This window comes from Paenibacillus sp. yr247 (assembly GCF_900103825.1).
In the GTDB taxonomy this organism is placed as follows: Bacteria; Bacillota; Bacilli; order Paenibacillales; family NBRC-103111; genus Paenibacillus_E.
This window is the reverse complement of sequence record NZ_FNIF01000001.1, coordinates 1-57204: the sequence shown is the minus strand read 5'-3', so window position 1 is coordinate 57204 and position 57204 is coordinate 1. Positions and strand designations below refer to the sequence as shown.

Sequence of the window (57204 nt, the reverse complement as noted above, 5' to 3'; positions counted from 1 at the left end):
AACTTCTTCGACGGCGGAGGTGATCAATTCTGGGCATTCAATCAGTCGGGCAAGCTGTTCCGGATGGTTTAGCAGCACGAAAACGCTATTACCGATCAGGTTCACGGTCGTTTCATGGCCGGCGACGAGCATCAGCACACAGGTTGCTATAAGTTCCTGCTCAGTCAACGCGTCCGCTTGCACTTGAGCAGTTACCAGTTCACTGATCAAGTCTTCGCGTGGAGTGGACTTTCTTTCCGCAATCAAGCAACGGAAATAATCGGAAATGTCTTCTGCGGCTCTTTTGGCTTGTTGTGCAAATTCCGCTGGTTGGTCACCGCCTTCAAGCACCCTCGCGAAAGTATGCGACCAATTTTTGAATAGCTCACGGTCTTCTGGCGGCACACCAAGCAGCTCCGCAATGACGATTACAGGCAACGGAAAAGCGAACGACGCGATCAAATCGTGCTGACGGTCTTCGACCATCCGATCGGCTAGATACCCCGCGATAGTGCGGATTTTCGGCTTTAGCCGTTCCATCGTTTGAGGCATAAAGGCATGGCTGACTATCCTTCTCAGTCTAGTATGAGTCGGCGCGTCGCGAAACAGCATCCAGTTGTCCAGCAGATCATTGACCGGTTTCCATTCTTTAGATGGAGGTGGCAATTCCTGCTGTTGGTGCTTCGGCACGGCATTCTTATACTCGCGGACGAACAATGGATCCTTCAAGATCCGGTTGACATCTTCGTATCGGGACGCCACCCAAACCCTGGGTTCTTCTAAATAACATAGTGGCTCATGTTCGAGTAAATAAGCATAAAACGGAATCGGATCACTGTGCAAACGATTGGAATAAGTCCTGAACCATGCTTCAATATCAGATTTTTCAAAGCTTGGCGGTAACTTTTGCAAAACTATCACACTCCTTTGTATAGAACTTTATTGTTTTGTTAAACCTTCATTCAATTTTAAGGCATCATACATTTCTTCAATCATCTCTGTAGCCTCATTGATGTCCAATTCTAAATAATTGGTGTTAATCATCGTGCCAATACCAATCCAATAAATGGTAAGTTTCAAGAACATTTTCTGGAGTTTGCTCTCTGTAATCAGGTTAAACCGATCATCAAGCCGCAAGAAGGCCGCATACATTTCTTCTTTAAGTTTATCATTTTCATACTTTCTAAGATCAGAAAGATATACCGTTCTGAATAGCTGCTTTTCGTCTTTTGCGAAAAGAAGGCAACCGATCGCCAGGTTCATTACAGGCTCATTTTTCTCATTCTCATACTTTTTGATGTTGGTAAGAGCAAAATTAACTGCCAAATTATACACATCTTCTTTTACTGCTTCCATATTTCCATATACGCTATAAATGGGTTGAGTTGAGCATTTAAGTCTTTGCGCTATACTCCTGGTTGTTAGACCTTCAAGTCCTTCTTCTCGTACAATTTCAAACGCTGCATCTAAAACCTTTTCCTTAGTAATCTCTGCTCTTGGGGGCATATTTACATCTCCAAATTAAAAATACACTTGTTATATAACGTATGTTATATGTATTTTTTTGGAATGTCAACACAATGTTTAAAATAGGGCTTTTCTTTTCTTTTTTTTGCTCTAATCTGCTCGTTACTTCAATGAGAACAAAAAGAAGCCGCCTCGACGCAGCTCCTGCACAAATTTATTCGTACTGCTTAAACGAAAGAAACTTTCCTCGACTCAACGAATTGATAAACCAAAGAAATTCATGAAAAACCTTCCATTTAGCTGAGAAAAGGCCACCGATCTAACGGTAGCCTTGTTTGGGTCGTTTATTGAGCTATAGTTACTCTTTCGTTGAGCTTTAGCGCTTTTTACTCAAGCTCAATAAATAGGGACTTATAAGGGTGACCATTTACTGTAATCGTATGCTTCAAAATTCTTATTATCGATATTAAATCTCAGATCAATAATTAATCCGTTTTTTAAGCCTTTAAAGAAAACGTAATACTTGTTGTTTCTCTCAAAGACAACTTGGTCAAACTTATAGGTGGTTTTTAGTTCCGAGAGGTAACCATCGAACATATTGCTAACGTTATAGGTTGTCATATCTTAGCCTCATTTCTCACTAGACGCTTTCAAATGTCTCCATGTAACAAACCGTCTGCTTATAATCATACCATATTATGGAGTCAACACGTTGACGTTGCCCATAACAATGCAAATTAAAAGATCACAAAAAAAGCCGACCAACAAACGTTAGTCGACCCAATGACTATTGCGGCAGCGCAATCCGAATATGATGCAAACCTTCTACTTCGTGCGGCTTCACTTCGGTTAACGTCCAGAACTTCGAGAGTACTGCCCGCAGCTCCTCCAATTCCTTTGTGCTTAGCTCAACATCGTCGAGATAATCGCCTTCCGGGCGAGACTTACGCTCAATTTCTTTGCCGTATTTCACGCGTACTAAATATCGAATGCCGTTCAGCGTATTGAACTTGATCTCATACCCATTCAGCACGGCCTGCTCAAAGAGCTCCCAGCCATTTTCTCGGAACGCTAACAATTCCTTAAAATCAAAATCATCCGTCCCGGCAGCGGCCTGCAACTCATCGCCTTTGCCGTCCTTCAACAAATCTAGCAGCGCTTGACTTGAAATCCCCCGCGCCCTCAGGCATTCGACCATTAGCGCATCATGCTGCGAAAGCTTAACAGCTGACATAGTTATACCCTCCTATTTAATCATATAGATGACAAGCGACTTGATGTCCCGACGCAATCTCTTTCAAGCGAGGTGACTCCAAGGCGCAGCGTTCTGTCGCATGTGAGCACCGTGTGCGGAATTTACAGCCGCCAACATCAGACAGCGGACTCGGCGGATCGCCTTGCAGCACAATCCGTTCCGTCGCAGAGCGAGGATCCGCTACAAGAATCGAAGACAGCAGCGCCTGCGTGTACGGATGGCTTGGATGCTCATACAATTCATCGCTTGCCGCCATTTCCACAATTTGACCAAGATACATCACACCAATCCGGTTCGAAATGTAGCGAACCATAGAAAGATCATGCGCGATAAATAAATACGTCAGACCGAATTCGGCTTGCAAATCCTGCAGCATATTGACCACCTGCGCCTGAACGGACACATCTAAAGCCGAGATCGGTTCATCGCAAACGACGAACTCCGGTTGAACCGATAGTGCCCGCGCAATGCTAATCCTTTGCCTTTGACCGCCGCTGAACTCGTGCGGGTACCTGCTCATATGCTCTTTTTTCAAGCCTACCTTATCCAGCAATCCCGCAATAAACTCTCTTCTTTGCTTCTCTGTGTAAGTGCCGTGAATGTTCATCGGCTCACTGATCAGCTCAAAAACCGTCATACCCGGATTAAGTGAGGAATAAGGATCCTGAAAAATCGTTTGCATTCTTTTACGAAAAGGCTTCAGCTGCTTTTCCTTCATGTCGGCCAAATCATGACCATCAAAATAAACATGGCCGGATGAATAGTCATACAATCTAACGATGCTTCGCCCCGTGGTCGATTTGCCGCAGCCGGACTCGCCGACCAATCCCAAGGTTTCCCCCTTGCGGATTTGGAAGCTGACATCATCGACCGCTTTCAATACTTGCGTGCTGCGCCCGAATAGACTCTTCTTGACCGGAAAATATTTTTTCAAATTCTGTACATCGACAAGTACTTGATCTTGTGCCAACGACTTCTCCTCCTTTACGCCTTTTATGCCTGTTCACCGCGGTTTGGATCGGCCAGCCAGCAGCTCGTGTGATGATGTTCATTGAGTGAAAAAACAGGAGGCATCTGCTGACAAATATCCATCGCATGCGGACAACGCTCGGCAAACGGGCAGCCAGTCGGTGGGTTAAGTAAATTAGGCGTTGTTCCCTCAATCGGCGTAAGTCTTTCCTTCTGTCCGCTTTTCGGAATCGAACGGAGCAGGCCATTCGTATAGGGATGCTGCGGGCTGTAGAAAATATCTTCCACTGTCCCCTCCTCCATAATCAATCCGCCGTACATGACAATGACGCGGCTGCACACCTGGGCCACAACACCCAGATCGTGCGTAATCAGCATAATCGCCGTCTCAGTCGACTGTTTAAGCTCCTTCATCAAGTCCAAGATTTGGGCCTGAATCGTCACATCCAGCGCAGTTGTCGGTTCATCGGCGATGAGCAGCTCAGGCTCACAAGATAAGGCCATCGCGATCATGACGCGCTGTCTCATACCGCCGCTGAACTCGTGCGGATATTGATCGATCCGTCTTTCCGGTGAAGGAATACCGACGCGTTCCAACATTTCGATGGCTTGCGCCCTTGCGACCGAAAAGGAAACACGCTTATGGCGCACAATAACCTCAGTCATTTGCTTGCCGATGGTCAACACCGGATTCAGCGAGGTCATCGGATCCTGAAAAATCATCGCAATGCGGTTGCCGCGAATGGCTCTCCACTCTTTTTCCTTTTTATCCAGCAGTTGCTCACCCTGAAACCAGATTTCACCGTCTACAATTTTACCGGGCCGCCCAATCAAGGACATAATCGATTTCGCTGTCACGCTTTTCCCGCTCCCCGATTCTCCGACAATCCCGACAACTTCACCTTTTTCTACGGCAAAAGATACCCCTCTAACGGATTGGACTTCGCCATCCCGGGTAAAAAATGACGTCCTCAACTGACTCACTTTCAGCAATTCTTTGCTCATCTTCATTACACTCCCCCGCTACCTCTGATTCAGCTTCGGCTCAAAGGCTACACGAAAAATATCTCCGAGCACATTGAAACTAAGCACCGTCAGCAAAATAAACAATCCCGGGAAAATCGCCAAATGAGGAGCATCGCTCAAGTAACCCTGCGCATTGTTCAGCATGCTGCCCCAAGTCGAGTTCGGCTGCTGTATGCCCAAGCCAAGGAAGCTGAGCGAAGACTCCATCAAAATCGCCGATGCGATATTAATCGTTGCCGAAACAATGACGGTAGGCAAGATGCTAGGGATGATATGTTTGCTGATAATCTTAAAAGAGCTTTGGCCGGACACCTTGGCATATAGGACAAATTCGCGCTCCTTAGCCGAAAGCGTCTCTGCTCTCACCAATCGGGATGTGTTCATCCAGGTCAATAGCCCGATGATCAGAATGACAGTGCCTACCCCAGGCTTTAAATATACGCTTAAAATTAGCATGATTAGGAACGTCGGAATTGACATTAAAATATCCACAGCCCGCATCAGCAAATTGTCGAGCAATCCGCCAAAATAACCGCTGATCGTCCCTAGTGCAGTCCCGAAGCCTGTTGCGATAACCATCGCCAGAAAACCGACCATGAGGGAGATTCGACCGCCATAGAGTGCTCTGGAAAAATAATCCCTTCCGTAATCATCCGTACCGAAGAAATGAATGCTGCTCGGAGCCTGCATTCGATCCTGCACAACGATCTGATTAGGATCATAAGGCGCTAAGAAGGCAAAGATGGCAGCAAAAATAAAAATGACAAGAAAGGCAATCGACACATAGCCAAGCTTGTTGCTTTTCAGTTCAGAGAAGATGTTTTTCCATCTCGTCTTGTTCATCTGTTCACCTCTAAACCTTAATTCGGGGATCAACTACGCTGTACAAAATGTCCGCCAGCAAATTGCCCACAATTAGCATTAATGAAGAAAACATCGTGATACCCATAATAATCGGATAATCAAATCCGAACGCTGCGGTTACACCTAAGGAACCTAGACCCGGCCAAGAGAATACCGTTTCCGTAATAATTGCTCCCGTAATCAGATCGCCGAAGGAAAGCCCCAGCAGCGTAATAATAGGCAACAACACGTTTTTCATCACATGTCGAAACAAGATCTGCAACTTGCTTGAACCAAACGCATACTGAGTTTGGACATAATCCTCTTTCAGCTGACCAATCGTATTCGATCGCACATAACGGATATATACCGATAAAAAGCTAAAACTGAGAACGATGCAAGGAAGCACCCCATGCTTGATAATGTCAAAGACAGTGTCTTGCCCAATTGTCCTCATGCCCATACTAGGCAGCAGATGGAATTGAAGCGCAAAGATATAGATTAGCAATATCGACAACCAAAAGGTTGGTATCGATATCCCAATATACGAAATTATATTTAGCAGCTTGTCTACGAAGCGATTCCTATTGACCGCAGCCAGCATGCCCAGCGGTACAGCCAAAATCACCGCGATTGCGAGCGACGCCCCCATCAGGCCCACCGTAGCCGGAAGTCTCGATATAATTTGATCTAAAACGGGCCTGTTATTGATCAACGAATAGCCCAAATCGCCCGTTAATAAGTGCTTTAACCATAAGAAATATTGTACATAGTTCGACTGATCAAGCCCGAGACTATGGCGCATCCGCTCCACGTCTTCCGGCTTCATGTTCGGCGTGACAAAGGACTGTACAGGATCGCCCGGAGCAAATTTGATCAATGCAAAGCACACAATTGAAATAAAAAACAGCATCGGTATGGATTGAAGAAGTCTTCGCCCAATAACTTGATACATCCCTTTCCTTCCTCCATCGCATCCTGAATGAAAATAAGCTGATAGAATATCAGCTTATTTATCAGGGTTTCAGTTGTTATTTCTCAACCTTATTTAACGTAAATCTTGGACAAGTCCTCGAACATAACTACAGGCTTCGTCACGGCTTCTTTCAAACCATCATATTTCTTATCAATAGCGATAATGGATTTGGTATAAGCTATTGGGTAAACCGTCATTTCATCCGCTACGACTTGCTGGATTTTCTTGTAGAGTTCAGCTCTTTTTGATTTATCGGTTTCAATCGCTGCTTGATTCCATAGCAAATCGAAATCTTTGTTGCTGTAGTGAGAGTAGTTATATTGCTCTGTGCTCATGTAAAGCGATTTATAAGCATCCGGCTCAAAGCCCATGATATATCCGCCGAACGAAATATCAAAATCTTTGTTATCCTTATTCAACGCTTTTTTGGAGAAGGCCGCTGAATCTAACGGTTGAAGCTCAACTTCTACGCCAACTTCCTTCAATTTTTGTTGAACATACAGCGCTTGACTCGTTTGCGCTTTGTTGGAGTTCACATAAGCCAGACGAAGTTTCAACTTGTCTGCGCCCGCTGCTTTCAACAGTTCTTTTGCTTTGTTAACATCTGTGTTGTACGGGTTAATATCCTTAGCTTGAAACAGCGTATCTGGCGTCAAAATGGAAGCAGCAGGGTCTGCGAAATCCAAAGACGTATAGGAAGCTTCAATAATTTGTTTTTTATCCAGCGCGTAAGCAATCGCTTGACGAACTTCTTTCTTTTTCAACGCATCGACATTCAAGTTGAAGACCATGTACGCCAAACGTCCCTCGAAATAAGGAATTGTTGTGAATTTGCCTGTATCATTGATTTTCTTAAAATCTTGAGGGTCAATCAACTTCAGGTTGATTTCACCATTTTGCAACGCTAGGTTCGATGCATTCGGATCTTTCGCTACACGGTAGATGACAGAATCTAGGTGAGGTTTTCCGCCAAAGTAACCGTCAAAGCGCTCCAGTGTTACATATTCACCCTGCTTGTATTCTTTGAATTTGAATGGGCCGGAACCAACGGGTTTATTGTTTTTGTCACTTTTCTGGATATCCATTTCATTCTCAAAAATGTGTTTCGGAATCGGGAACACTTGTACCAATGCGCCTTCGAAAGCAGCCGTTACTTGAGGAAGCTTGAATTCAACTGTCGTATCGTCCACTTTTTTCACTTGTACAGGCTTATCGCCGATAACAAAAGAGCTTCTCAAAAAGCTGTGCTGCTTCTCTTCTAGAATTTTATCAATCGTAAACACAACATCGTCAGCAGTCAGCTTTTGTCCATCATGCCAAGTCAAATTGTTTTTAAGCTTGAGTGTATAGGTTAGAAAATCCGGAGATGCCGTTAAGCTATCTGCCAAGTAGAATGTTTTTTTACCGTCATTGATTTGGAACAGCGGAGCATATAACGCTTGATCTATAGTAAGCGTGACCCGGTCTCCAGCATAGATGGGGTTCATTGCTTCTGGATCGGCTGTTACGGCAATAACCAGATTGCCCCCGTCTTTTGGCTTTCCGCTTTGAGCAGTTGCGCTCGCGCCAGGCGAGCCAGCCGGAGATGTTTGAGGCGTTGCATCTTGCTTACCGCAGGCGCTAGTAATAAGTGCCAAAGCGATAAGCGTCGATGTAAATAGTGTACTTTTGCGCATGATTTAAACCCTCCTATTTTTTGGTAGTCTATCTCTATTAACCAGTGTTAAATAACAGTATAAATACGGTCGTAGAAAATAGCAATACTTAATTCCGTGTTTTTTCATCGGAATTAGATATCCTTACCATTTTCCGGAAATAATCAAGCACATAAAATCAATAATCCACATAAAAATAGGTGAATCACTCTTTCTGATCTTTCAAAATGAGGAGAAGTCCATGATCGTAATCGAAGGTACCAGCAAAGTAGCCTTTGGAGAAGGTACACTGTCTGAGTTAGAACTAACCATTTATCAAAAGAAGCAGAACAGCCCTCTTGAGTATCGGTATGATTCGGTTTATACCCTGTTATTTGAACTGTACATGCGAACCCAAATCGTGGAGTCGTCAAGAGCGCTGAGTAAAAGCGGTGTCTATTTTGCTGAATTCAAAAACTCTATGTGCAACCCCGCGTATTGGCACCTTACAGATCAGGGCAGGTTTCAGTTGAAAAGTGGCGTTACTCCACAAGATGCGATAAGGGATATATTCACGAATGGAACCTTATACGCTTTCGAATGTTCAATGGCTGTCGTCGTTGTTTTATACAAAGCCATATTAGAGTCCATAGATCCTATGCAATTCGATTTTCTGATTTCGGATCTTTTATTATTTGATTATCATTCTAACAGCAATTTGCATCTCATCGACCGGACAGTTAATGAGGAAGCCGTGACTGGTGATGTGCTCTATTTTGAGAACCCCGAGTTTGAACCTAAGATTCCTTGGGGAAAAGGAGAAAACGTCGTCATGTTGGGGGAGAACGGTTTCTTTTATGGGCATGGTTATGGCCTCGGAATCGCATCGAAGGAAGAAGTTATTACCGTCCTGAATAATCACAGAATACCAGGCAGCACAAAATCTGCATTTCTGACGGATCGTTATGTTCATCCGGACTTTTCCTACTTTGCGCTCTTTCAAAGTAGGAGACAGAACAAACTCATTATTGCGAAAGTAGGGGAATGGATATATGTTCGTGAGCGCTGAGCCCAATTTTCGTAGACATGTGCCCTACTTTCTAATCCTTGCATAGGATGACGTAAGCCTACACCGAAAGGGGAAAAAACATGACATTACGTAATTCATCAACGGAGGTTAACCTCCCTAATTATCAATCTGCAACAAGAACGGAGACTCTCCATCCAGTTCCACAAACTCCGACATGGACGGGGGATAATCTCCCTATTCATCAACAGCCTTCCGTAACACCTGGAGCGCATAATCCTATGCACCATCAGCATCATGCTTATCATCCTATGCATCACCATGCTCACCATCCTATGCATCACCATGCCTACCATCCTATGCATCACCATGCCTACCATCCTATGCATCACCATGCCTATCATCCTATGCATCACCATGCCTACCATCCTATGCATCACCATGCCTATTATCCTATGCATCACCATGCCTACCATCCTATGCATCACCATGCTTACCATCCTATGCATCACCATCAAGCTCATCATACTCAGCATCCACAACAGTATCAAGCTGCTCCAACATCTACGCACTGATACGGTTACCGATCTCAAAAAAGACTGCAATCACTATTTCCTGGTGAATGCAGTCTTTTTTATCTTTCTTTATAAAACAAAAATGACACTCTAATTGTTTAGAAGTGTCATTTTCGATGCAATTCATATTATTATTGAGCTTTTACGATCTCTCTACCTTTATATGAACCGCAGTTTTTGCAAACATGATGTGCCATTTTTAGTTCTGCACATTGTTCACACTTCACCATTCCTGGGACAACCAGTTTAAAGTGAGTACGGCGCTTATCGCGACGTGTTTTGGACGTTCTTCTTTGAGGAACAGCCATTTTCAAAACACCTCCTGTTAATTTCCTAAATCAACAAGAGATATCATAGCTTTCTCGATATACTTTGTCAATGTTAAGTTGAATTCTTTATTGCATTGTTATTGTTCCAATTCTATTGTTGTGCATCAAGCTTATGGACCGAGTCAGCGATGATGCGGTCTGATTGAGTTATTCTTAGCTACCCTTCCAGCAAATCCGCCCCCAATTCGCTCGCAACCTCAATCATCTTGGGTATCACTGCTTCATTGGTGCCGGATACATATATATCTCCCTGATAATGCCGGAACGGGATCTTTGTATCGCCGTAGCTCCACATGAAAAAATCTCCCTCAATGGACATGCTGGTAGATCCGGTCACCGTAAACACTGAAGTATAGGAAAAATCAGGTTTGGACGTAAAGTACCGTTTGCACTCTTCCAAAGATATTGTTTGCGGCGAATTGTTATTTTCCTGAAATGCTCTTGTAATTCGATAGCGTTGACTCAATGAGATGCCTCCATTATCGTTCAATTTTTCTTTAGTTCAACAAAAGCAGCAGGCTTCAAATAATTGCAGATATCACTATTTAAAAGTAACCCACAAGATTCCAATGACATTTTAGCTTTTTAGCTTATATACTTATTATGTCGAGCAGTTATCATTTCATCAGACATCGAAACTTCATGGAAATACTCGAAGGGATGATATGATGAAAACCAAAAAACTTTTAATATATTTCATTATCACCATGATGTTATTGGTTTCCAATTTTAATATAGTTCATGCACAAGTAGATTCCAACCTGATGGTCAAAGAGTTAATAGAAAAATATAATAATCGGCTACAAGTCATCCAACAACTTAATGGTCAAGAAGAAAAGATCCAAGGTCAGCTTTCTACGATTAACCGACAAATTTTTGAATATGATAAATTGGTTAATGACCTGCAAACCGATATCAATAAAATTACAATTAAAATGGAATCCGTACAAGTAGATATTGCAACAAACCAGCACAGCATTGATTTTCGCAATAATTTATTAAAGAATCGCCTGAGTAATATGTATACAAGCGGAAATATATCTGTTTCATTTATGGATGTTCTTTTAGGATCTACTGATTTTAGTGATTTTATTAATCGGGCTAGTATGTTGACATTGGTTATTAAACAGGATAAGCAAATCATTGAATCCATGGGGCAAGACAAAGCAAATTTAACAAACTTGAATGAAGAACTTAACCAAGAACAAAATCTGCTCTTTGCACAGCGGAATACACTAAATTCTGCAAGGGCTGCACAAGAAGAAAAGATAAATGAACGACTAATTTTATTAGATCAGTTACAGAAGAAAAGTCTGAATGAAGTTGATACTGCTCAGAAAGAAGAAGAAGATTTGACGAGTATTGATGCTAAGCTTACCCCTGATGTTGAGGTACAACTTAAGGCTGCATTACAAAAAATGTTATTCAGTGACGGTATCTGGGATTGGCCTGTTCCTTCTTCCCACCTAATTACATCGGATTTTGGCCCACGTGGACAGGAATTTCACGCAGGAATCGATATCGGAGCACCTATTGGAACTTCAATTGTTGCGGTTGATAATGGGATTGTTCTTTATTCTGGGAAAGCAACTGGATTTGGCAACTGGATTGTTATTAAACATTCAAATGGTTTAATGAGCATATATGGTCATATGTATGGAGATGGAATACATGTATCTGTAGGCCAGGAAGTAAAGCGTGGTCAAGAAATAGCTGTAGTTGGTAATGATGGTCAGTCGACAGGTCCTCATCTGCATTTTGCTGTTGCAACTGGAATTACTGGAAATAAAATGAACTATATTGATCCTCGCCCTTATCTAAATAATAAGTAATTATGAATTAATGTGCATATAACTCCCTTGGTGGTCTAGGCCTCAAAGGGAGTTTTTCTATCGGTATATCCTCTATTGATAAAATGGGCTGAATTTTTTTTGCCAATTATAATGAATAAATTGAAGTAAGGGATTGCCATACTAAAAGACATGCGATGACTTAATAGATGGAAAAACGTTTGGCATGCGCATCATTGCAACCATCATCACGGAAGTGGTTTCTGCGACTTGGATTGCTTCGTATTTTGAAGGGACACCTGGTGTGTTTGTACCAAGATCATAAATAGAAAGGGATTGGTTTTGTATGTCCGATGTAACGATTAAAGTAAATGATAACGGTCCATTACGTATTATGGGTAAAGTAGAAATGGTGGATGCAGTAGGGAATCACTTTGAGACCACAGAATCTTTTATTCTCTGTCGCTGTGGACTATCAGATAAAAAGCCTTTCTGTGATTTGACACACAAAGGTAAGTTTGATAGTGCTCCTCGTGCTTAATACGATCGCTCTATTTACTTTCCTACCCTTTCGGCAGTAAGGGCTTTTACTTGTTGCGTTGTCACTCCCAACGTACGCTAACCTATGTAGCATCCATGCTGGCACACACAAAAAACAGCAGTCCGTAAGCCTATGAACTGCTGTTTTTATTTTACTCTGTTTAATTATTTCAGCACCTTCAGCATAGCGGAGATGGTACCGGCATGATTGACTTCATGCAGCACACTTGAGACGATCAACTCTCCTACAGACTCAGCTTTCAGAAAGTTCTCCTTCACTGACACTTCCAGCTTGTCCTTCAACGACTCGCAAATCCGGTTAGATTGTTCTTTCAGCTGAGCCATTAATAAATCCCATCCAGGCGGTTCTTCTTGCCAATCTGCTGGTTTCGTACCGTTCCCGAAAAAGGTTTGGTAGTCCGCTGAAAGGACCGGAGCTTGTTCTGCAAGACCGAACACCAAGCGCTCAGTAACCGTAAGAACATGTCCGATCTGCCAATGAACACTGTTGTTAAAGCCTTCAGGCACAACATTGCGTTTGTCCTCTGGACATCCCTCAACCAACTGAAGCAACCGACCACGGTTTTTGGCCAACATTCCGAATACAAAAGAATCTCTCATTCTTCTCAAGCCTCCTAAATTTTAGATTATTCTCTATGCCTATTCATTGTAACCTATCATTTATTCTTCTGCTGTTATTTTAATAAACAAAAAACTTACTTGAGATTATAGAAAATCTCCGTTTTTGAAAAGTAACATCCATAAGAATAAAAAAATGCTACTAAGTTATTCTGCCAGTTAGAACTTTAAGCATAACAAGGGATGTCGAAGATCACCTTCATAGACTCGTCGTCGAACGGAATGCATTGGACAAAAGTCCCAATTCATATACTCTAAAAACGGAAAACGGAGTGAACAAACATGAACAATGGACGAATGGCCATAATGCTAAAACAGTATGTTTACAACTTATCATGAAGCACAATCAAAGTCTTCAGAAGCCTAACTTTCTTGTCATTCTCGTCGATGAGGAACGATATCCTCCTGTATATGAGAATCATGAAATTCAAGAATGGCGCAAAAACAATCTCGTTGCACACGAGCGCTTAAGAGCAAATGGTCTTGAATTTCATCGACATTACATCGGCAGTGCGGCTTGCTGTCCCAGTCGGGCCACACTATTTACCGGACAGTATCCATCTCTCCATGGTGTCAGTCAGACGGACGGGATCGCCAAGGAAGCCTTCGACTCCGATATGTTTTGGTTAAACAAAAACACCGTGCCAACCATGGGCGATTATTTCCGGGAAGCAGGCTATCGTACCTTTTACAAAGGAAAATGGCATATTTCCCATGAAGACATCGTCACGCCAGGCACGCACAAAAGCTTAACGAGTTATGAGTCAATAACCGGTATCCCTGATAAAAAGAAAGAAGAATTGTATATTCAGGCTGATCCACTAGATGATTACGGATTCTCAGGTTGGGTCGGACCGGAGCCACACGGGAAAAATCCCAGGAACTCCGCTTCATCCGCTTCCATCGGTGTAAGCGGCCGCGACGTGTGTTATGCGGAGGAAGTGGTTGAACTTATCGAGTCCCTTGATCGCAAGAAACGGGCCGATGGTGATATACAACCATGGCTCATTGTTGCGTCTTTCGTGAACCCTCACGATATCGTGCTATACGGAGCATTGACAGCACATCATCCAATGTTCAATTTTGCAGTAGAACCTATGCCACAGCCGAGCCCCCCGCCAACCCTATTCGAATCTCTGAGCACAAAACCACGATGCCAGGCAAGCTACCGGGCAACCTATCCGCAAGCGCTGCAGCCGATTTGGAACCAACCTCATTACAGCAAGTTATATTACCAGCTGCAAAAAAAAGCCGATCAGCAAGTAAATAAGGTTTTCGATAGCCTTACAAAGTCTTCGTTCTATGAGCAAACGATTGTCATTTTCACATCGGATCATGGAGATTTACTTGGCGCTCATGGGTATCTGCATCAAAAATGGTATTGCGCTTACGAAGAGATGATCCATGTGCCTCTTATTATTCATAACACGCATTTATTTGCGCAACATGAAAATTTCGATAACCTTACAAGCCACGTTGATCTCCTGCCGACACTTCTAGGATTGGCAAATGCAGACGTGGAGGAACTCCACAATCGTTTGCGGAAAAGGTTCAGCGAAGTGCATCCTTTAGTCGGACGTGATCTCTCTCCTTCTATACTCGACCTCAGTCGTGACAATAACAATCCTGACGAACCCGTTTACTTTATGAGCGATGACGACGTGACGCGCGGTCAACATCAGGTTAATCCGCTTGGAATTCCTTATTATGCTGTCATCCAACCGAATCACATCGAAACCATACTCGTATCTTTAACTAGGCATCAGAAGAAAGAACTATGGAAATACTCCCGATACTATGACAACGATCAATTTTGGAGCCAGCCGGGAACTAGCGATGTGACGCTTGAAACCTTCGAAGGAAACGGTTCAAACCGCTGCAGCATTACAATTAAGACCGAACCAGTGCCAGATGAATACGAGCTATATAATCTGACAGAAGACCCACTCGAGACCCGAAATCTTGCCTTCACAGACTTTTCAACGGAAGAAACGCAAGCAATTCATTCCTTCATGTCTTTGCTTCTGAACGAGCAGCGGAATCGAAAGCGATTAGTGCCTACACAGACTATGCGGTAACCCTCCCTTTTCGGAACATGAACGGCTGCTTCTTAGATTAGTCTCCAGCTCGCTCGGGCCCGATATGTCCCCCCTATCACACCGTTACTGTAGGTTTTCGATTCCACGAATTGGTGATGGACGGAGTGTTCCGGCTCCTCAAGGCACTCCGAACAAAGCTTCTTTCCACAAAAAACACCGTCATCCTCTTGGGTTCATTGAACCTAGAAAATGACGGTGATTTAATTTATCTGCTTAATATGATCTAATGCTTCAATATCAGGTACCGCAAAAGGTTCGATAAGGATGGGTTGATTGCGCAGGCAGAGTAAAGTAATCAGCCTGTTCGGGGGAGTGCGCGTAAGGGCTCGAAAGAACATCAAGAAGCCTCTCCATCACGCTATAGTCTCCTTGTTTGACTGCGGCTTCTAGTGCGTCTTCTACTCGGTGGTTGCGCGGAATTATCGCAGGATTGCTGCTGCGCATCGACTGATGTGAGGAGGCTTTTGGTTCCTGCTGCCTGCCTAGTCTCTCCTTCCACAACTCATGCCACTGAGCAAATTCCGTGGTGCCAAACAGGGCCGTATCTTCCGGTTTATCAAAAGTTAATGCACGGAAGGTATTGGTATAGTCCGCACGATACTTCTGCATCATATTGAGCAGGTCTTTAATAAGAGATTCATCCTGTTGTTCTTCGTAAAAGATTCCTAGTTTTGCCCTCATTCCCCCGAACCAATTACGGTGATACAACTCGGAAAAACTTGCAATCGCATCCTCGGCTAGCTTGATAGCCTGCGCCTCGTTGTCATGCAGCAAAGGCAATAGGGTTTCAGCAAATCTGGCTAGATTCCACGCGGCAATATATGGCTGATTGCCATAGGCATAGCGCCCCTGCATGTCAATGGAACTGAATACCGTTGCCGGATCATAGGCATCCATGAAGGCGCAAGGACCATAATCAATGGTTTCTCCACTAATAGCCATGTTGTCGGTGTTCATCACCCCATGAATAAAGCCAACGAGCTGCCATTTGGCAATGAGCAAGGCCTGACGCTTAATCACTTCCTGAAGCAGGATAAGATAGCGGTTCTCATCAGTGTCAACTTCCGGAAAATGTCTTTGTAATGTGTAGTCAGCCAGGGCTCGGAGTTCCTGGGCAGTGCCATATTTTGAAACATATTGAAAGGTGCCTACGCGCAGATGACTGGCAGCCACGCGGGTAAGAATTGCACCGGGCTGCTCGGTTTCACGGATTATGGATTCACCTGTTGTTACCACCGCTAGGCTGCGTGTTGTTGGAATACCAAGCGCATGCATGGCTTCACTGATGATGTATTCACGCAGCATCGGTCCAAGTGCCGCTCGACCATCGCCCCCGCGGGAGTATGGCGTCCTACCTGAACCCTTAAGCTGAATATCAACCCTCACACCGTGGGGAGTGATCTGTTCGCCAAGCAGCAGCGCCCGGCCGTCCCCTAACCGGTTAAAATGCCCGAATTGATGCCCTGCATATGCTTGAGCAAGAGGCAAAGCGCCTTCGGGAATCTGGTTGCCGGCAAGCGCCGCTGCGCCATCATTGCTTTGCAGCGATTGGACGTTTAACCCCAGGGTTGTTGCCAGCTGATCATTAAGAATAACTACCTTCGGTGAGCGTACAGGAGCTGGATTAAGCCTCGTAAAAAGTGATTCCGGCAGACGAGCATAACTGTTGTCGAAGTTCCATCCTGTTTTTATGATTGCTTTTTTCTCTGTCATCATATCTCCTGTTTCATTTGTCATTTTGTTTCTTCGTCTTTTCTTTTACCTAAAACCAATTTATTATACCCTTTTCACATGCAAATTCTATTTCAACTTTTCGACCAAATAGAACTTTCTGTACCCACGGATTTTTTTCAAATGTTCACCCCAAAGTTGCAAGGTGAGATTACGTGTTGATTTGAACAGCTCGAACTTGCTGAAGTAGTTCAGCATAATCAAAACTGTGAGGAGTAGTGGTGTCGATTTCAACGACCGTACCACCGAGCGCAAGAGGCATAAGATGTCCCTGTAAGAGCCGCTCTTTGTTTTGTTCTTGTTCAATCCATTCCAGATCTTGATGACCGATATGTCGTTCTACGGAATTCATACGCATAAGGAAACGCTCCAAGAGGACTTCCCCATCTGTCTTACACACTATTTGAAATGGCTGAAAATCGCAAGCAAGTTTCAGTTGGAGAAACTCAGCACTTCTTAGTTCCGGTCGACCAAAAAATCCCTCAATCACCAACGATTGTCCAACTGTTAACAATGAACTTGCGTAGGAATAGAGGAGGGTAAACGTTGAAGATCCGATCAAAGGGGGACATCCATTGCTTTGACATTCCAGGGCATCATAGAGGGTCTCATATATACCGTCTCTAGAAAACAATGGAAAACGCACATCTGCTGCAAGCCGTCTTGCTAAGGTTGTCTTTCCAGTACCAGGAAGACCGTTCACAATAATCAACAATGGTTTTACCATAATGATTCTCTCACTTTCCTCTTGAAAAAAGTGCTGTCTTAAACCAAGATCACATCGTTTGATATCGTTTGATTACATCGTTAAAGGTCAATTTACTATCCATATTATAACATTTTTTGCTAATTGGCGTGGAGGTTTGTTAAACCATGCTGCCCGTTAGCTGACGCGGCAAACTGATCCCTTTAAATATGACCATCCAGTCAGGCATTGTCACCGACGCGTCTGCGTATTAGTGAATAACGTTAAAAAATTCTCGCAGAAAACGATCAAGTTAGGAAGGGTGGTTTTGATGAAATTAATTTTGGGCAAATCGAATGGGTTGCTCGCCTTAAATTACTTGTTGTCTAAACTCGCAGGGGCCGGATTTGCCTACACAATCATGGCGCTGCTTGTTTTGCTAAGCCGCCATTTTGACGGGGTTGCATTCTCGGAAAGCGTCTTTTCAAAACCGTTGGTTTTATTTTTTTGGGTATTTGGGGTTGCATCCTCGATATTGATCGATGGCCTGACGCGGTGGATCCAGCAAAACATCATTCTCGTAAAAGCCGCCTTATTTGGAGCCTCTGCATTCATCTATTTTATGGTGCTGCCTGGGGATGATGAGTTCAGATACATTGCCTGCGTGTTTGCAACGATCATGGCGTTTATTTTTTTTGGCGGCACCTTGATCGCCGAACGAATCGTTTGGTTTCGAATCGTTTTGTCCATTCTTATTCCGCTAGCGTTTTTTTTCATTTCCAAACAAGATTTTACGATAAAAAAGCAGTGGGTAGAGTCGGCTACCGCGACTTCTTATGACGTTCAATTCGAAATGTTTAACGGAAAGCATGAGATTCCGATTCTCGTAATGAAAGGACAGACGATCAACCTGACCATCCAAGCCACACATGGGAATAACCAAAGCTACAGCATGAGAACGTTTGACGAGGACGGCCACGAGGTCAGCATGTCCAATAATCTTGCAGAATCCAAATACACAAGCATGTATTGGTCAAAAATTCCAATACGTAAAGACGGGGTTATCCGGCTCGTCATGAATGGATTTGATTTCAAAGGGAGCTTTCATGTTGAGTGGAACGTTGAATAACGCAGGAATAGGTGCCATTCTTATGCCTGGATTTCAATATCCTGTTCCTTACACCATTCAATTACTAGTTCCTTTATCTTAATTTCTTTGTACTTGTACCATTGTTTATCGACACCATGTTCTATAATCCCATCCTTAAATCTCCGAAATGCTCCTCTTCCTTGAATAGCTTCATATAGTTCTTCTCGAATATCTTCATCCACTAGAGTCCCAATAAAATCCTCTATCATTTCATATTCGTTGATGTCGTTTCTCAATGTGAAGTCAACGTAGATCCCGTCTTCATCCTCAACAATGCTAATTGCTTTTTCAATGTTCTCCCTTTGCCATTCAGGAAATTTCCCGATTGGCTTTTCATCTTCAGCAGCCCCGATTTCTTCTCTCATTAATGTAATAACTTCTCCTGTTTTAGTGTTTATAAAAGTAAACGTATCATCAATATTAAGTTCAATTTCACTGACTAGATCATCCAATTTTACTGGTTTGTTATTCTTCATTTGTCTTTTGCTCCTTTCGATTCATACAAACATCTTACCCAAAAAAACAAAAAAAGCTACCTAATATAAGAGAAGAGGAATCGGTCTCGGGACGGAGGGATCTTTCGTACTGGCGAACCTTTTTGGTAAATAGACTGTCTTGTAAAATTTACTTATAGGGAACTACTGTATTTCAAAGAAAAAACGATAAATGAAAGGAAGAGATTCATGATTGTCAATCAATCTGCTTCGGCATCCTCGTTGCTTAGCAACCGGTTCGTGCAAGCGATTTTTATGTCCACGTTATTTCTGCAAATCGGTATTTGGGTGCGAAATATCGCCATCCTGCTTTTCGTCAAAAAAATGACTAATAACGACGCGTTCGCCGTATCGCTTATCTCCGTCGCGGAGTTCGCACCGATATTCGTATTTTCGTTTATTGGAGGGACGTTCGCAGACCGGTGGAGGCCGAAAAGGACAATGGTGTGGTGCGACCTGTTAAGTGCGATTTCCATTCTCGCGGTGCTTTTTGCAATGGCGAACGGTTCGTGGAAAGCTGTATTTTTCGCGACGTTAGTGTCTACAACATTATCTCAATTTTCGCAACCCGCCGGCATGAAGCTATTCAGGGTGCATGTGCCTGAACATTTAGTACAAATGGGCATGTCGGTATATCAAACGTTGTTCGCGGTATTTATGATTTTCGGACCGGTAGTCGGCACCTACGTTTACCAGAGCTATGGCATCGAGACGGCAATTGGCATAATGGGCGTTGCCTTTCTGTTGTCGGCTGCTTCGCTATCCTTCCTGCGACGCGATCGTCAAGACGAAGGTGAGGAACAAAAGTCACACTTGTTGGAAGACATTAAGGCGGGGTTCCACTATGTATGGTCCAGCACTATACTCCGTACACTAGGCGGCGGGTATATTGCCGCGGGGCTCGCTTTCGGCCTTATTCAGCCGATGGGCATCTTCCTCATTACAGAGCGGATTGGAAAGCCGGAGAATTATTTGCAGTGGTTCCTATTGGTCAACGGCGTGGCGATGATTATTGGCGGCATGCTGGTTATGAGCTTCTCCAGCAAAGTTTCGCCGCAGAAACTTCTAGCGTTCGGCTTGGCGGTCAACAGCTTGGTGATGATCGCCATGGGGCTCTCGACGGATTATTGGTTCACGCTGGGTCTCCAGTTCATATGCGGGGGCGCAATGCCGTGCATTCAGATCGGGATCAATACGTTGATTTTGAAAAATACGGAGGAATCGTTCATCGGCCGGGTAAACGGCATTCTGACTCCGCTGTTTATGGGTTCGATGGTTTTTACGATGATGCTGTCCGGGGCGATCAAAAACGCGATTTCACTCGTTCCGCTGTTCTTGATCGCAGGTTTATTCTTCCTAGTGGGCGTGGCCATTCTCGTACCACTGTTTAAGTTGAAGGGCAGCATTCAACCTGAACCAGTGAAAGCCGCGGGCAACTAGCTGTCAGACAACAATAACCTGCATATTCTGTCCGTTAACGTAACGAAGGCTGCCGACTTTTCCGGCAGCCTTTTTATTGAGCTATCATTTCCCGTTAGCGGAATGGACTATTATTCCTAAACCCGAATAACAGTTAAAAACACTGCCAATCCAAATAATTTATTGATAAGTTTAACCGTAGAAAGGACAGACGAATGAGTATACTTAGTCTGTCCTTTAACGTCTTATATACAGTCAGAGTACAATTATTTCAAAAAATACCAATGTCATTAAAAATACGGAGTGTTACAATGTAATTTGGTTTGCTAAAGTTAACATTTAATTAGTGAGATTTTTTTAGAGAGAGCATAAATCAATAAAATAGGAGGAGTTACCATGAATATTGCAACATCTACGTACAAACAAATACAGGGCTGGAGTTGGCTGAAGCGAATTTTGGGCGCAGCTGCGCTGTTTGGATTCCTTAGCACTACCTTCTTATATATGACTCCACTAGGGACGAATATCCGCATGTTTTTGGCTAATACTGTCATCGAAACGCAACACCGCGACTGGGCTTGGATCTTCGTCGGTACCAAGAAACGCGATGAAATGATCAACGCGATCGGCTTAATGAGCGATGCAAATGCCAAAGAACCGCAAGATTTGAGCGCAATTACGATCCGCAAACATGAAGGTGAATTAACTAAAGTCGAAGACATCTCAGGTTCAGGCTGGGTTGGCAAAAAAATGTATGTCTACGACCCGCGAGCTCTGCGCGTTGTCGTACCTAACACGGTAGGCCAAGGAGAACGCATAACTTCCATGGTACAGCGCACGGGTGCGGTTGCCGGCGTGAACGGCGGCGGCTTTGACGATCCGCAAGGGCTTGGCAACGGTTTTGCTCCGGTCGGTGTCATAATGTCGGGAGGCCAAATTTTGTACACCGGCGTGGACGGAACCGTTCCACAGCACGTAGTTGCCTTTACTAAGGAAGGTAAGCTCGTTATAGGTAAATATCCAATTGACGAACTCTTGAAGATGCACGTTACAGATGCAGTGTCGTTCTATCCTCGCGTGATTGCGAACGGTAAGGCATTACCGATCGAAGGAGATGGCCTCAACCCGCGGACAGCCATTGGTCAGCGTGCTGACGGCGTCATTATTCTCGTGGTCATCGACGGGCGTCAACCTCCTTACAGTATTGGAGCGACGTTGAAGGAAGTACAGAATTTGTTGCTGGCAGAGGGATGCATTAACGCTGGCTTCCTAGACGGCGGCGCTTCCTCCGAGATGGTTGTAAATGGAGAACTCATAACTAAGCCGTCCAGTAAATATGGCGAACGCAGACTGCCTTCCGCCTTGCTCGTCTTTGAACATCCGGATAAGATTCAAGTTCCGAATATCTGGGATGGTTTGTCGAAGATTGATCCGGGCGGTGCTTACGACAATCCGGATTATATTGCGGACATGCAAAAGCAGCATGCCAATAAACCCAAAACAACGTCTACTCCAAATGCCAAGGCTCCTGCTACAAGAACTCCCGAGCCCACGCAAACGCCTGACGTAATCGAGACTCCGTCTCCATCCCCTGTAGGAAGCATGACGCCTTCGCCTAGCGGAACACCATCAGGCAAACCTACCGTTTCGCCAACGCCAGCCGTTACTCCAACTGGCAGGCCTTCCGTATCGCCAACACCAGGCGCTGCTCTAGGGGAAACGCCAACAGTTACGCCGTCGGGAAAAAATAAATAATATCAAGCCCCAAGCTGTTTAAAGAAGCTTGGGCCTTTTTTTATCTATACAAATTGGTAACCTTCGGACTACAACACTTACAAATCCAGTATTTCCAAAAGTCATTGAAATTATGGAGCAGCGTTGGGGCGTAGCCCGACGGATATTCCGTTTGGCCTTTTTATTAGTCAAGAAGAATCAACTCATGCAGTTCTCAGCAAACTCTAATAAAGTCTATTGAATCGTTGCGGCAAGTACTTTAACAGACATTAAGGTAAATTATAGGATGTTAAATGTATGCTATAGTGGTCACAGGTCAACAAAACAAAGGCCATTGAGCCAACAAGGGAGGATACACAACATGAAAAAAGCCTATAAAGCTATCGCGACTTTTGCTCTGAGTTTATCCGTCTTCATAGGCGGTGCAATGGTGATTTCACCAACAGCAACTCACGCTGCTTCGATTTCGGATAATATCATCTCTACCGGCGAACACTACATGCATACTCCGTATCGATTCGGTTCGGCGTCAGGAAATACTCGTACTTTTGACTGTTCTTCGTTCACACAAACCGTATTCAAAAAATACGGTATCAACTTACCTCGTTCTTCTCGAGCCCAATCGCAAGTAGGTAAGTTCGTGCCGCGGAATCAGCTGCAGCCCGGCGACTTGGTATTCTTTTATTCGCCGATTCACCATGTAGGTATCTACATTGGTAACGGTAAAGTTCTGCACACCTACGGTAGTCCTGGCGTTACAATCTCAGATATGAATCACGGTTGGTGGAGTAACCATTATGCTATGGCACGCCGTGTACTTTAAATAATAAATAAACGTCACACCTTTAAGGGTGGCGTTTTTGTTTGGCTTCGATGTGTAACGAAGATGAAAATGTGGAAATTTAGTTTATACACTTTTTTCTATAAAGCAGCCCACTACAAATGACAATTTGGAACATCATTGGGACACATCTGAGCCTAAGCTTAGGAAAATAGATGGAAAAACATGGATCTAAATTGATGGAATTATTGACGTGGTATCAGCGGCAGTTCGTTCGGCAAACCCTGATGCAAGCAAGTGCAAATCTGCACTTAACAATTCGCTTAGTATCTTAAACGGAGCAAATAAATAAAAATGAAAAGCAGTCGTCTGGTTTCAGACGACTGCTTTTCGCTTGATTATGTCAATATCTGACTTCACAAAACTGCCCGTTAACGTAATGAAGCTAGGAATCATATACGGCAGCTTCATAATTCAGCTTTAAGTAATTATTTCCTTAACAGTTTTCTGAGAAATTATTGCTGCTTAGGCCATATCGCCTCCAATTGAATGCCGTTGTTATCGAAAAATCCAAAGCTTCTCGTCGGTCCATTGCTCAGTAGTGCGGTCATTTCAACACTGAAGTCCTCCAACCGGCTCCTCATTAGCAGGCTGGCAGCTTCATCCTGAAGCGCAAAAGCAACATGCTGCAAAGCACCTGGGATAAAGGTCAGGCGCTGCAGCGCTTCTGGGTGCGAATGAATTTGCGCATTAGCTAGCTCGAAGAAATGCAGCCCCCAAGTTTCGGCAGTAGCCCCTGGCTTTATGAAGGCATGCCGCCCATGAAAGGGATTTGCGGGAAAATGGGATCCCTTACTGGAAGAGTCCTCTTCGAATTAAATTCGCCGTAACAGGTTCTCTCCCAACTTCTTTTCCCCACACAGATAATTGACCGATGTTCTTATCACCTATGTTTTTAACACAATCGTTACTTAGTTTTAATCTTTGATTAATAAATCATGGTTATTATATAAACAGACCCCCTTTAAAATAAGGAAAATCGGACTTACAACCTTAAAACGGTGTAGGTCTGATTTTCATTTCGTTATAGGTAATTCAGTGTTAAGCACGTACCTTTTGACAACAAGTCGCTGTTTATTCTTTATTTCATAGAGGTCTTTTCAGTTATTGGAACAATATTATTTCGTTTCAGTTTAATGACGCCCATTTCGCCTGTTTTCTTCAAGTGAGATCCACCACATGGAACTTTTGAAAATCCTTTGATCTCCCAGTACCGCCTTCCATTGCCTTCATCATCGAATGCGCTAATAATATCGTAGTCTGCCTCAATGACTTTATGTCGTGCTTTATCTTGAGCGATATGAGCGCCTATCTTTTCGATACCCTTTAATTTCTTATATACCAATTCTAATACAACTTCCGCCGGAAAAAGCATAAAAAATGGTTCGGTTCACAGTGATATCGTTAGCTTTTACTCTAGTTACGCAAGTGCCCAATTCGGTTAAGTACGGGCTTGTCCAAAATACCTTTTCAACCATATTAACACTTCCTCGATTTATTCTTGATAATGCATGACGACTTAGCAGAACAGTCTGCCGATAAGCCGCGGCAGCCTGTTCTTATACCATATTTTTGAGCCCTTATGTTTCATTAGCACAAAAAAGCGTAGTCATTAACGCCCTTCCATTACCCCTACTTTGTACGGATGTAGCTCAGTATCCATAATACCTGCTTTAACTGCAGGATCATTTTCATACATTTTTTGAGCGGATTCTGGGGAGTCAGCTTTATAAATAATAATCCCATAAGTCCCATCTAAACAAGGACCAGACAAAACAACCTTTCCTTCTGAAAACATTCGTCGAACATACTCAAGATGCTCTCCCATGACCATCTTTTCTTCCGGTGTCATTGTTGCCAACCAATTCTCACGCTTTGGTTTGGCAATAGCCAAAAACTCAAGTTGAGACAATGCCTAACACTCCTCATTTTTTCAACTGCAAATCACCATTATTTTATCACGTTTAATTAGTTCGGGTACAAGTTGATTATTTTGAGTTGCATTAACCTCCCTCTATGGAGAATCTGTCGGGCAACAATTGAGAGTGGGGCTCCATGAATCCTTAATCTTTGTACCTTATAACAGTCCCCACGATAGAGTCATAAACAGTTTGTTTATTTTTGTTCCATAATGGACTTATCAAATAAATAAGAACCAGACCGTAGACCGTCCCCAATAATGAATAAATTAAATAATTGGGGTACTCAGAAGGAATCACCATGTGCCAAATGGTGAAATGGGCTAGCTCCCAAGGGAGAAATTTAAGTGCAGAACGAAAAAGCGAAAATCCGAATCCGATTGGTTGACCGTAAATGTCAGCCACCACAACCCCCATTTTTCGTTTACCCCATGTTGCATGTGATTTCGACCCCTCACAGACAGCAAAATAAAGATATACAGGCAGTGTAATGAATAGAAACCCAGTGATCTCCGCTAACAAAGCATTTGTCGTAAACAGCGGAATCACCAACGGTCGTACAAGAAAAGATACTCCTATCAACAGGATGATGTAGCCCAAAATGATAACATAATCCCACAAAAAGGCGATTATGCGGATGCCAAACGGTACGCACTTTAGATTTTCATGTATTCGGTCGTCCACTGATTTTCAGCCCCCATTTCATCATAAGCGTCTGAAGGAAAAATATGACCAAAGACTAAACGTAGATGATCCAATAGGCGGCAAACGTGTCCGGCATAAATAATCTGCATCATGTTTACATATTTGTCTACACTATGTAAATCAACTCATTAGTTTCCCAAAGTATAACAAAGAAAGGTGGACTTTTATGATTAAGAATTCTATGTATAAGGAACAGACGAACATGATGACGAACCCGAACATACCGTTTTCCCGCAATTGGTCACTGCACCTAATGATCTTCGTTTTTGCCGTGTATTGGGGATTCATGGCCATCTCTCCGTCTGACCGGATGCTATGGCTTATGGAAAGTTTGCTTCCCGTTGGTGTCGAGCTTGTCCTTGTTTTCACTTATAAAGTTTTCCGTTTCTCCAACTTTTCCTATTTGCTCATATTTATTTTTCTTTGCTCACATACCTATGCGGCTCATTATACATATCAGGGCACACCTTTCGACATGTGGCTGAAAGCTTCGTTTCATACCCAGAGAAGCTACTACGATCGTGTCGTTCATTTCGCATTCGGTTTGTTCTGTGCATATCCAGTCCGTGAATTGCTAACCCGGGCCGCCGCACAGCGCGGTTTTTGGTCTTATGCCATTCCCGCGGCAGTCGTTCTCAGTTGGAGCGCCTGTTTCGAAATCTTAGAAATGGGGGCCTCCTTTGTGGCTGGGCAAAAAGGCGGGGAATATATCGGTCTGCAAGGAGATGTCCTCGACACTCAAAAAGACATGGGACTTGGATTAGCAGGAACGGTCATTTCAATGGGAATGCTTGCATGGATATTATGGCGGAAAGAAGTTAAAAAGAGGTAATGATCTGAGAAGTAGTAAATAATGGCTCAATATAGCTTACTACAGTTTCGATATCACCGTTATTGATGGAATCCAAAAAATGCGTAATGGTATCTTTAAGTCTCGATCTCTTCAGGGTTTTGTGGGAAATGCTGCTTACATTCAGTATTCTTCTCAGTGTTTGCTCGAGGAATAGGGTTACCAAGCTTATTGTGATTCACCAATAGAGGAATCACCAATACAGCAAGAAGCAGTACCAGCCAGGCAATAATGAGATACTTGATCATTCTCATATCGCTTCCACGTCCTTCTTAATGATTAGGTGTTAAGAATTGGGCCGGATTTACATACGCCCCATTGACGATCACAGAGATGTGCAGGTGACGTGCTGTAGACTTTCCGGTGCTGCCCATAAGTGCTATCACCATCCCCTGCTTGACAGAATCGCCTTTATGAACTTGAATACGAATTTACTCATAGTCGGTCGATGGATACGCATAGCCCTTTCTGCGAAAAAGAGCAGGTCAAAATGCTTGAAAGTACCCCCCCCCGCGAGATCGCTCCATCAGATAGGAATAGGAATAGGAATCGGAATAGGAATAGGAGTATGAGTGTAAAATAAGGAAAAATTTCGTGAGAAGAGGAGATCTTTATTGAAAGCTGATCCATCTCTAGATAATACCGAGAAGTCGCTGAAGGAAATGCTATCACAAAGCTCCGACTTCAAATCGAGTGATTTCGCTGTCGACGACTGCCATTTCCGACTTTTTTATTTAGATACAATGATCAATTTTGACGTTGTGCAAGACCATATTATTCGCCCTTTGCTTCATCACACGGACGCCGTCAGCGTCCGCGAAGCCGTGTCCATTCTGGATTACATCGAGACGGATATTCTATCGGTTGGGTCGAAAGCGCTGGTGAAAGGGAAGACGGTGCTCCAAATCGATGGCGAAGCGAAGCTCTATTTGCTTGGAACAGAGCTGAAAAAAGAACGCTCGGTCAACATTCCGGTGAACGAACGCGTGCTGCGCGGTTCCAACGAAGCATTGATCGAAAAGTTGGATACCAATCTCAATTTGATGCGCAAGCTGATCGCGACGCCCGATCTTGTCGTAAAGTACTATCAACTCGGTCGCAGATCGGATACGAGAGTCGCCGTCCTTTACTTGCGTTCCGTCGCCAACGAAGACGTCGTAATGGAGTTTGAGCGCAGGATCGGGAGCATCGACATCGATTACGTCGAAGCGCCCGGTTTTCTCAAAGAGTTGATCCAAGAGAGAAAGTTTTCGCTGTTTCCGCAAATACTCGTATCCGAAAGACCGGACCGGGTAAGGTCTTACCTGATGGATGGGAAAATCGCGATTTTGACCGACGGTTCACCCGATTGCCTTATGGTTCCGGTTTCGTTCTGGGCGTTCTTCCAAAGCCCCGACGATTATCAAATCAACTGGCTGTTCGGCAGCACCTTACGGTTTCTTCGGGTCGTCTCCTTTATTCTTGCGATCAGCTTGCCCGGCGCTTACGTGGCCCTTGTCACCTTTGACCCTCGCATTATCCCGTTCGAAATCTTGCTGACTCTGCAAAGCTCCATGCAATACGTCGGGATGCCTCCAGTACTCGAAGCGATTTTCATGCTAGTCACGCTCGAAATCCTGCGGGAGGCAACCGTCCGTCTCTCAAGCCCGATCGGGCAGACGATCGGCGTCGTCGGCGGTATCGTGATCGGTACCGTTGTCGTACAGTCCAATCTGATTTCCACGATGATGGTCGTCGTAATAGCGTTTACGGCAGTTGCTTCTTTTATCATTCCATCCTATGAAATGAGTATCGCGGCCCGTCTATTGCCGTACCCGTCTATCGTCTTGTCCGCGACCTTCGGACTGATCGGCTTTGAGCTTTACTTACTCTTGGTGCTGACGCATTTGGCCCGGTTGCATACGATGGGCATTCCGTTTTTTTACTCGGGTTTTAGCGGGGATTCGATCAGGGACACGATATTCAGAGGGCCGCTCCGGAGCTTGAAAAAACGTCCGAAGGAAAGCCTGGCGCAAGACGAGACGAGAATAAAGGCATCGGGAGGAAAGACCGAATGATCCGCATGGAGAAGCTATCCCTTCAACAGCTTATTTGTCTCGTGATTTTGACCCAAATCGGCGCTCACGTTTTAACGATCCCCATCGCAGAATCTAAACACTCGGGTTACGATTCGTGGATGTCCTTATTGATCGGGGGGGGGATGGCTCAAGTCGTCATCCTGATCATCTATCAGCTTAGCAAAAGATATGCCGATCGGCCGTTGCCCCAATATATATTCGCGATCGTTGGAAAGCCGCTCGGGTCGGTCCTGAACGTCTTGATTGCCTTGTTCTTCGCCCAGTCGAGTCTAATGGTCCTTGTCACTTACTCCGATATCATCAACCGATGGGTGTTATTTACGACCCCTTGGTTTGTGATCATCGGGATTTCGACAGCGATCGCCGCATATATCGCTTCTTCTACGCTCCGGTCGGTGGTCACAATTACACAGACGATTATGTTCATGTTTCTGATTTGTTTTGTGATCGTATTTATAAGTGGTACGGGAAAAGGGGACCTGCGTCATTTTCTGCCGATCGGTAGTCATGGGATCGGAGCGATTATGAAGGATGCTATTCCTTCCGTGTGGGCATACGCGGGATATGAGCTTCTTCTGTACGTTTTTCCTTTCGTAAAATGCCGCAAGAAGAAGGATATCATGATCGCCATGTCTGTCGCCAATGGATTTACGACCTTTTTTTACGTCATGATTTCGTTCATTGTGACGTACAACTTCAGCGAAAACCAACAGAAGTCCATTGCCGAGCCGATGGTGTTCATTCTACGGCAATTTCGATGGCCTATCGTGCAAAGCCTCGATATTCTATTCATGACGATTTGGTTCAGCGTGACCACGGTAACCGTTTATGTTTATCTGTTTTTGTCCGCCCGTCATTTGGCTTTCATCCGGAGCAAAGAAATCCGAAACCATCCGCTTCTCGTATGGATGTTGGCATTCGTCTGCTTCTCGATCGGGATATGGGGCTCCGACCGGCAATGGATTTTCCGATTTATCAAATACCATGATATGTCTTCGATGTTTTTCATTATGATTGTGCCGACCGTGCTGTTGCTTACTTCACTTGTACGGGGAAAGGCGGGTGTAGGATGAAAAAAGCAGCAATCGTCATTTTGTCGCTGCTGCTGTTGACCGGCTGCTGGGATCGCTTGCCGCTGCGCGATCTTAATCTGGTGGACATTGCCGGTGTTGACTTGGACGAGAAGAGCGGGGGCGTCCTGCTCAATTTCGTCGTCACAAAGCTAAAGAAAGCGGGGCAAGGAGGAGGGGAGCCGTTTTCGGAGACGACGGAGCTCAAAGGAAGGAACATAGTCGAAGCTTTCGAACAAGGAGTGTACCATGATCGAGGTCCATTCTCTGGGATCAACACGGGTGTTTTTTTATTAAGTGAAAAGTTCGTTGCGAATGCTCCTTTCCAAGAGCTTGCATTTTTGCTCCACGCCCGCAATACGTCGATCAATACCTCTGTTGTCGTATACGAAGGGTCCGTGTCTAAGCTTATAAAAAATAAATCGAGCGAGAGCAAAACATTTGCACGTAACATGTTTTTGTTTAATAAGTCTTTGAAAACAAACGGAATTATACCCACCGTTTCCATGATGCATTTTATTCTATCCCATGGAGATCCATTGGAAGATATGTTGCTTCCGATGGTGAAGCAAAGCGATTCGGGTTTAGAGTTGGACGGCGCCTTATTATTCCGTCAAGGCGAGAGTACCGGGGTTAAGCTTAGCAAAGAGCAAATTCGAATGGTGATGTTCTTAGGTGGGCATGGAAAAGGAAAGAAAAAGGTTGCCGTAAATTTATCACAAAACGGGGAGGCACGACAACCGCATACGGGGCAGGTAGACGGAACAACTTATGCGTTTTCCGCCCAAAAAGTGGATTCGAAGATCACCGTGCGCTCGGAAGCGAGCGGATTGCCGGAGGTAGGCATCAGGGTTCGTTTGAAAATTAATGTTATCGAGCTTGGCCAAGAAATTCATTTGCTAAAGTCTGATTACGTAGAGCGAATGGAAAAAGAATTGGCCACTCATTTGGAGGAAACGGCGGCAGCGACGATCAAGGTTTTGCAAAAAGCGAATTGCGACGCTCTCGGCATTGGCATGCAAATAAAGGCGTTCCATCCGAACATATGGAAGTCTTTAAATTGGCGCAAAGACTATCCGCAATTGCCGATCGTTCCGCATTTCGACGTAGAGATCCTGAACGCGGATGCCGATTAACTTAGAGGGGTATTTCTTAGCGACCGCCGCCAGAAAATTCGAAAACCGTTCCATAAGTAAGCACATAGTCAGTATTATGAGAAGCATCGAAGAACAACTGAACGTCCTTGATGCTTCTTTCTTAAATCTTATCGGAGCGAAGGAGACCATTTTAGTTATATAACACTTCTAATGTTTGGAATAACCGGTTCACTGGAAAGTAGGTGTACTAGATCCGTCTCGGTTAATCTTTTCAGCGTATTGGATACGTAAGAATTGTCCTTCTGTAAGATGAATTCTGCTATAACGCTCAATATAAATAAAATTTTGAAAGCTTCGATGGTGACGATATCATAATGAGTAAGCCTGCGTATAGAGTGATAGCCTTTAATCATTTGTACTTCGCTGTCGTCCCCTCCCATATGTGCACACATTTCTCCTAAGTCATAAAGAAGGTAGCCATAAACACATCTCCCAAAATCGATCGGAATCACCTTCTCCCCATCCGATAAAAAGTTAGCGTCACGCAAATCCGTATGGACGATGCCGGTGTAATACGGGTTTTGATCCATCTCATCCATTCTTTGTATGATGAACTCCAACGCTTCCTTAACTATAGCATTTTGGGCAGTTGTAATCGTACCGGCATCTATCCCTAGCTCTACTGTATGTATTATGTTTTGTACATATTGTTGCCTGTGAACCGGTCTGTTGCTGTATTCACTCTGTAAGTGCTGATTGGAGCATTGATGCAGCTTGGCAGCTACTGCACCTGCATTGTAGGCTTGGCTTACATACTGTTCAGAGCCTTTCACCAGTTCATTTCCGGCAATAAAATTTCTTAACAAGCATTGTGCACTTGTTCCATTGACCGTAATCGAAGATAGCAATTGGCCATCTTTGTTTTTGATAGGAGATGGAGATTTGAGTTCAGGATACTTCTCGTTCAAAATATTTAAAATGCGCACTTCAGAAGCGATAGCTGCAGGAGTAAAGTATTTGCTGTTATCATCATTTGCAGTGCTGCCTTCTTCTTCTCTTTTTAAATATATATCGAAGACGTACTCTTCCTTATTTGTACCATAAACCTTGTAAACTATTTTGTTGCTGTGGGATATAAACTCGATTTGCTCAGCATGCATTGAATATTGTTCTAGTAATAGATCCTTTATAATGTTTTCGTACATGTATGTTCACCTCGTCTTACTAGCAAAATAGCCGTGCTGCGGACGATATCCAATCCGGCATTGCGTTCCATTATCATGTTCTCCTTCCATTAAGGAAAATATTGTAATCATTTACTAATAAATATATAGCATATGTCAAGTATTCAAAATTGTTTCTGCGAAAGCAACAATTTTTATAAGATTCGGAAATTCCTCAGGGGTTGAGCCGTCTTCTACCATCCAGCATATTCCCATTGCAGTTTCCACATAAAGGCATTTCTTTAATATGTCGTTTGGAATATTAAAGTTTTTTTCTAAGATGCATATGATATCGTTTATTTTCTTATATAATTCCGTAGTTATTTCATCACCAAATTCATTTAATATAAACCGTGGAACATCAAATACAGGATCGCCTATTACGCCTTTAGGGTCGATGATTATATACTCTCCATCATTACCAAGTAAAATATTATCGTGATGAAAGTCGCCATGAAGCAGCATCTTTTGTGAATACAAAGTAGAAACCGATAAGCATATCTCTTTTGCTTTTTTCATGTGCAAATATAGTTCTTTACAATCTTGCCGCTTGCTCATGTATTCTGTTATCCTATCGACCCACTCTGTGTAAGTCGGATATATTTCTGCCCTAGCGGGCGGTATATGCAAGCCTTCAAATAGGGAACAAAATACAGATAGTCTTTTATCAAGAGAACTCTCATTCCTTAAAGGATTCCCCGGCTGTACACACTCTTCAAGTATGACTCCGTTTTCAATATCAGCGTCAAAAACTCTGCAAAATCGTCTGCCGTTATATTGAAACAAAGTATTAAATTCTGTAACTATTTCTTCAGAAGAAGATTTGCCTATTTTAAGCACTACGCTTCCAAAGTTTTTTGAAAAGCATTTAAAAACTAATTTTGCAGAATATGAAGGAATTAATTGAAAAGAGGTTAAAGTCCATATATCAGCATATACTTCAATATCCTTCAATACTTTTTCATAAAAATCTTTACCAAAATGATTAATTATATTTTCGATTTCATTTTGCTTGAAACTATAACGCTTGTTCATAATTAGCATCTACCTCCACTTTCAAAACTGCCCGTTCGTATTATGAGGTCAGCCAGTTTTTTCTGGTTGACCTCTTTTGTGCCTACTCAATACCAACTTGTAAAAACAGAAGAAGTCCCATAAGCTAACGGAATTGCAGCTCCGATCATCAATATAGGTCCCCACCAGGTGAAGAAAGAGATCCCCACACATAAGCTGATTAAGGTCAGCGCAGGCAGCACAAGGATAGGAATTGTAGATTGGAGAGCTTGATGTTTACTTGTGTCCGGTATAGGAAAAAGAGTCAAAAACGGTGCCGTTAATTCATCTTTACAGAATGATTTTCTCCAAAATACCAATAGGCATGCAGCAAGGATCCAGATCGTAATTTTAAGGGCACCAGGCAAAATAAACATAGCTCCACTGATCACAACGACGAACTGTATCGTTTGCTTCCACTGCGTACCATTTCTAAAGAAGGATTTCGTTAATAAATCAGCGATTCCGTTGCTAGCACCTTTCCCTTTGAACAAGCGCTGCGACTTCCCGAATAAAAGGGGATACTTCCGTGTCGGTTTTCTTTTCCGCTCGACAACACGAATTAACATCAGAGAGACAATTCGCATCCGTGAATCTCTTTCTCTGGCGATATCAGCGAAGAAAGCCCCTTTCTCTTGCAGCCGTATTCTGCTTAAGAAAACAACCAGCACTAGAAAAAGAAGAAAAGCTGTCCAACTATAGTAATTGTTATGACTAACCTCCGTAACTAACACTTGATACAAAAAGAAAAGTCCTACAAAAACCACAATCCGCAACAACCAAAGCACAATGCCATTTAAACGAAGTGTAAGCAATTGGCGAAGCAAGCCTATGTTAATTTTCAGCAAATAGGTAAGCAACCATAAACAAATAACTTGTAACACGCTATAGGAATACGTTTGAACTAATAAAGGAAGAAATACGAGCATCAATATTAACGTCGTGATTCCCTGCAATACAAGAGAGTATCTATAGCCGAGTAACATGAGATGCTGAAACCAATTCTGATTCTGTCGGAGGAAAAGTTGGTCCCCCTCCTCAACAAAATATCGAATGGTTCCCAGCCAAGAGAATAGATAGAAGACCATGGTAACTATAAACATCGATATCCAACTAAACCAAGAAGGCTGAGTCGCCCACCAAGAGAAATATTGATAGCCAGCCACAATCATCAGTGGAATGACAAAATAAATCGCAATGATCCAATCCACAGCCATTCGCAAAGCCCGATACTGGAAATGCCAATCCGAACGTACTCTTCGTGTGAAAACCTGAAAGCTGCTCTTCAACCCATTCTCCCCCTTCATAGTAACGAATGGAAGCAGTCGAACAATGGCGCGTCAGGCATGCCGCATTGCTGCCTAATGTCCTGCAGTGTTCCATTAGCTACCAATCTGCCACCTGAAAGAAGCACAAACGAACTGCAAATCCGTTCTGCTGTATCTAACACATGGGTACTCATCAGAATGCCTGCACCGCGCTTGCGTTCCTCATCCAACATCCCTAAGAAATCTTTAATCGCTTTCGGATCCAATCCAATGAAAGGCTCGTCTACAATATACACATCTGGTTTATTCAAAAAGCCGAGGATTAGCATAATTTTCTGCTGCATCCCTTTTGAAAATTTCCCGGGCAGTTGATTCTTTTCATCCAACAGTCGGAACCTGTGCAAGAGATCATCTGCACGCTCTAGGAATACCGTTCGATCCATTTCATAGACGGAAGCCGCGAATTCCATATGTTCCCAAAGTGTCAACTCATCATATAGGATTGGATGCTCCGGAATGTAAGCGTAGCTTTTTCGTTCACCCATAAAGGAGATTTCACCCTTGAAATCCTTCAATAAACCAAGGATACTTTTAATCGTCGTACTCTTTCCAGCTCCGTTTGGACCTAACAGACCCACTAGTTCACCTTTTCGAACATCAAAATGAATCTGTTTAATAATATCCGGAACCTCATCATAACCAGCCTGATCGATATGTACTTCTAATACAGCTAATCGTTCTTCTGTCATTCTCGGTCACGTTCCCTTCTATTCTCATCATATATCACGCATCTTCACATTTCCATCATCGTATCATGAAGAAACCAAAAAGGACGTCTACTAATAGAACCCCCCTGATAAGAAAACAATAAAAAAAGGTCAGTCTGCAAAAAGCAAACTGACCTTTTGTATTATTTTCTATCTGCCTAAAGGAGCTCTAAACCCTAACGACTTACTTCCCTTTGCTCACCCAGAACGTGATGCGGTCGCCATTTTTGACGGAAGTTCCCGGAGTGAGGTCTTGCTTGAACACGGCCCCTTTGACGGCAGCGTTCGATTCCATGAAAAACTGGTATCGAAGCCCGGAAGCAATTGCCATCTTCTCGGCATCCTCCCTTGTATGAGCGACCAGATCCGGGACGACGCCCGCCTTGGCTTGTAATGCGCCATCGTCTGCTGGCTGAACTTCGGCGTCTAAAGGCTTAGCCGTCGGTGCGGCCGTGCGACTCGGCATCGGGGATGCCGATCCGGAAGGCTTCGATGTCTCGGGACGATTCACCGATACCGCTGTGGGATCGGGCGTCGGAATTGTCTGCGACTTAGAACTCTTCACATGGTCAGGGTGCGGAAGCAGTGTCAGCCAGAGCAGCAGAACGAGCACACCGAAGCCGGCGGTAGCAAACAGATACCATTTGCGCAGCTGGAACGATTCGCGGAACAGCTCGCGTAGTTCTGCCATTCTACGGTCCCAAGCCGCACTGATGCGCGCCTGAGGCTCCCCGGTTTTAGGCTCTGCAACATGTTGCTCACGCAGGGCGGCTTTCCGCTCCTGCCCGCTTGTCGCCATCATTTCGTTGGCCGGTAAAGCCGATGTAAGAAGTGGCTCCTTCCTCTCGCCGCCGATTCCGAGCAGTCCTTCCAACTCCTGCTGAAAATCGGCAAGCGTGCATATCCCTTCATACGCCTTGCAGGCCAATGCTATGGCACGTTCCCGAGTTACATCCGACAAATCCGCAAACAACCGGTTCAGCTCGAATGAGTAGGCGCTAATAGAGGATGTCGGGATATCTGTTTTGGCACCCAGCTGGTATAGCAGCAGAGCCAGCCCAGGCACACCCCGTCGTCCGTTATTCCCTTCTGTCCAAAAATTCATGATCCGCAACCGGCCGTTATCTTCAATCCACAGATTTTCCGCGTCGACGGAGCATTCCAGCAGCCGTTTGCTGCGAGTTTCTCGAATGCCCTTGGCCAGCTCGTACACATACGTGAGTGCCTTGTGGCCCGTTATCTCCAACTCTTTCAGCCGATCAGACAAAGGTCTTCCCATTACCGCCTGAAGAACAGCGAACAACGTTCCGCCTTCCGAACCGGCGTCCAGAATGTGCATGAAATGCTCGTCGGACATCTGGGACGCTTTTCTCAGCCAACGCAAAGCTTCCTGATGCGCTAAATCGTCGGTCTCTTGGAATGTATATAGAAGAACATCACGATTGAAGGTCAGATCCATCCCTCTTAACAACAGCCCGTTCCTCATCCGCTTAAGCGGTTGATCGAGTGTATAGCGGTTTCCGATGTTATCCATGGACGTTCCCCCTTATACGTATAGTCTATTCGCCTATCATCCGATTTTTGCGTCACTAATGGTTGTAATTCCCATAAATACGTTTCATAATCATGATCTACTTACCAAATCCCCTGCGACAATCGGTATAAAGTACCTATAAAGAAATAAACCCGCATTTTGGGCGGGTTTTAATCGAGTATTATTAATTTCGGCTTGCCAACCAGTCAATAACACAAAAATAAAGGGTCAAGAAATCGTTCGAACCGGCGATCCGGATAGATAAGCTTCAATATCTTCAACCACGTCTGCATAAAAAGCCTCATAATTCGCTTTCGATACATAGCCAATATGCGGCGTAGTGAGAAGATTCGGAAGCGATCGGTAGATATCGTCCTTCGGCAACGGTTCCACCTCGAACACATCTACCGCGGCACCGGCGATCCAGCCGTTCTGCAAAGCCTCGGCAAGCGCAGCTTGATCCACGATCGGAGCGCGGGACGTATTGATCAGATATGCCGAAGGACGCATACGTTTGAGCTCTGCGGCACTAATCAACCCTCTTGTCCGGTCGCTTAACACAAGATGAATTGACACAAAGTCGCTGCTCTCGAGAAGCTCCTCCTTGGAAACGGCTAATCTCACTCCAACCTCGTCGGCACGCTCTTTCGTTAAATTCTGGCTCCAAGCCGTGACATCCATGCCGAACGCGTGGCCAAATTTGGCGATCTTGCTGCCCAGTTTGCCGAGTCCAAGTACGCCAAGCGTCTTGCCGTACAAATCCGCTCCAAGAGTGCTTTGCCACTGACCACTGCGGATCGCGTTGTGCTCCAGCACAATGCTGCGGGCGAGCCCCAAAATCAAAGCCCATGTGAGTTCGGCGGTTGCGTTGCCTGCGCCTCCAGTGCCGCAAACGATAACGCCTTGCGAAGCGGCTGCGGTCAGGTCGATCGACGCATTGCGCATGCCTGTGGTAATAAGCAGCTTCAAGCGGGGAAGCTGGGCAAGAAGCGATGCGCGGAAAGGAGTCCGTTCACGCATAATCACGACAATCTCGCAGTCGGCGATCTGTTCGACCAGCTCATCTGGTTGATCGATATGCCGATCGATACTCTTGACCTCCACCTTGTCCAAAATCCGAGACCAATCCGCGGCAGTCAACGCCACTTGCTGGTAGTCGTCTAATATCGCACAGCGTAGCTTCATAATAAATTTACTTCCTTCCTAGTACGCATATTTACATCAATCCATCCTAAGCGGACGCAGGCAAGCAACGAAACCACCCGTGATCAATGCTTGTACATCCAGTACATAAATGTATTTACAGTATATTCCTGACCAGAGAGCCTTGTAAACAAATGGCGAAACCTTGGCCGTTTTCGCATCGATGCTTTAACAACTTGGCGGAGCAGAGCGATCTTACGCTGGCAAACGTATCTGCAACTGTTTGTAAAACAAACCAAAAACGACTGCACTACCCCCATTCGTTGAGTTTAAACTTTTTAGTGGTTTGTCCATTCATTATTATCTATCTACTCATAAAATGATTATAAAACTATGGTAGAGGAGAATAATATTATGACATCAGAAAAGATTCTAGTAATTAACAAAAATTTGCTTTATTGGTATAATGAACTAGATAATAATCTTGAAATTAATTCGCCAAATTTCCCGAAATATGTTCTATCAAAAATTAAATTATTTGGTGAATTTGAAATTGATTATATCGATGCGAGAATAGTTAAGTTAATTTCAAAGCCTAAGGAGAATACAGAACGTTAACTTTAGGAAGAAGGCAGTCGATCCACAAGTGATCGACTGCCTTCTTTTCACTATCGTTCTCTGTTAAATTATACCATCGAGACTCTATTAAATCTTCTAATGGCTTCAATTCAAATCTATTATTTGACCGCTGCGATCATGAGGAAGATAGGGCGACGGGTTTCGTCTCGCATGTCGGGATTGTTGTCCAGCATTTCTTGCGTCGGTTGAGGTTCGGAAACCTTCGTAATTCTAAAGCCTGATTCAATTAGTGCATTCATATACGTTGCGACGGTTCGATGATATTTGACGACATCATTGTCCAGAAACCTTGCCTGCCGTGAACCTTCAAGGTGGTAATCGTCGACAGGCCAATGTAATCTATCGCCTAGCGGACCGTAGTACCAATCTTGTGAAGCAAGCGCGGTGAAGACCGGATGTTCAACCGAAAGCACGAAAGTGCCCCCAGGTGTAAGGTAGTGATAAATTTTCTGACAGAGGATATCAAAGCGCTCCATATAATGGAGTGCAAGAGAGCTTATCACCACGTCAAATTCCCCTGCGTTAAAGTCGATATCTTCGATCGCGAGCCGTCGATACTCGATCTTCGGATCATTGGTCATAGCTCTGGCGCGCTCTAACATATTCACTGAAAGGTCTACACCAACCACCGAACGGGCATGCTGTTCTCGCGCATATAAGCAATGCCAGCCAAAGCCGCAACCAAGATCAAGCACCTTTTTATCACGTAACTCAGGAAGCATTGCACGGAGTTCCTGCCATTCCCCAGCAGCATTCAGTCCACCAATCGAGCGAGACATCTGACTGTACTTCGCGAAGAATTCTGAATCGTCATATTTGTTCTGTTTCATAAAAGATCTTTCTCCTTTCTGAATCGATTTAACATTTAAACCAAGAACATAATTGACCTTATAAGTTGCTTACAAGTCTAAATTCCCCAATGATTTTTGTCAATTTGAGTCTTGTCACGTTATTCTGACCGTCAGCGCTGCAAAGGCTGCCGGATTCAATTTACCAGCAGCCTCGAAGGTTGAATGGCGCCAATGGCGGACTTTATCATGGCAATACCCGGCCCCGAACGCGTCGTCATGGCAAAGTGATTGTCATTGTCCAGGAACCAAACAGCAGCACGCTGTCGGCGGAGGCGGAACTGCTTTGAATAAATGGATTAGCAAGCGCAGGAAGAAATCAAGTTAGCGAGAAGGCGGCAACTTTGCGAAAGATTCAATCTGCCAAAGGGAAAAAAGCCGGGAGAGTCACCTTGATCAGGTCTCTCTCGGCTTCTTCAGTACGAATGGAAATTTGTTCAGTAAAGCGTAGGAATTGGAGGACACGCAACGGCATCAATGAATCTCGAATCGATACCGTAAAAATACCAATATGCTCCGCTCCATCTGTAACCTGCGACTCCTTCATGCCCTACATAAATCGGATAAAACCAAAATTGGTCTCCATTTCTTAGCCAAAAATAGGTATATTCAAATATACAATCAATGGCGTAGGAAACATCAGGTTTTGGCGGGACGAATGCCGGCGGGGGAGATTGTGGCGGTTGTCTAAGAGCTCCTTCAAAATCCATTTGCGGTCTAAACATGACTGAAACACGCTCCTTATTAAAGCATATATCATTCTAAATTCAATCGTACTTCATGTTATGTAGGTGAATAACCAATTGACCGTACATTAGCCTAGTTATTGACTTCCACATCCTCGCTGAGTAATTTGGCGGATAGCCGGAGTGATTGAATTAGATGTACGGGGAATCCGGTAGCGGCGGGGAATGAAGGAATTGGATGACGGTTTAATTTGAATCTATTGCATGCTCGTTAGTCGTTCATTCGCCACTTCACGAGCTTGTTGATCATGGCGAACGTAGCTAAGCCGTAGCCAACCAACACGATACAGTCTGCAAGGACGTCCTTCGTCCATCCCTGAAGAAAAACGATGCTCATCGCGTCTGCGGCGTAAGTGGATGGCAGTAGATAAGAGAACCACTGCAGAGGGATGGGGAGACGGCTCATTTCCACCAATACGGGGGACAGGAAAGTGACGACCATCATCAGCGCCTGAACCAGCATGTTGGTTAGTTGATGGTTGGGCGACCAGAACCCGATGGCGACGCCGATGCCGACGCAGCTGAATATCGATAAAACAATAACCGGCAGCATCCCCCATGAGTATTGGAACTGGATGCCGTACACCCACTGGCCAATAGCGCCGAGAATAAGGAACGACGGAATCGTATTCATCATTCCACGCGCCAAATTCGCCAGGACGAAGTTGATTTTCGAGATCGGCAGCGAGGCGTAAAAGGTGAAATGCCCGGCATGCTTCTGCCAGGATATATCCTGCCCCATGCCGTTCATCCCCATGACGATAATCCCGAAAATGAGGTTGCCTGCAATCAATCGGATCAACGTTTCCTCGCTCGGATTTTCGGTGAAAAACTTCATGAACAGGACAGTCGTGAGAGGGAACATCGTAGCCATAACGACGATCCATGCCCAGCTGTCCCTCACGATCGCGAACTGAATGCGGATGAGCACGTTTAGCTCCGTCAACCATTTGCCCGGACCGGTTAATCGTTCCATCGTGGCTGGTTCTGCAGCGGTCGTCTTCATACGGCGGCGCCCCCTTTTTCCGCGCCCGCGTCGATGTGAAAATAGACATCCTCGAGGCTCGGCGGCTTGACGGCAAAATCTTCTATCCGGAGCTCGGGTCGGGATACGATGAAATCCAATGCACGGCCTGCTTCCTTTTTCTCGACGAGCAGCACCAACCGATTTTCTCCGTTGTCTTGCACCAAACCCCAATCCTTAAACGCGGATGCCACCGCTTCTTTCCCCCCCCGGCTCGAGGGCTAATTCGAATTTCAATCGCTGGTCGACACGCTGCTTCAGCTTCCCGACGGAGTCGATAGCCAGTAGCCTGCCGCAGTTGATGACGGCGACACGGTCGACGACCTGTTCAGCTTCAAGGATGTTGTGGGTGACGAGCAGCACCGTCGCACCTGCGCGGTTTTTCTCTTTGATGAGACTCCAGATGAGCCTGCGGTTCTGAGGATCGAGCTCGTTAGTCGGCTCGTCGAGGATCAGGACGGGGGATTCTCCGATCAGAGCGGTTCCGATGCCTATCAGCCGCTTCTGTCCGCCGGACATCTTTTTGAGCGGTTTGTCCCGCAGCTCCGCTATGCCGAACTGTTCCAACAGCGCCTCGGCTTCGTTTTCCGCTTCGCGTTTGGCCATGCCTCTCAGCCGTCCGGTATACGCCAAAGCCTCCCATGCCTTCAGAGCGTGCAGCACATGGGGCTCCTGGGAAAAGTAGGCGACCGATCCGGCCACTTTTTTCGTGATCGCACCGACGTCCTCCCCATAGAACAAAATGCGCCCGGACGTCGGCTTTAAATGGCCGACCATGAGCTTCATTAAAGTCGTCTTGCCCGCGCCGTTCGGCCCGAGGATGCCCAAAATCTCCCCTTCGGAAATGCGGAACGAGATGTCCTCGTTTGCTTTGATCTTGCCCTTATTGTATGTCTGGCACACCTGTTGCACGTCATATACCGTGTTATTCACGACATCCCCTCCGTCTTCTAAATAATTCCATTATATTTCCATTCGAGAAGGTAAAAAACATCCCCGGGAACGACCCTGGTCTCCGTCCGGAGACCGAGGCCTACAGCGCTGCACCACAGGGCCCATCCGTTAGTCTGATTTGGGCGACCACGGTGCATAACAGAATGTCGTTCCCTTTCGGCTTCTACATGAACATTCAACTATGAGTTGCAGAGCTTTGATCTAATCATTCTACCAACGCTTGATGGAACGTCTTCTTGCGAATGTGGTATGCTGTTCACACAGTGAGAGCTGTAAAAATTTCCAATTTGAGAGGTGCTTGAAATGCTCAATTTGCAAAAGATTGGCGCATATATTTCGTATCTTCGCAAAGAAAAAGATATGACCCAGGTAGAACTTGCTGACAAATTGAATGTTAGTCATCAGGCGGTATCTAAATGGGAACGAGGTGAATCCATGCCAGACATCGGTACGCTACCTCAGCTGGCCAAGTTTTTCGATAAATCGGTTGACGAACTCTTGGACGGAGGAGAAAGAAAAGAATCTTTAGATACGATCATGGAGTCCGTTGTGGAACGTATTGTAGAAAACCGGCCGGAGCAAGTCGCTGAAATGATTAATCAAGGCCAGATTGAGGTCGATAAAGTCATAGATATTGCGCCTATGCTGAAGCCGAGCACTTTACATAAGATCACGGAGGGATCGGAAGTAAACCGGCTGACCATTGACCACATCGTGAAACTGGCTCCTTTTCTCGAACGAGAAACTATAGATATGTTGGTTTTGCAAGTGGAGGAAGGCAACTTCAGCTGGGATATTATTCATCATCTTGCTCCATTTATCAGTGCAGATACATTAAGCCGGATGGTCGACAAAACGCTCGAAGGTACACTGGATGTAAACCAAATTCATAAAATTGCGCCGTTTCTCGGCAAAAAGGACGTGGATCGTTTAGTGCAGCAAGCCGGGAAAGGAAATGTCGATGCGGATGTGATTCGGAAACTCGCCCCGTTTATTGAAGGAGATACTTTAATGGGGCTTGTACAACAAGCTATCGACGGACAAATGGATGCGAACATTATTTTGTCGATCGCTCCTTTTTTAGGTAAAGAAACCGTGAAAATGCTTGTCGAGCAAGTGGAACTGGAGCGTCTCAGTCCGGATCTTCTGACCGGTCTTGCTCCTTTTATCGATAAAGATACGATCAATAAATTGATTGTGCACTTCATCTCGCTTCATAAATAAAGCCAAGCCGGAACATTAATCCATTTCAAAACAGGACGCAATAAGACTGTCGGAGAACGTAAGCTCCATAAAATTGTACCATCTTGGCTGCCGGTGAATCGCTCGGTGGCCTATTCTCCTAACTATTAATACCAGTAGTCGCCCACTAGTCTTTTCCAATGTGGTGTTCTTGGTGTCAGGTTTTATGGGTTTATTATAATCTTACTTGCATTTAATAAAAATTCTTTCATATAGTTAATTGATATTCCACTATGAAACCTTCTAATTTCAAATAATGGCCATTCTTCAATATTTTTTATTTTTGCTAAATAAGTTCGGTTTCCTTTGTGTTGTTCATTTAAAAAAAGATTATACGTATCAACTTTCTCTTGAGCATCGCCTTCCATTATTTGTTTAATACTTTTTTCATAGAGGATACTTGTCCTATCCGCCCATGATATTAGTTCGCTTCGGGGTGTTGTTGAACACCGGATTTCATCTCTACCTTTATCATAAAAGGTATTATCATTTATATCATATTCAGACAAAAACAGTAGATTTAATAAGCTCCAAAAGTATTCTGCCTCATGTTTAATGTCCCATTTTGAACAATATTTAGGATGTAGTGTAACATGAGTAGAAATAAACCCCGCATAAAGTAAATTTAAATCATTAATTTTCTTAAAGGAATTGGGAATTAGATTTTTACTTCCTACAAAAGTAACAACTTCATCCGTAAGTATAATTTGTTTAATATCAGTGATTTTTTCTTTTTTAAAGTTAATGAATGTATCTGTCGAAGAACTAAATTTATCTGTTAATAAAATCTCTCCTTTTAGATTTGTGTTTTTTTCTTTCAAGTCTACTAACAAATTACATACAACTTCCTCAAAAACTTGAAAACCATCTATTATTTCATCAAAACTATCCAAGGTGTATGGAGGAGATACGACTTCTATTAAGGCATTGGAATATTCAGGATGTATCTCCCAGCCTTTGCTAAACAAATAACTCACTTTTTTCACTAGATTTTCATGAATATCCTTCATAGACTTTATTTTATTTATAATCTGTTGTGATGCTAATAAGTAACTTATGAAGTCACGTTCTTTATAAACTATTGCATATTCTTTTTCGATTCCAAACTCAAACTTGTTTGGATCAATTTTCATTGTTATTCCCCCCTCAATACCTCATTGTACTATCCTGCCTCCGCTATTCTATCGTTTCCCGTAAAAAAACACTAAACATGTAATGAGCGGTGAAGGCAGTCGCTCTAATCTTGCCGGCTGCCTTCACTTGTTGTTTATTTAGCTCTAGGCCCGTTCCACCAATTGATCTCTCATTACCCGTTAGCCATCCATGCACCGCAAGCGCCGCACCACAGATGATGAAATGGTTTTTGAGGTTTTAAGCGGATTTAATTTTCATGGGAGTTCTTGCAATCTCACATGTACACCTGCATATCCGTGTAAATGCTGATAAACTGCTTAAGACGATCAGGTGTATCCATTTTCTCCAGACGGTTCGCCCCTCCCCATTCTTGAACCTCAAACGGTTCACCATGCCAGATCAAATCAAAGTCAACTCGATGGCGTAAGTCCTCGCTACCGGTTGAGGAATGGAAGTATGGCTTACCTTTAAGCCTCACGATCGCAATAACGTAAAACTTCGTGGTTTGACCAAAACCGAGCACCAAAACGTCTCCATCACCCGTTTCATCATAAAACTGATCAAAGAATCGCTTGATGTGTCCATAGCGTCTTTTCGAGTTGTTAGCTTTGAGTTGGTCAAACAAATGCTGTCGTTGGAGATCCGTTAACGTACCGTAATCTTCATCGACGCCCGGCTCGTCAATTGCGATATACGAAGAAGATAAGAACCGGGTCGGCCACTTTTTAATTGTTTTCATCAACCATACGTTCATTGACCATCACTCCTAGTAATAAGTATTTATCTAAATAATACTTATAAAAACCTCTACAGTATGTATAAAAACTCTGAAATATCATTTCTTATTGCTCGATTAAATTTCCAATTACCTTTTCTACTCATAACCGAAAGAATGGCTTAGGGAAACTGCTTGTATATTGGGCACGCTCCAGTTCTTCGGCTATGATGCGGATGCCCTCTTCAATATCTTGCTCATCGGTCCGAATGATGCTAAGGCGCAGCAAGTTAAGCTTGGGGAAAGATGAAAGGAACTGCTTATCGGTTGCCAGTACATCAACGCCACGATTCTCCAATCGTTTGACCAAATCTTCTGTATGAATGGAGTCCGGAAGGTGAATTGAAGTGAAGAGCCCTCCACAAGATTGGATGGTATATAAGCACTCTTTGGGCAGTAATCGCTGTGAAACTTCCCTTAGATGTTTAATGCGATGATTGTACAAGGATTTCATTTGCTTTGCATGATGAGCATACATCCCGGACTTCATATAAATCTCAAGCACACCTTGAGAAAGCACTGAGGTGCTTAGATCCGCCGTTTGTTTATGCCATTGGAGTACAGGAATAAACGAATCTGGTACTGCAGCCGCAGCAAGCCTTAATCCGGGCAGCATCACTTTGGAAAAACTTCTGAGATAAATGACATGACTGGCTCCATTATAAGCGTGAATAGGATCTGCTTTACTGTTTGTTTCCAAATCAGCAAGATAATCATCCTCAACGATGTAAACGTCATAGGCTTTGGCGAGTTCTGCCAGTCGCTGTTTGTCTTCCGCTGTGTAAGAAGTGCCTAACGGATTATGGAAACGTGGGATTGTATAAAAAAACTTTATATTATTACTTTGAAAATGGCGCTCCAAAGTTACCCAATCTATCCCAGCAGGAGTTCTTTCGATACCGATTACGGTTTGTCTTTGTGTCTTAAGTGCAGCAAGCATTCCCCAATACGTTGGTTGCTCGACCAGAATGTTGGTTTTTCCGTTTGGGAAAGGCATCCCGGCTAGAAGATGAAGAGCTTGCTGAGCGCCTGAAAATATAAAAACTTGCTGTGCCGAAGGGAAAACCTGTTGCTGCTGAAAAAGCTTCACGATCTCCTGGCGAAGAGAAAGCAAACCCTGTGGATCGGGATAAGTGAATATGGACGTCTCAAATAATTCCATCGCTTTGTTCAAGCATTGACGAAAGTCGATTTGCGGGATCGACGCGGGATCGGGAACCGCTGATGCAAAATCGATTCGTTTTGTTTGCAGCAGGGGAACAAGCGCTTCTTTGGCTACGACAAAATAACCACTCTTCGGACGTGAATAAATGAGATATTGATTTTCGAGTTCCTGATAAACACCAATAATTGTGTTGAGACTGCAACCGAATCTTTGGCTCTGCATACGGATGGAAGGCAACTTCTGACCGGGTTTGATGAGACCATTGACTATGTCCGAACGGATGATTTGCTGAATGGAATCCTTTTTATTTTTCATAAATATGCCTCCCACTTGAATAATTTGGTCTACCATCTGTACCCTTACAGATGGATAATTGGTCAATATACATAGTATTTTGTATCTAATATAATACAAATAATCAAACAGGAGTGTATTTTATAAATATTTTTCGTACCTTGATACCTCAAAGTGTCGAGTGCATTTTTGTATAAAAATTTTTTTGAGGTGATTGTAATGAACAAAGCGACAAGCGGCTGGATCAATGGTTTCCTGGGCGTGCTCATCTTCAGCGGCTCGCTACCTGCAACACGGTTGGCTGTGATGGATTTTGATCCGTTATTCCTCACCGTATGCCGTGCAGCAATTGCTGGGGTGTTAGCGGGAATGCTTCTCCTCATCTTCCGGCAACAACGGCCTGTCCGAAGCGACATCGTTCCGCTATTGTTAGTAGCACTCTGCGTGGTAGTAGGTTTCCCACTGCTGACAGCCTTGGCGCTTCAGTACGTCACATCCGCGCATGCAATTATCTACGTTGGGCTTCTGCCGCTTTCGACGGCGATCTTCGGCGTACTGCGGGGCGGTGAACGCCCGCGACCAACCTTTTGGATCTTATCAGCTCTAGGCAGCTCCCTTGTAGCAGGATTCGCCCTAACACAAGGGGCTACATCTTCGCCGGTCGGTGATGCGTTAATGCTGGCTTCTATCATCGTGTGCGGTTACGGTTATGCGGAAGGGGCACGACTCTCACGGAGGCTATGGGGCTGGCAGGTGATCTCCTGGGCGCTCGTTCTGTCGCTTCCCGTTATGTCACTGCTCTCGTTTTATTACATGCCGGTTTCATGGGCGGGTATAAGTGCTTCCGCACTTTTGAGCCTTGCTTATGTCTCCCTGTTCAGCATGCTCATCGGCTTTGTGTTCTGGTATCGTGGTCTTGCCCAGGGAGGTATAGCAGCGGTCGGGCAGTTACAACTCCTCCAGCCTTTCTTCGGCCTGCTGCTTTCGGCTCTCGTTTTGCACGAGTCAATTGGTTGGCCTATCTTTATAGTAAATATCGGTGTCGTACTGTGCGTGGCGATCGCACGGCGATTCGCATCAAAATAGTTTTCAACGTCTGCTCCGATTTCGCAAAGCTAACTTTCGGCTGGGAGGATATTGATCTACATGAAAAATTTTCATATTGCCTTACCTACTCCGTTTCGAGAAGATGAAAGCCTGTATTTGGAGGGATTCGAGCCAATAGTCAATTATTTGAAAGAAAACGGAATCAACTCTTTGTTTGTTTCAGGTTCAACAGGGGAACAGCATTCATTGAGCATCGAGGAACGACTGCAAATCATAGACTATTTCAATCAGAAGCATTTTCTGGATTTAGAATTGATTTTTGGCGTTGCATCCACTAGGACCCGAGACGGAGTGAGATTAATCCAAGCACTTGAAGGATCGGTCTTTGATATAGTAATGATCGGATTCCCTCCTTACATTAAACCGACCCAGCAACAAGCTATCTTGTATGTGGATGAGTTGCTCACACACACAACCAAGAATGTGATTCTTTACAACAATCCTTCCCGAACAGGTTTTGATTTGAGTCTGGAGGCTTTGCATGATTTAATAAGAAGACATAAAAACATCTTGGGTTTTAAGGAGGCAGGAGACGTTCATCGTCATAGAGACACGGTGTTTCCTGAATCGTTTGTTCGGTTCGCAGCAGGTGATGAAAACCTAGTATCCCATATTGTAATAGGTGGATGTAATGGCTTGTCCAGTATGGTCGGAAATGTGTTTCCTAAAGAAATCAAGCAAACCTTTGATGCTCTTCTGGAGAGCAGAACCATAAATGTTGAAGCAATCGATCAGATGATTGCCCAGGTCACCCAAGGTCAGACCATTGTGAATATAAAAGAATATTACAACCAATTGGGAATGGTAACAGGAGGTTGCCGTTCACCTCTGGGAGCTGCAAGATAACCGACTCAGCCTTTTCTTGACTTTCCAGTCATTGCCTACGAATTATATTTAATGTCATTCATAACAAAAAAAGCCGCGATATACGCGACTTTTGTCCTTGTATCTACTTTTAAAGGGTAAACACGTGATTACCAATGGTAATCTTGGCGGGTCTTTTTTTGCTCCAAGATGCCTGGGAAATATCAGGATTGTAAAAATAAAGCGCACCTGTTGTTGGATCCAAACCATTCAAAGCGGCCTTTGCCGCGCGGTAGGCTGATAAATTTGGTTTAAGGTTAAACTGGCCATCATCAATGGCTGAGAATTGACCTGGCTGATGAATAACCTCTGTGATGGAATCAGGAAATTCTTTGGACTTAACTCGATTAAGAACAACAGCCCCCACGGCAACTTGTCCTAAAAAGGACTCCCCTCGGGCTTCGGAATGAATGATTCGCGCCAATTCGTCCAGCACCGACTGTTTGGGTGAAATCGTTTTTTTTAGTTTAGACAGAGTTAAGGAATCGGCTTCACCATCAACTGACAAGCCATAGCTGGCTTGAAATTTCTTTACCGCATTCTTAGTCTGGTTACCGTAATACCCGGTAATTCCTGTGTTAAAGTAACCGAGTGCGCTTAATCGTTCTTGCAAATCCAGTACTTTGTCACTTTGTGTGCCCTGTCCTAACGATTGCGCACCGACCGGTGCGGCCATCCCCATTACACCAAGGGAACAGACACAGATAAGAGCTTGTAGTTTCTTCTTCATGTTTCAAGATAACCTCCTCTTCCTTTTACGCGCCGCACATAGCAATGACATGCAGCATTACAAATTTAGGGGTGTTGATCCGACTCAAGATGTCGCGTTACACGCTCGAAAAATAGGAAACGGCATTAAGCTGTCCCTATAAACTTCGGGAGAAATACCTATTAAGGGTCGCAAATCACAAAAGGAGCTCTGCCAATATGCTAGATCCTCCACTATCGTTTCCCGGTAGTTGAGTGATGGACAGTTTCTGTACCGATCAACTATTCAGCTCTCTTCTCATTTAAGCAACCCGTTAACGAAGCTAACAAAATTCAAGCCAATAAAATAATTTTCATTTTCCAGATTCGTTTGTTTGTTGCAACTCCCCTTTTGAAATTCGGTATTTTCCACTTCATTTTTAGAGAAACTGCCCGTAGACTGATTCTGCTTCCTGCTCAGATGGAAGTGCAATTAAAAAAACTTGCAAAATCTGATATAGTCTTAATAGATAGCATAAACCTTAAGGGAAAACCTCCAATTAGAAGGAAGTGTTAAACAATGAATTTAGAAATGGTTATGCAGGAGCTTGAAGCTCTCGGCAAGGAACGAACCAAGAAAATATACGCATCCAATGGCGCGCACGAACCGCTTTTTGGCGTGGCTACAGGCGATATGAAGCCCATCGCCAAGAAAATTAAAATAAATCAACCTTTGGCTGAGCAGCTTTACACCACAGGGAACTACGACGCAATGTACTTTGCCGGCATAATTGCAGACCCAAATGCAATGACTGAAGCGGATTTTGAGCGTTGGATGGATGCGGCTTATTTTTATATGCTGTCCGATTATGTGGTTGCAGTAACCTTGGCAGAAACAGATATTGCTCAAGAAGTTGCCGATAAATGGATCGCAAGCGGCGAAGAACTGAGAATGTCAGCGGGCTGGAGTTGTTACTGCTGGCTTTTGGGTAATCGCCCGGACGGTGAATTTTCCAAAAGCAAAATTGCCAATATGCTTGAAATTGTGAGAAATACGATTCACGATTCTCCCGAAAGAACTAAATACGCTATGAATACTTTTATTTACACAGTGGGGGTATCCTATTTGCCGCTCCATGATAAGGCGGTCGAGACCGCAAAGGCAGTAGGCCCAGTAGAAGTCAAACGGGACAAGAAAAAAAGTAGTTTCCTACATGCTTCCGAAAATATTCAAAAGGGAGTAGATAAAGGGCAACTTGGTTTCAAACGCAAACATGTAAGGTGTTAAACTATGGCTTCGCCACAAGAAACGATTTGGGCAGCCAAGCCATTCAGGCTTCTTCCGGAAAATCCGATCAAGTAGAAATCATTGCCCAAAATTTTTCCTGCCCGTTAGCCGAACAGGCTGCCGATGATGTCGGCAGCCTATTGTCGTTGTGCTATCGTTCTCCGTTAGTTCAGCGAGTAATTAATTTTCATCTTCATCTCCAGGTTCAAACTCAATGCTCTGATGCTCTATACGCCCCTTTTTCGTAAGCATAAACCAGTAGTCTTCAATCTGCTCTCCCTCTGCATTTTTTAAATCCTCAATTTTACTGTTATCAGGAAATACAATTTCAATTGTGCCATCATCAGCTATAGCATCTAAAATGCTTTCACGAATGCTATCGTTCTCCGTTAGCTTTGTCTCTCGTTGGTTAATTTTGACTCATTCTTTAATTGCACACGCCATCATGAAGATCGCCTGTCATCTTTTAACTCGCAACGAAGATTACCGAGATTTAGGTACTGATTATTTTGAAAAACGACAGCAAGATGTTGAAAAAAACGTCATAGCTGCGCCTAGTTTCGTATTGCCATTTTTAGTTCTTTGCTATGTGAGATTTTCAAGGTAGTTTAACCCCGAACTCAATTCAGCTTTGCTTAGAGTATCTTTCTTAACTGGTTTCGTTTTTATTTTAAACCCTTTTATGCTTTTAAGCGCTTTATATCTTGTCTAGGTGGGAAGCCAAACATGCGAGAATATTCGCGGCTGAATTGAGAGGGGCTTTCATAGCCTACTCGAAATGCCACATCAGCTGCATCTGCTGATTCAGTTAATAACAAGCGACGTGCTTCCTGCAATCGCAGTTGTTTTTGAAACTGAATAGGGCTCATAGCAGTTACCTCTTTGAAGTGTCTGTGAAAAGAAGAAATACTCATGCTGGCTATTTCTGCAAGCTCTTCAATGCGCAAAGGCTTTTTAAAGTTATTGCTAATTTGTTCGATGGCATCCCTGATTCCATAGGTGCCGCTTCCTTCCATTGCGATTTGTGCCAGCGCAACTCCATACTGTCCTTGAAGAAGCCTGTACAGAATTTCCTTTGTGTAAATAGGTGCAAGGAACGGAATGTCTTTCGGATTGTCTAGCAAACAAGCTAATCTGAATATTGAATCCATTATAGGTAACTCCATCTTACCGACAAACATAGCTCGCTCAACATTTCCTTTCGAGGTGATTCGAATGTCAGAATCACTTAAAACCTCTAAGATTTCACTCGCCGTAAATTCAAGTCTAAAACCCAAATACGGAACGTCAGAAGAAGCTTCAGTGACCTGGGCAGTAACCGGCAAGTCAACTGATGCAATAAGGTAATCTGCAGGATCGTACTTGAAGCGCTCCTGTGCCAGCCATACCTCCTTCGCCCCTTTAACCACAATGCATAAGGAAGGTTTGTAAACTCCGTAACTTGGTCCGGTCAATTTAGATCGACGTATGAAAAATAAAGTCGGAATGGCAGTTGCGTGAACTCCGTCCTGTACTGAATACCTCTCAATTAGTTTGGCAAGTTCATTCTGCTGTTTAGTTATTATTTCAGACATAAGAACCTCCTTGTTCCGTCATTCCTTATAATTCGATTATATTCCATATTCGTCAGTTACATAAGTGTAGCGAGAGGATTAGGCAATCATTTGGCATGAATGGGATAACGGTCGCTTTTTCATCTGTTGCATAATAAGGTTATACCCCATTAACAAAAGGAAACAAAGGAGCGTATCGACAAATGGAATATGTGAAACTTGGAAATACCGGCTTGGATGTATCCCGGCTTTGTCTTGGCTGTATGAGCTTTGGTGTAGCAGAGCGGTGGCATCATCCATGGATACTTGATGAGGAGCGCAGTCGTCCTATTATAAAAAAATCTATTGAATTAGGTATCAATTTTTTCGATACGGCGAATGTGTATGCAGACGGAACCAGTGAGGAAATTATTGGACGGGCTCTAAAGGATTATGCCAATCGGGATGAAATTGTTCTCGCGACTAAGGTGCATGGACGTATGCATCAAGGTCCAAATGGTGCAGGGCTTTCCCGAAAGGCAATCATGAGTGAGATTGATAAGAGCCTTAAGAGACTGGGAACCGATTATGTTGACCTTTATCAAATCCACCGCTGGGATTACAATACGCCCATTGAAGAAACGATGGAAGCGTTGCATGATGTTGTGAAGGCTGGTAAGGCAAAATATATTGGTGCTTCTGCCATGTACGCATGGCAGTTTCTGAAAGCTCTACATGTAGCCGAGAAAAATGGATGGACCCAGTTTGTGTCGATGCAGAATCATTTAAACCTCATCTACCGTGAAGAGGAGAGGGAGATGCTGCCGCTTTGCAAGGTAGAAAAAATCGGTGTGATTCCGTATAGCCCACTTGCATCAGGAAGACTGACGCGTGATTGGTCGGAAACAACGCTTCGTTCCGAAACCGATCAAATGCAAAAAATTAAATACGATGCGACAGCAAATACGGATCGATTGGTCGTGGAGCGTGTTGCAGCAATCGCAGAAAAACATGGCGTTCCCCGTATTCATATCGCACTTGCTTGGTTGCTTCAGAAAGAACCTGTCTCTGCTCCTATTATCGGTGCTACGAAAGTGTCTCAGCTCGAAGAAGCCGTAGGTGCTCTATCGATTACGTTAACACCTGAAGAAATTGCGTCATTGGAGGAGCCGTATGTTCCCCATCCCGTAGTTGGTGCGGTTTAATATAAGAAACGACAAGAACGCCCTTATCCATTATCATGGGCGTTCTTGATAGAAAATCGGGCGGTGAAATCTGTTATGCTGATCGCAGAAGTAAGTGAAAAATTACGCTTCTTTTGATCGTAATACATGGATTCCACTACGGAAACGAAGGAGGATTAGAAGCTGTATACACGGTTAAAAAAACTATTTGCGATCAAAGGATACAGTTTATTCGTCATTTGTATGCTGCTGCTCGGTACCGGGATCTCGATCACAATGCCGTATTTATCCCTGTATTTTACAGAAGATATTGGAATGAATGCGGGAGCCTTTGGCGTTTTCATGGCGGTGAGTTCATTAAGCGGCGTGGTGGTGAACTCGCTCATTGCTAATCGTTCGGATCGCGAGCTGGACCGAAAATGGATCATTATGTTTGCCATAATTTCATCGGCTTTAGGATATGCATCGTATTTAGTGTTTCATAACTTCTTTATTCTTTTGATTGTTGTCAGTCTTTTTAGTGGATTAGGGGCTCCTGTCATGCCGCAAATCTTTGCCTATGCACAGGAATCCGCAAATGTAAGCAATCCCGATGACAAGACGTTTGCCATGTCCACACTCCGCTCTCTCTTTTCCCTTGGATTTTTAGTCGGACCGTTAGCCGGGACATTGTTTTTGACATGGATGGGCTACAAGGGTCTCTTTCTGGGGACATCCACCATTTATCTTACCATTGCATCTCTGGTATTCCTGTTTCTGCAAAAAAAAGCAGTTGAAAGCAATACCGGAAAGAGAAAGAGTACAGGTACCGCTTCGCTCAAAAACAGGCAGATCTGGCAGCCGTTTATCGCCTTTATTTTTCTGTTTGCAGTCATTACCATTAACTCGTTCAACACACCGCTCTTTATTGTGAATGAGCTTCATGGTACGCATACGGATGTGGGACTCGTGGTTAGTGTTTGCGCTGGTCTGGAAATTCCCATTATGCTTGTGCTCGGTGCCCTGAGCAGAAAGATATCGAACCATACCCTGATGATGATCGCCTGCGTTATCGCTGTTATCTATTACATCATCTTAAGTGTATCGACCCATTCTTGGCAGTTGATCGCAGCGCAGCTTCTGCAGGCAACGTTTATAGCGATTGTCTTGGGCAATGGACTAAGCTATTTCATGAATTTGCTGCCTAATTCACCAGGGCTGTCCACAACCATCTATTCCAACGGGTCCATTATAGGAAGGTTAGTGGGAAATTTGGGCGGCGGTATCATTGCCCAGTTTGCAGGGTTTCGTCATGTTTATTGGATTTGTCTTGCAATTGTGATTTTAGTGCTATTGATCTTATGGAGAACAAGATCCCATGCGGAAATGGAATTAGACACAGTGCACACTCGGTAATCAAATAGCGGTAGTCTAGGACTTTATTTTCTTGTCCTTGATTGCCCTTGGATCCAAACTTGGTGGTTTTCTGGCGGATCGGACTGGCAGCGCGCACGCTCGTCACTAGCATGGCTTACGTTGCTATAGCCTCCGGTATAATGCTCAGCATAAACAGCACTTTCGTACAGCTCGGATTTACAGTTGGCGCCGATATCAGAGTAGTTGCCGTGGCTGGATCGTCGATATTGTTGATTTGCTGGATTATAGTCTCTGCGCGGTCGTCGTGGCGTCCGTTTCCTTCGGGCTTACCCTTATGTTCTCGAAACGCGTGGCGACGGAGTGAGCCTGTTATGAATGTAACAGATAAGATCGAATCGATTTACAAATAATTTTAAAAAATGGAGGATATTATATGCAAAAAGTAATTTTGAACAATGGTGTTGAGATGCCTATACTCGGCTTTGGTGTTTTTCAGATTGTAGATCAAAATGAATGTGAACAAAGCGTTTATGACGCTATTATGGCGGGCTATCGGCTGATTGATACAGCTGCCTCATATCTAAATGAAGAAGCGGTTGGCAGAGCAATCAAACGGAGTGGCGTGGCAAGAGAGGAACTATTTATCACTACGAAACTTTGGGTACAGGATGCTGGTTATGAGCGTACAAAGAAAGCATTTGAAAAATCACTGGAAAGATTGCAATTGGATTATTTGGATTTGTATTTAATTCATCAGCCATTTGGCGATGTGCATGGCTCTTGGCGCGCTATGGAGGAATTGTCTCGGGAAGGAAAGGTCCGTGCAATCGGAGTTAGTAACTTCCATGCGGATCGTCTGATCGATTTGATTATTCATAATGAAGTAGTTCCTGCCGTAAACCAGGTCGAAACGCACCCTTTCAACCAGCAAATCGAAAGTTCGAAATTCATGAAAGAGAACTATGTTCAGATCGAGTCCTGGGCGCCTTTTGCTGAGGGAAAAAATAACTTGTTGCATAATGAGGTATTGGTATTAATAGCTGAAAAGTATAATAAATCCGTTGCTCAGGTGGTTTTACGCTGGTTGACACAAAGAGAAGTCGTTGTAATTCCCAAGTCTGTTCGTAAAGAAAGAATTATTGAAAACTTCAATATCTTTGATTTTCAATTAAGCCAAGAGGATATCGCGTCGATTACTGCGTTAGATACCAACCAAAGCCTGTTCTTTTCACATCGCGATCCTGAAATGGTGAAATGGATCAGTAACCGTAAGCTTGATATCTAATAATCGCTATTTCGAAAGATGACCGGCGGGTTCTGTTAACGGCAAAAGAACCGGGAGATAGTTCGTTAAATTAACAATTAGTTGTTGTAATAAGGAGCAGATGCACTTAGACAATCTGCTCCTATTTCGTTTACAGTCTCCAGGTATTTAATAAGCAAATCTGCCCATAGCGTAACAGGGCTACCAAATCGTTCGGCAGCCCTGTGTTACTTTATCACTCTATAGTTTTTCTCTAATTAATCCAACCAGCCCATACACTTAATACCTAAATACACAAACCCGATACCGAGTAGAATATAAATAATTTTAACTAACCACCAAGGTAATGCTCTTAATAACGCACCAATTGAATTAACGACAAAATAGATTATCCATACAAAAAATGAATCGGCAATACCTTGAATATCACGTAATTTTAATTCTTCGGCAATAGTATCTTGTTTGTGTTTTTCACTTTTAACAACAATTATGCCTAATGTAAGAACAATGAAGGCGATAAACCAGCAAATAATGGCACTAATCAGCCGTAAGGTCAAACCTCCACCTCCGAGTGAGATGTAATATCCCGTTCATATATTTTTTCCATAATTCAGAAACTGAAACACCAGCGTTTGCTCAAAAAAAGACAGTCAAAGACTTCAGTTCTTAAAGTCTTTGACTGTCTTTTTATTACGCTATCATTCTGAGTTAGTTGAACCAGGATAGGACTCACTTTTATTCATCATTTCTTATAACTAAATGGGATACTGTTTCCATTCTATCTAAAAGAAAATCCAATATGCCTTCTGGATGCCGCAGCACATGATGCTTGTTGTCACCGCGACCAGCTCATGAACGAAACTTCTCTATTATTGTCACTTGAGTTAGGATAACCTATTAGTTACTTCCTCCAATATTCGTTCCACAATGAAGGATGGATTGAAATACCCCTGAATAACAATGTCTGAATTTGGTTTAACTGTCCTTTCCATTTCCAAATAAGCCGCTCTTCCTCTTACTAAATAATTTGTTAAATCATTACGTATATCTTCAATGGGATTCTCCTTGTAATTTCTTAGAATTCGTCTAGCCATAGCAATATCCAGTGGAGTGTCAATATAAATAGTCATATCAATATATTCACGCATTTCATTGTGCAAATAAGCAAAAGGATAATCAAGAACAATATACT

At 43.9% G+C, this 57204-nt stretch carries 60 protein-coding genes and 1 pseudogene (1 of these 61 only partly in view); 21 read left to right on the top strand and 40 right to left on the bottom strand.

Annotation, left to right across the window (positions count from 1 at the left end):
- The 8 genes from BLT91_RS00295 to BLT91_RS00255 form a co-directional block, all read right to left on the bottom strand.
- Positions 1-741, bottom strand: the 5' portion of a protein-coding gene (locus BLT91_RS00295; RefSeq protein WP_141224909.1) for a cytochrome P450. The gene continues 399 nt to the left of window position 1, outside the view; only the first 741 of its 1140 coding nucleotides appear in the window; the start codon lies at positions 739-741; its stop codon lies beyond the left edge, outside the window.
- 177 nt (positions 742-918) lie between these two features.
- Positions 919-1485 carry a TetR/AcrR family transcriptional regulator gene (locus tag BLT91_RS00290; RefSeq protein ID WP_090815433.1) on the bottom strand — a complete coding sequence of 189 codons (567 nt, stop codon included), beginning with the start codon at positions 1483-1485 and terminating at the stop codon, positions 919-921.
- Positions 1486-2233: 748 nt separating this feature from the next.
- Positions 2234-2680: a hypothetical protein gene (locus BLT91_RS00280; protein WP_090815429.1), complete on the bottom strand. Its 447-nt coding sequence runs from the start codon at positions 2678-2680 to the stop codon at positions 2234-2236.
- A gap of 16 nt (positions 2681-2696) precedes the next feature.
- The gene (locus BLT91_RS00275) at positions 2697-3671 is read right to left on the bottom strand and encodes an ABC transporter ATP-binding protein (RefSeq protein ID WP_090815427.1); all 975 of its coding nucleotides are present in this window, start codon (positions 3669-3671) and stop codon (positions 2697-2699) included.
- Between the two features lie 23 nt (positions 3672-3694).
- Positions 3695-4675 carry an ABC transporter ATP-binding protein gene (locus tag BLT91_RS00270; protein WP_090815425.1) on the bottom strand — a complete coding sequence of 327 codons (981 nt, stop codon included), beginning with the start codon at positions 4673-4675 and terminating at the stop codon, positions 3695-3697.
- A gap of 18 nt (positions 4676-4693) precedes the next feature.
- Positions 4694-5539 (bottom strand): ABC transporter permease, encoded by an 846-nt coding sequence (locus BLT91_RS00265; RefSeq protein ID WP_090815423.1) that lies wholly within the window; start codon positions 5537-5539, stop codon positions 4694-4696.
- 10 nt (positions 5540-5549) lie between these two features.
- Positions 5550-6494 (bottom strand): ABC transporter permease, encoded by a 945-nt coding sequence (locus BLT91_RS00260; protein ID WP_090815421.1) that lies wholly within the window; start codon positions 6492-6494, stop codon positions 5550-5552.
- Between the two features lie 89 nt (positions 6495-6583).
- On the bottom strand, positions 6584-8191 hold the full coding sequence (locus BLT91_RS00255; protein WP_090815419.1) for an ABC transporter substrate-binding protein: 1608 nt from the start codon (positions 8189-8191) through the stop codon (positions 6584-6586).
- A gap of 220 nt (positions 8192-8411) precedes the next feature.
- Here BLT91_RS00255 and BLT91_RS00250 point away from each other — a divergent pair, with 220 nt between their 5' ends.
- Both BLT91_RS00250 and BLT91_RS32500 read left to right on the top strand, forming a co-directional pair.
- Positions 8412-9218: a hypothetical protein gene (locus BLT91_RS00250; protein WP_090815418.1), complete on the top strand. Its 807-nt coding sequence runs from the start codon at positions 8412-8414 to the stop codon at positions 9216-9218.
- An 80-nt stretch (positions 9219-9298) separates the two neighbouring features.
- Complete coding sequence (locus tag BLT91_RS32500; RefSeq protein ID WP_254776725.1) at positions 9299-9751, top strand: hypothetical protein; 453 nt, start codon at positions 9299-9301, stop codon at positions 9749-9751.
- 131 nt (positions 9752-9882) lie between these two features.
- Here BLT91_RS32500 and rpmF read toward each other — a convergent pair whose 3' ends face one another.
- Both rpmF and BLT91_RS00235 read right to left on the bottom strand, forming a co-directional pair.
- Entirely contained in the window at positions 9883-10059 is a 177-nt protein-coding gene (gene rpmF, locus BLT91_RS00240; RefSeq protein ID WP_056837598.1) for a 50S ribosomal protein L32, read from the bottom strand.
- 178 nt (positions 10060-10237) lie between these two features.
- A complete protein-coding gene (locus BLT91_RS00235) occupies positions 10238-10546 on the bottom strand; it encodes a hypothetical protein (RefSeq protein WP_090815414.1) in 309 nt (102 codons plus the stop codon).
- A 199-nt stretch (positions 10547-10745) separates the two neighbouring features.
- Here BLT91_RS00235 and BLT91_RS00230 point away from each other — a divergent pair, with 199 nt between their 5' ends.
- Together BLT91_RS00230 and BLT91_RS00225 are read left to right on the top strand one after the other, a co-directional pair.
- Positions 10746-11912 (top strand): murein hydrolase activator EnvC family protein, encoded by a 1167-nt coding sequence (locus BLT91_RS00230; RefSeq protein ID WP_090815412.1) that lies wholly within the window; start codon positions 10746-10748, stop codon positions 11910-11912.
- Between the two features lie 304 nt (positions 11913-12216).
- A complete protein-coding gene (locus tag BLT91_RS00225; RefSeq protein ID WP_090815410.1) occupies positions 12217-12411 on the top strand; it encodes a CDGSH iron-sulfur domain-containing protein in 195 nt (64 codons plus the stop codon).
- Between the two features lie 164 nt (positions 12412-12575).
- Here the strand turns inward: BLT91_RS00225 and BLT91_RS00220 are convergent, their stop codons facing one another.
- Entirely contained in the window at positions 12576-13031 is a 456-nt protein-coding gene (locus BLT91_RS00220) for a DinB family protein (RefSeq protein ID WP_090815408.1), read from the bottom strand.
- A gap of 353 nt (positions 13032-13384) precedes the next feature.
- Between BLT91_RS00220 and BLT91_RS00215 the strand changes: the two genes are divergently transcribed.
- The gene (locus tag BLT91_RS00215) at positions 13385-15127 is read left to right on the top strand and encodes a sulfatase family protein (RefSeq protein ID WP_090817107.1); all 1743 of its coding nucleotides are present in this window, start codon (positions 13385-13387) and stop codon (positions 15125-15127) included.
- Positions 15128-15385: 258 nt separating this feature from the next.
- Here the strand turns inward: BLT91_RS00215 and BLT91_RS00210 are convergent, their stop codons facing one another.
- Together BLT91_RS00210 and BLT91_RS00205 are read right to left on the bottom strand one after the other, a co-directional pair.
- On the bottom strand, positions 15386-16861 hold the full coding sequence (locus tag BLT91_RS00210) for a protein adenylyltransferase SelO (RefSeq protein WP_090815406.1): 1476 nt from the start codon (positions 16859-16861) through the stop codon (positions 15386-15388).
- A 169-nt stretch (positions 16862-17030) separates the two neighbouring features.
- On the bottom strand, positions 17031-17606 hold the full coding sequence (locus BLT91_RS00205; RefSeq protein WP_090815404.1) for a P-loop nucleotide/nucleoside kinase family protein: 576 nt from the start codon (positions 17604-17606) through the stop codon (positions 17031-17033).
- Positions 17607-17895: 289 nt separating this feature from the next.
- Here BLT91_RS00205 and BLT91_RS00200 point away from each other — a divergent pair, with 289 nt between their 5' ends.
- On the top strand, positions 17896-18693 hold the full coding sequence (locus BLT91_RS00200; protein ID WP_090815402.1) for a hypothetical protein: 798 nt from the start codon (positions 17896-17898) through the stop codon (positions 18691-18693).
- A 20-nt stretch (positions 18694-18713) separates the two neighbouring features.
- Here the strand turns inward: BLT91_RS00200 and BLT91_RS00195 are convergent, their stop codons facing one another.
- Complete coding sequence (locus tag BLT91_RS00195) at positions 18714-19190, bottom strand: UPF0158 family protein (RefSeq protein WP_090815400.1); 477 nt, start codon at positions 19188-19190, stop codon at positions 18714-18716.
- Positions 19191-19397: 207 nt separating this feature from the next.
- On the opposite strand from BLT91_RS00195, the gene BLT91_RS00190 reads away from it, so the two are divergent.
- The 3 genes from BLT91_RS00190 to BLT91_RS00180 all read left to right on the top strand — a co-directional run bounded on the left by BLT91_RS00190 (position 19398) and on the right by BLT91_RS00180 (position 23184).
- On the top strand, positions 19398-20648 hold the full coding sequence (locus BLT91_RS00190; protein WP_090815398.1) for an MFS transporter: 1251 nt from the start codon (positions 19398-19400) through the stop codon (positions 20646-20648).
- A gap of 375 nt (positions 20649-21023) precedes the next feature.
- Positions 21024-22382 (top strand): phosphodiester glycosidase family protein, encoded by a 1359-nt coding sequence (locus BLT91_RS00185; protein ID WP_141224908.1) that lies wholly within the window; start codon positions 21024-21026, stop codon positions 22380-22382.
- Positions 22383-22722: 340 nt separating this feature from the next.
- Positions 22723-23184: a C40 family peptidase gene (locus BLT91_RS00180; RefSeq protein ID WP_090815396.1), complete on the top strand. Its 462-nt coding sequence runs from the start codon at positions 22723-22725 to the stop codon at positions 23182-23184.
- Positions 23185-23657: 473 nt separating this feature from the next.
- Here BLT91_RS00180 and BLT91_RS33380 read toward each other — a convergent pair whose 3' ends face one another.
- From BLT91_RS33380 to BLT91_RS32240, 5 genes are all read right to left on the bottom strand, one after another.
- On the bottom strand, positions 23658-23786 hold the full coding sequence (locus BLT91_RS33380) for a hypothetical protein (protein WP_302847440.1): 129 nt from the start codon (positions 23784-23786) through the stop codon (positions 23658-23660).
- A 497-nt stretch (positions 23787-24283) separates the two neighbouring features.
- Entirely contained in the window at positions 24284-24577 is a 294-nt protein-coding gene (locus BLT91_RS00170; protein WP_217635163.1) for an alanine-tRNA synthetase second additional domain-containing protein, read from the bottom strand.
- Between the two features lie 237 nt (positions 24578-24814).
- Positions 24815-25114: a YciI family protein gene (locus BLT91_RS00165; RefSeq protein ID WP_090815393.1), complete on the bottom strand. Its 300-nt coding sequence runs from the start codon at positions 25112-25114 to the stop codon at positions 24815-24817.
- Positions 25115-25265: 151 nt separating this feature from the next.
- A complete protein-coding gene (locus tag BLT91_RS00160; protein ID WP_090815391.1) occupies positions 25266-25805 on the bottom strand; it encodes an RDD family protein in 540 nt (179 codons plus the stop codon).
- A complete protein-coding gene (locus tag BLT91_RS32240) occupies positions 25778-25918 on the bottom strand; it encodes a hypothetical protein (RefSeq protein ID WP_217635162.1) in 141 nt (46 codons plus the stop codon). Before BLT91_RS32240 ends, BLT91_RS00160 begins: the two co-directional genes overlap by 28 nt.
- 74 nt (positions 25919-25992) lie before the next feature.
- On the opposite strand from BLT91_RS32240, the gene BLT91_RS00155 reads away from it, so the two are divergent.
- Positions 25993-26658, top strand: coding sequence for a DUF2238 domain-containing protein (locus BLT91_RS00155; RefSeq protein ID WP_090815389.1), 666 nt, complete (start codon positions 25993-25995; stop codon positions 26656-26658).
- Between the two features lie 95 nt (positions 26659-26753).
- Here BLT91_RS00155 and BLT91_RS31105 read toward each other — a convergent pair whose 3' ends face one another.
- Together BLT91_RS31105 and BLT91_RS00150 are read right to left on the bottom strand one after the other, a co-directional pair.
- On the bottom strand, positions 26754-26930 hold the full coding sequence (locus BLT91_RS31105; protein ID WP_175532012.1) for a hypothetical protein: 177 nt from the start codon (positions 26928-26930) through the stop codon (positions 26754-26756).
- Between the two features lie 18 nt (positions 26931-26948).
- A complete protein-coding gene (locus tag BLT91_RS00150) occupies positions 26949-27101 on the bottom strand; it encodes a M23 family metallopeptidase (protein ID WP_302847452.1) in 153 nt (50 codons plus the stop codon).
- Positions 27102-27338: 237 nt separating this feature from the next.
- Between BLT91_RS00150 and BLT91_RS00145 the strand changes: the two genes are divergently transcribed.
- Genes BLT91_RS00145 through BLT91_RS00135 form a run of 3 tightly spaced genes read left to right on the top strand, consistent with a single transcriptional unit; the run spans position 27339 to position 30960 of the window.
- The gene (locus BLT91_RS00145) at positions 27339-28733 is read left to right on the top strand and encodes a spore germination protein (protein ID WP_254776723.1); all 1395 of its coding nucleotides are present in this window, start codon (positions 27339-27341) and stop codon (positions 28731-28733) included.
- Positions 28730-29827 carry a GerAB/ArcD/ProY family transporter gene (locus BLT91_RS00140; RefSeq protein ID WP_090815383.1) on the top strand — a complete coding sequence of 366 codons (1098 nt, stop codon included), beginning with the start codon at positions 28730-28732 and terminating at the stop codon, positions 29825-29827. The genes BLT91_RS00145 and BLT91_RS00140 overlap by 4 nt, the downstream gene beginning before the upstream one ends.
- Positions 29824-30960, top strand: a complete 1137-nt coding sequence (locus BLT91_RS00135; protein ID WP_090815380.1) for a Ger(x)C family spore germination C-terminal domain-containing protein — start codon at positions 29824-29826, stop codon at positions 30958-30960. The genes BLT91_RS00140 and BLT91_RS00135 overlap by 4 nt, the downstream gene beginning before the upstream one ends.
- 155 nt (positions 30961-31115) lie before the next feature.
- Here BLT91_RS00135 and BLT91_RS00130 read toward each other — a convergent pair whose 3' ends face one another.
- From BLT91_RS00130 to BLT91_RS00105, 6 genes are all read right to left on the bottom strand, one after another.
- Positions 31116-32126 (bottom strand): phosphotransferase enzyme family protein, encoded by a 1011-nt coding sequence (locus BLT91_RS00130; protein WP_090815378.1) that lies wholly within the window; start codon positions 32124-32126, stop codon positions 31116-31118.
- A gap of 135 nt (positions 32127-32261) precedes the next feature.
- Positions 32262-33179 carry an aminoglycoside phosphotransferase family protein gene (locus BLT91_RS00125; RefSeq protein WP_090815376.1) on the bottom strand — a complete coding sequence of 306 codons (918 nt, stop codon included), beginning with the start codon at positions 33177-33179 and terminating at the stop codon, positions 32262-32264.
- 86 nt (positions 33180-33265) lie between these two features.
- Positions 33266-34486 (bottom strand): ABC transporter permease, encoded by a 1221-nt coding sequence (locus BLT91_RS00120; protein ID WP_175532011.1) that lies wholly within the window; start codon positions 34484-34486, stop codon positions 33266-33268.
- Positions 34487-34500: 14 nt separating this feature from the next.
- A complete protein-coding gene (locus tag BLT91_RS00115) occupies positions 34501-35214 on the bottom strand; it encodes an ABC transporter ATP-binding protein (protein WP_090815372.1) in 714 nt (237 codons plus the stop codon).
- 202 nt (positions 35215-35416) lie between these two features.
- The gene (locus BLT91_RS00110) at positions 35417-36337 is read right to left on the bottom strand and encodes a PASTA domain-containing protein (RefSeq protein ID WP_175532010.1); all 921 of its coding nucleotides are present in this window, start codon (positions 36335-36337) and stop codon (positions 35417-35419) included.
- Positions 36338-36994: 657 nt separating this feature from the next.
- Positions 36995-37951, bottom strand: coding sequence for a D-2-hydroxyacid dehydrogenase family protein (locus BLT91_RS00105; protein ID WP_090815368.1), 957 nt, complete (start codon positions 37949-37951; stop codon positions 36995-36997).
- Between the two features lie 372 nt (positions 37952-38323).
- On the opposite strand from BLT91_RS00105, the gene BLT91_RS00100 reads away from it, so the two are divergent.
- Entirely contained in the window at positions 38324-38527 is a 204-nt protein-coding gene (locus BLT91_RS00100) for a hypothetical protein (RefSeq protein WP_090815366.1), read from the top strand.
- A gap of 119 nt (positions 38528-38646) precedes the next feature.
- Here the strand turns inward: BLT91_RS00100 and BLT91_RS00095 are convergent, their stop codons facing one another.
- The 5 genes from BLT91_RS00095 to BLT91_RS00080 form a co-directional block, all read right to left on the bottom strand.
- Positions 38647-39378 (bottom strand): class I SAM-dependent methyltransferase, encoded by a 732-nt coding sequence (locus tag BLT91_RS00095; RefSeq protein ID WP_090815364.1) that lies wholly within the window; start codon positions 39376-39378, stop codon positions 38647-38649.
- A gap of 373 nt (positions 39379-39751) precedes the next feature.
- Positions 39752-39943 (bottom strand): hypothetical protein, encoded by a 192-nt coding sequence (locus BLT91_RS31100; RefSeq protein WP_175532009.1) that lies wholly within the window; start codon positions 39941-39943, stop codon positions 39752-39754.
- A 410-nt stretch (positions 39944-40353) separates the two neighbouring features.
- A complete protein-coding gene (locus tag BLT91_RS00085) occupies positions 40354-41148 on the bottom strand; it encodes an ABC transporter permease (protein WP_090815362.1) in 795 nt (264 codons plus the stop codon).
- Complete coding sequence (locus tag BLT91_RS33750; protein WP_368086750.1) at positions 41145-41333, bottom strand: hypothetical protein; 189 nt, start codon at positions 41331-41333, stop codon at positions 41145-41147. The genes BLT91_RS00085 and BLT91_RS33750 overlap by 4 nt, the downstream gene beginning before the upstream one ends.
- A gap of 10 nt (positions 41334-41343) precedes the next feature.
- Entirely contained in the window at positions 41344-42099 is a 756-nt protein-coding gene (locus tag BLT91_RS00080) for an ABC transporter ATP-binding protein (protein WP_368086749.1), read from the bottom strand.
- A gap of 324 nt (positions 42100-42423) precedes the next feature.
- Here BLT91_RS00080 and BLT91_RS00075 point away from each other — a divergent pair, with 324 nt between their 5' ends.
- Entirely contained in the window at positions 42424-43344 is a 921-nt protein-coding gene (locus tag BLT91_RS00075) for a helix-turn-helix domain-containing protein (protein WP_090815359.1), read from the top strand.
- 182 nt (positions 43345-43526) lie between these two features.
- Here BLT91_RS00075 and BLT91_RS00070 read toward each other — a convergent pair whose 3' ends face one another.
- The 4 genes from BLT91_RS00070 to BLT91_RS00060 form a co-directional block, all read right to left on the bottom strand.
- Complete coding sequence (locus BLT91_RS00070; RefSeq protein WP_090815357.1) at positions 43527-44495, bottom strand: hypothetical protein; 969 nt, start codon at positions 44493-44495, stop codon at positions 43527-43529.
- 43 nt (positions 44496-44538) lie between these two features.
- The gene (locus BLT91_RS32235; protein ID WP_217635161.1) at positions 44539-44691 is read right to left on the bottom strand and encodes a hypothetical protein; all 153 of its coding nucleotides are present in this window, start codon (positions 44689-44691) and stop codon (positions 44539-44541) included.
- 79 nt (positions 44692-44770) lie between these two features.
- Positions 44771-45250, bottom strand: a complete 480-nt coding sequence (locus tag BLT91_RS00065) for a hypothetical protein (protein WP_090815355.1) — start codon at positions 45248-45250, stop codon at positions 44771-44773.
- A gap of 124 nt (positions 45251-45374) precedes the next feature.
- Positions 45375-46751, bottom strand: a complete 1377-nt coding sequence (locus tag BLT91_RS00060) for an aminotransferase-like domain-containing protein (RefSeq protein ID WP_175532008.1) — start codon at positions 46749-46751, stop codon at positions 45375-45377.
- 198 nt (positions 46752-46949) lie between these two features.
- Here BLT91_RS00060 and BLT91_RS00055 point away from each other — a divergent pair, with 198 nt between their 5' ends.
- Both BLT91_RS00055 and BLT91_RS00050 read left to right on the top strand, forming a co-directional pair.
- The gene (locus BLT91_RS00055) at positions 46950-47816 is read left to right on the top strand and encodes a DMT family transporter (protein ID WP_090815351.1); all 867 of its coding nucleotides are present in this window, start codon (positions 46950-46952) and stop codon (positions 47814-47816) included.
- A gap of 60 nt (positions 47817-47876) precedes the next feature.
- Positions 47877-48683: a dihydrodipicolinate synthase family protein gene (locus BLT91_RS00050; protein ID WP_090815349.1), complete on the top strand. Its 807-nt coding sequence runs from the start codon at positions 47877-47879 to the stop codon at positions 48681-48683.
- A gap of 109 nt (positions 48684-48792) precedes the next feature.
- On the opposite strand, the gene BLT91_RS00045 is transcribed toward BLT91_RS00050, so the two are convergent.
- The gene (locus tag BLT91_RS00045) at positions 48793-49431 is read right to left on the bottom strand and encodes a cell wall hydrolase (RefSeq protein WP_090815347.1); all 639 of its coding nucleotides are present in this window, start codon (positions 49429-49431) and stop codon (positions 48793-48795) included.
- Between the two features lie 537 nt (positions 49432-49968).
- Here BLT91_RS00045 and BLT91_RS00040 point away from each other — a divergent pair.
- Positions 49969-50676 carry a DNA alkylation repair protein gene (locus BLT91_RS00040; protein WP_090815345.1) on the top strand — a complete coding sequence of 236 codons (708 nt, stop codon included), beginning with the start codon at positions 49969-49971 and terminating at the stop codon, positions 50674-50676.
- A gap of 680 nt (positions 50677-51356) precedes the next feature.
- On the opposite strand, the gene BLT91_RS00030 is transcribed toward BLT91_RS00040, so the two are convergent.
- Positions 51357-52250, bottom strand: coding sequence for an AraC family transcriptional regulator (locus tag BLT91_RS00030; protein ID WP_090815341.1), 894 nt, complete (start codon positions 52248-52250; stop codon positions 51357-51359).
- A 182-nt stretch (positions 52251-52432) separates the two neighbouring features.
- Between BLT91_RS00030 and BLT91_RS00025 the strand changes: the two genes are divergently transcribed.
- The 3 genes from BLT91_RS00025 to BLT91_RS00015 all read left to right on the top strand — a co-directional run bounded on the left by BLT91_RS00025 (position 52433) and on the right by BLT91_RS00015 (position 56033).
- The gene (locus tag BLT91_RS00025) at positions 52433-53413 is read left to right on the top strand and encodes an aldo/keto reductase (protein ID WP_090815340.1); all 981 of its coding nucleotides are present in this window, start codon (positions 52433-52435) and stop codon (positions 53411-53413) included.
- Between the two features lie 222 nt (positions 53414-53635).
- Positions 53636-54787 (top strand): sugar efflux transporter, encoded by a 1152-nt coding sequence (locus BLT91_RS00020; protein WP_254776722.1) that lies wholly within the window; start codon positions 53636-53638, stop codon positions 54785-54787.
- A 394-nt stretch (positions 54788-55181) separates the two neighbouring features.
- On the top strand, positions 55182-56033 hold the full coding sequence (locus tag BLT91_RS00015; RefSeq protein WP_090815336.1) for an aldo/keto reductase: 852 nt from the start codon (positions 55182-55184) through the stop codon (positions 56031-56033).
- A gap of 236 nt (positions 56034-56269) precedes the next feature.
- Here BLT91_RS00015 and BLT91_RS00010 read toward each other — a convergent pair whose 3' ends face one another.
- Together BLT91_RS00010 and BLT91_RS31095 are read right to left on the bottom strand one after the other, a co-directional pair.
- Positions 56270-56569 carry a hypothetical protein gene (locus BLT91_RS00010; protein WP_090815334.1) on the bottom strand — a complete coding sequence of 100 codons (300 nt, stop codon included), beginning with the start codon at positions 56567-56569 and terminating at the stop codon, positions 56270-56272.
- A gap of 327 nt (positions 56570-56896) precedes the next feature.
- Positions 56897-57204, bottom strand: a pseudogene (locus BLT91_RS31095) (hypothetical protein); the annotation flags it as partial.

What these genes read in the sequence shown, in the direction of transcription:
- BLT91_RS00290 (WP_090815433.1), bottom strand. Translation starts at nt 1,485, where the DNA reads ATGCCCCCAAGAGCAGAGATTACTAAGGAAAAGGTTTTAGATGCAGCG.
- BLT91_RS00280 (WP_090815429.1), bottom strand. Translation starts at nt 2,680, where the DNA reads ATGTCAGCTGTTAAGCTTTCGCAGCATGATGCGCTAATGGTCGAATGC.
- BLT91_RS00270 (WP_090815425.1), bottom strand. Translation starts at nt 4,675, where the DNA reads ATGAGCAAAGAATTGCTGAAAGTGAGTCAGTTGAGGACGTCATTTTTT.
- BLT91_RS00265 (WP_090815423.1), bottom strand. Translation starts at nt 5,539, where the DNA reads ATGAACAAGACGAGATGGAAAAACATCTTCTCTGAACTGAAAAGCAAC.
- BLT91_RS00260 (WP_090815421.1), bottom strand. Translation starts at nt 6,494, where the DNA reads ATGTATCAAGTTATTGGGCGAAGACTTCTTCAATCCATACCGATGCTG.
- BLT91_RS00255 (WP_090815419.1), bottom strand. Translation starts at nt 8,191, where the DNA reads ATGCGCAAAAGTACACTATTTACATCGACGCTTATCGCTTTGGCACTT.
- BLT91_RS00250 (WP_090815418.1), top strand. Translation starts at nt 8,412, where the DNA reads ATGATCGTAATCGAAGGTACCAGCAAAGTAGCCTTTGGAGAAGGTACA.
- BLT91_RS32500 (WP_254776725.1), top strand. Translation starts at nt 9,299, where the DNA reads ATGACATTACGTAATTCATCAACGGAGGTTAACCTCCCTAATTATCAA.
- rpmF (WP_056837598.1), bottom strand. Translation starts at nt 10,059, where the DNA reads ATGGCTGTTCCTCAAAGAAGAACGTCCAAAACACGTCGCGATAAGCGC.
- BLT91_RS00230 (WP_090815412.1), top strand. Translation starts at nt 10,746, where the DNA reads ATGATGAAAACCAAAAAACTTTTAATATATTTCATTATCACCATGATG.
- BLT91_RS00225 (WP_090815410.1), top strand. Translation starts at nt 12,217, where the DNA reads ATGTCCGATGTAACGATTAAAGTAAATGATAACGGTCCATTACGTATT.
- BLT91_RS00220 (WP_090815408.1), bottom strand. Translation starts at nt 13,031, where the DNA reads ATGAGAGATTCTTTTGTATTCGGAATGTTGGCCAAAAACCGTGGTCGG.
- BLT91_RS00215 (WP_090817107.1), top strand. Translation starts at nt 13,385, where the DNA reads ATGAAGCACAATCAAAGTCTTCAGAAGCCTAACTTTCTTGTCATTCTC.
- BLT91_RS00210 (WP_090815406.1), bottom strand. Translation starts at nt 16,861, where the DNA reads ATGACAGAGAAAAAAGCAATCATAAAAACAGGATGGAACTTCGACAAC.
- BLT91_RS00205 (WP_090815404.1), bottom strand. Translation starts at nt 17,606, where the DNA reads ATGGTAAAACCATTGTTGATTATTGTGAACGGTCTTCCTGGTACTGGA.
- BLT91_RS00200 (WP_090815402.1), top strand. Translation starts at nt 17,896, where the DNA reads ATGAAATTAATTTTGGGCAAATCGAATGGGTTGCTCGCCTTAAATTAC.
- BLT91_RS00195 (WP_090815400.1), bottom strand. Translation starts at nt 19,190, where the DNA reads ATGAAGAATAACAAACCAGTAAAATTGGATGATCTAGTCAGTGAAATT.
- BLT91_RS00190 (WP_090815398.1), top strand. Translation starts at nt 19,398, where the DNA reads ATGATTGTCAATCAATCTGCTTCGGCATCCTCGTTGCTTAGCAACCGG.
- BLT91_RS00185 (WP_141224908.1), top strand. Translation starts at nt 21,024, where the DNA reads ATGAATATTGCAACATCTACGTACAAACAAATACAGGGCTGGAGTTGG.
- BLT91_RS00180 (WP_090815396.1), top strand. Translation starts at nt 22,723, where the DNA reads ATGAAAAAAGCCTATAAAGCTATCGCGACTTTTGCTCTGAGTTTATCC.
- BLT91_RS33380 (WP_302847440.1), bottom strand. Translation starts at nt 23,786, where the DNA reads ATGAGGAGCCGGTTGGAGGACTTCAGTGTTGAAATGACCGCACTACTG.
- BLT91_RS00170 (WP_217635163.1), bottom strand. Translation starts at nt 24,577, where the DNA reads ATGCTTTTTCCGGCGGAAGTTGTATTAGAATTGGTATATAAGAAATTA.
- BLT91_RS32240 (WP_217635162.1), bottom strand. Translation starts at nt 25,918, where the DNA reads ATGATGCAGATTATTTATGCCGGACACGTTTGCCGCCTATTGGATCAT.
- BLT91_RS00155 (WP_090815389.1), top strand. Translation starts at nt 25,993, where the DNA reads ATGATTAAGAATTCTATGTATAAGGAACAGACGAACATGATGACGAAC.
- BLT91_RS31105 (WP_175532012.1), bottom strand. Translation starts at nt 26,930, where the DNA reads ATGAGAATGATCAAGTATCTCATTATTGCCTGGCTGGTACTGCTTCTT.
- BLT91_RS00145 (WP_254776723.1), top strand. Translation starts at nt 27,339, where the DNA reads ATGCTATCACAAAGCTCCGACTTCAAATCGAGTGATTTCGCTGTCGAC.
- BLT91_RS00140 (WP_090815383.1), top strand. Translation starts at nt 28,730, where the DNA reads ATGATCCGCATGGAGAAGCTATCCCTTCAACAGCTTATTTGTCTCGTG.
- BLT91_RS00135 (WP_090815380.1), top strand. Translation starts at nt 29,824, where the DNA reads ATGAAAAAAGCAGCAATCGTCATTTTGTCGCTGCTGCTGTTGACCGGC.
- BLT91_RS00130 (WP_090815378.1), bottom strand. Translation starts at nt 32,126, where the DNA reads ATGTACGAAAACATTATAAAGGATCTATTACTAGAACAATATTCAATG.
- BLT91_RS00125 (WP_090815376.1), bottom strand. Translation starts at nt 33,179, where the DNA reads ATGAACAAGCGTTATAGTTTCAAGCAAAATGAAATCGAAAATATAATT.
- BLT91_RS00115 (WP_090815372.1), bottom strand. Translation starts at nt 35,214, where the DNA reads ATGACAGAAGAACGATTAGCTGTATTAGAAGTACATATCGATCAGGCT.
- BLT91_RS00110 (WP_175532010.1), bottom strand. Translation starts at nt 36,337, where the DNA reads ATGAATTTTTGGACAGAAGGGAATAACGGACGACGGGGTGTGCCTGGG.
- BLT91_RS00105 (WP_090815368.1), bottom strand. Translation starts at nt 37,951, where the DNA reads ATGAAGCTACGCTGTGCGATATTAGACGACTACCAGCAAGTGGCGTTG.
- BLT91_RS00100 (WP_090815366.1), top strand. Translation starts at nt 38,324, where the DNA reads ATGACATCAGAAAAGATTCTAGTAATTAACAAAAATTTGCTTTATTGG.
- BLT91_RS00095 (WP_090815364.1), bottom strand. Translation starts at nt 39,378, where the DNA reads ATGAAACAGAACAAATATGACGATTCAGAATTCTTCGCGAAGTACAGT.
- BLT91_RS31100 (WP_175532009.1), bottom strand. Translation starts at nt 39,943, where the DNA reads ATGAAGGAGTCGCAGGTTACAGATGGAGCGGAGCATATTGGTATTTTT.
- BLT91_RS00085 (WP_090815362.1), bottom strand. Translation starts at nt 41,148, where the DNA reads ATGAAGACGACCGCTGCAGAACCAGCCACGATGGAACGATTAACCGGT.
- BLT91_RS00075 (WP_090815359.1), top strand. Translation starts at nt 42,424, where the DNA reads ATGCTCAATTTGCAAAAGATTGGCGCATATATTTCGTATCTTCGCAAA.
- BLT91_RS00070 (WP_090815357.1), bottom strand. Translation starts at nt 44,495, where the DNA reads ATGAAAATTGATCCAAACAAGTTTGAGTTTGGAATCGAAAAAGAATAT.
- BLT91_RS00065 (WP_090815355.1), bottom strand. Translation starts at nt 45,250, where the DNA reads ATGAACGTATGGTTGATGAAAACAATTAAAAAGTGGCCGACCCGGTTC.
- BLT91_RS00060 (WP_175532008.1), bottom strand. Translation starts at nt 46,751, where the DNA reads ATGAAAAATAAAAAGGATTCCATTCAGCAAATCATCCGTTCGGACATA.
- BLT91_RS00055 (WP_090815351.1), top strand. Translation starts at nt 46,950, where the DNA reads ATGAACAAAGCGACAAGCGGCTGGATCAATGGTTTCCTGGGCGTGCTC.
- BLT91_RS00050 (WP_090815349.1), top strand. Translation starts at nt 47,877, where the DNA reads ATGAAAAATTTTCATATTGCCTTACCTACTCCGTTTCGAGAAGATGAA.
- BLT91_RS00045 (WP_090815347.1), bottom strand. Translation starts at nt 49,431, where the DNA reads ATGAAGAAGAAACTACAAGCTCTTATCTGTGTCTGTTCCCTTGGTGTA.
- BLT91_RS00040 (WP_090815345.1), top strand. Translation starts at nt 49,969, where the DNA reads ATGAATTTAGAAATGGTTATGCAGGAGCTTGAAGCTCTCGGCAAGGAA.
- BLT91_RS00030 (WP_090815341.1), bottom strand. Translation starts at nt 52,250, where the DNA reads ATGTCTGAAATAATAACTAAACAGCAGAATGAACTTGCCAAACTAATT.
- BLT91_RS00025 (WP_090815340.1), top strand. Translation starts at nt 52,433, where the DNA reads ATGGAATATGTGAAACTTGGAAATACCGGCTTGGATGTATCCCGGCTT.
- BLT91_RS00020 (WP_254776722.1), top strand. Translation starts at nt 53,636, where the DNA reads ATGCTGCTGCTCGGTACCGGGATCTCGATCACAATGCCGTATTTATCC.
- BLT91_RS00015 (WP_090815336.1), top strand. Translation starts at nt 55,182, where the DNA reads ATGCAAAAAGTAATTTTGAACAATGGTGTTGAGATGCCTATACTCGGC.